General features: G+C 47.1%; 57 protein-coding genes and 4 pseudogenes (1 of these 61 cut by a window edge). 42 read left to right on the top strand and 19 right to left on the bottom strand.

The genetic code is table 11. From position 1 onward, the window contains the following. Positions 1-116 precede the first annotated feature (116 nt). Positions 117-932: a lipid-binding SYLF domain-containing protein gene (locus QZ176_RS05825; RefSeq protein WP_295151890.1), complete on the bottom strand. Its 816-nt coding sequence runs from the start codon at positions 930-932 to the stop codon at positions 117-119. Between the two features lie 108 nt (positions 933-1,040). Here QZ176_RS05825 and QZ176_RS05830 point away from each other — a divergent pair, with 108 nt between their 5' ends. From QZ176_RS05830 to QZ176_RS05845, 4 genes are all read left to right on the top strand, one after another. Further along, the gene (locus QZ176_RS05830) at positions 1,041-1,853 is read left to right on the top strand and encodes a M23 family metallopeptidase (protein WP_295151892.1); all 813 of its coding nucleotides are present in this window, start codon (positions 1,041-1,043) and stop codon (positions 1,851-1,853) included. A 25-nt stretch (positions 1,854-1,878) separates the two neighbouring features. Continuing rightward, on the top strand, positions 1,879-3,786 hold the full coding sequence (locus QZ176_RS05835) for a hypothetical protein (RefSeq protein ID WP_295151894.1): 1,908 nt from the start codon (positions 1,879-1,881) through the stop codon (positions 3,784-3,786). A 143-nt stretch (positions 3,787-3,929) separates the two neighbouring features. After that, positions 3,930-4,493, top strand: coding sequence for a methylated-DNA--[protein]-cysteine S-methyltransferase (locus QZ176_RS05840; protein WP_295151896.1), 564 nt, complete (start codon positions 3,930-3,932; stop codon positions 4,491-4,493). Between the two features lie 645 nt (positions 4,494-5,138). Then, positions 5,139-5,315, top strand: a complete 177-nt coding sequence (locus QZ176_RS05845; protein ID WP_295151898.1) for a hypothetical protein — start codon at positions 5,139-5,141, stop codon at positions 5,313-5,315. A gap of 249 nt (positions 5,316-5,564) precedes the next feature. On the opposite strand, the gene dapE is transcribed toward QZ176_RS05845, so the two are convergent. The 6 genes from dapE to mobB form a co-directional block, all read right to left on the bottom strand. Further along, a complete protein-coding gene (gene dapE / locus QZ176_RS05850) occupies positions 5,565-6,743 on the bottom strand; it encodes a succinyl-diaminopimelate desuccinylase (protein WP_295151900.1) in 1,179 nt (392 codons plus the stop codon). 15 nt (positions 6,744-6,758) lie between these two features. Then, entirely contained in the window at positions 6,759-7,355 is a 597-nt protein-coding gene (locus tag QZ176_RS05855; RefSeq protein ID WP_295151902.1) for a LysE family transporter, read from the bottom strand. Between the two features lie 547 nt (positions 7,356-7,902). Then, positions 7,903-8,061 carry a hypothetical protein gene (locus QZ176_RS05860; protein ID WP_295151904.1) on the bottom strand — a complete coding sequence of 53 codons (159 nt, stop codon included), beginning with the start codon at positions 8,059-8,061 and terminating at the stop codon, positions 7,903-7,905. A gap of 495 nt (positions 8,062-8,556) precedes the next feature. After that, positions 8,557-8,766 (bottom strand): hypothetical protein, encoded by a 210-nt coding sequence (locus QZ176_RS05865; protein ID WP_295151906.1) that lies wholly within the window; start codon positions 8,764-8,766, stop codon positions 8,557-8,559. Beyond that, positions 8,766-9,614, bottom strand: a complete 849-nt coding sequence (locus QZ176_RS05870; protein WP_295151908.1) for a class 1 fructose-bisphosphatase — start codon at positions 9,612-9,614, stop codon at positions 8,766-8,768. Before QZ176_RS05870 ends, QZ176_RS05865 begins: the two co-directional genes overlap by 1 nt. A 9-nt stretch (positions 9,615-9,623) precedes the next feature. Beyond that, positions 9,624-10,112 carry a molybdopterin-guanine dinucleotide biosynthesis protein B gene (gene mobB, locus QZ176_RS05875; protein WP_295151910.1) on the bottom strand — a complete coding sequence of 163 codons (489 nt, stop codon included), beginning with the start codon at positions 10,110-10,112 and terminating at the stop codon, positions 9,624-9,626. A gap of 100 nt (positions 10,113-10,212) precedes the next feature. On the opposite strand from mobB, the gene QZ176_RS05880 reads away from it, so the two are divergent. After that, complete coding sequence (locus tag QZ176_RS05880; protein ID WP_295151911.1) at positions 10,213-10,734, top strand: hypothetical protein; 522 nt, start codon at positions 10,213-10,215, stop codon at positions 10,732-10,734. A 10-nt stretch (positions 10,735-10,744) separates the two neighbouring features. Next, complete coding sequence (locus QZ176_RS05885) at positions 10,745-11,701, top strand: hypothetical protein (protein ID WP_295151913.1); 957 nt, start codon at positions 10,745-10,747, stop codon at positions 11,699-11,701. Between the two features lie 276 nt (positions 11,702-11,977). Here QZ176_RS05885 and QZ176_RS05890 read toward each other — a convergent pair whose 3' ends face one another. Next, positions 11,978-12,790, bottom strand: coding sequence for a hypothetical protein (locus QZ176_RS05890; protein WP_295151915.1), 813 nt, complete (start codon positions 12,788-12,790; stop codon positions 11,978-11,980). A gap of 362 nt (positions 12,791-13,152) precedes the next feature. Then, positions 13,153-13,620, bottom strand: a complete 468-nt coding sequence (locus QZ176_RS05895) for a hypothetical protein (RefSeq protein WP_295151917.1) — start codon at positions 13,618-13,620, stop codon at positions 13,153-13,155. Between the two features lie 3 nt (positions 13,621-13,623). On the opposite strand from QZ176_RS05895, the gene QZ176_RS05900 reads away from it, so the two are divergent. Next, positions 13,624-13,815 carry a hypothetical protein gene (locus QZ176_RS05900; RefSeq protein WP_295151919.1) on the top strand — a complete coding sequence of 64 codons (192 nt, stop codon included), beginning with the start codon at positions 13,624-13,626 and terminating at the stop codon, positions 13,813-13,815. 34 nt (positions 13,816-13,849) lie between these two features. Here QZ176_RS05900 and QZ176_RS05905 read toward each other — a convergent pair whose 3' ends face one another. The 4 genes from QZ176_RS05905 to gltX are packed head-to-tail and all read right to left on the bottom strand — an operon-like array spanning position 13,850 to position 17,586. Next, complete coding sequence (locus QZ176_RS05905; RefSeq protein WP_295151921.1) at positions 13,850-14,308, bottom strand: hypothetical protein; 459 nt, start codon at positions 14,306-14,308, stop codon at positions 13,850-13,852. Positions 14,309-14,325: 17 nt separating this feature from the next. Beyond that, positions 14,326-15,990, bottom strand: a complete 1,665-nt coding sequence (locus tag QZ176_RS05910; RefSeq protein WP_295151923.1) for a lytic transglycosylase domain-containing protein — start codon at positions 15,988-15,990, stop codon at positions 14,326-14,328. Next, positions 15,987-16,283 (bottom strand): YggT family protein, encoded by a 297-nt coding sequence (locus QZ176_RS05915; protein ID WP_295151925.1) that lies wholly within the window; start codon positions 16,281-16,283, stop codon positions 15,987-15,989. The genes QZ176_RS05910 and QZ176_RS05915 overlap by 4 nt, the downstream gene beginning before the upstream one ends. After that, the gene (gene gltX, locus QZ176_RS05920; RefSeq protein ID WP_295151927.1) at positions 16,270-17,586 is read right to left on the bottom strand and encodes a glutamate--tRNA ligase; all 1,317 of its coding nucleotides are present in this window, start codon (positions 17,584-17,586) and stop codon (positions 16,270-16,272) included. The genes QZ176_RS05915 and gltX overlap by 14 nt, the downstream gene beginning before the upstream one ends. Before the next feature lie 114 nt (positions 17,587-17,700). Between gltX and mscL the strand changes: the two genes are divergently transcribed. The 10 genes and pseudogenes from mscL (at position 17,701) to QZ176_RS05965 (ending at position 26,458) form a co-directional block, all read left to right on the top strand. Then, a complete protein-coding gene (gene mscL, locus QZ176_RS05925; RefSeq protein WP_295151929.1) occupies positions 17,701-18,102 on the top strand; it encodes a large-conductance mechanosensitive channel protein MscL in 402 nt (133 codons plus the stop codon). Between the two features lie 9 nt (positions 18,103-18,111). Then, entirely contained in the window at positions 18,112-18,750 is a 639-nt protein-coding gene (locus QZ176_RS05930) for a Crp/Fnr family transcriptional regulator (protein ID WP_295151931.1), read from the top strand. 3 nt (positions 18,751-18,753) lie between these two features. After that, positions 18,754-19,881, top strand: coding sequence for a metallophosphoesterase (locus tag QZ176_RS05935; RefSeq protein WP_295151933.1), 1,128 nt, complete (start codon positions 18,754-18,756; stop codon positions 19,879-19,881). Continuing rightward, positions 19,882-20,883 carry an archaetidylserine decarboxylase gene (gene asd / locus QZ176_RS05940; RefSeq protein WP_295151935.1) on the top strand — a complete coding sequence of 334 codons (1,002 nt, stop codon included), beginning with the start codon at positions 19,882-19,884 and terminating at the stop codon, positions 20,881-20,883. A gap of 94 nt (positions 20,884-20,977) precedes the next feature. Then, the gene (locus QZ176_RS05945; protein ID WP_295151937.1) at positions 20,978-21,463 is read left to right on the top strand and encodes a prepilin-type N-terminal cleavage/methylation domain-containing protein; all 486 of its coding nucleotides are present in this window, start codon (positions 20,978-20,980) and stop codon (positions 21,461-21,463) included. Positions 21,464-21,467: 4 nt separating this feature from the next. Then, positions 21,468-21,719 (top strand): annotated as a pseudogene (locus QZ176_RS10430) (primosomal protein N'); the annotation flags it as partial. A 657-nt stretch (positions 21,720-22,376) separates the two neighbouring features. Further along, positions 22,377-23,705 (top strand): annotated as a pseudogene (gene priA / locus QZ176_RS10435) (primosomal protein N'); the annotation flags it as partial. Between the two features lie 624 nt (positions 23,706-24,329). Further along, positions 24,330-24,665, top strand: coding sequence for a hypothetical protein (locus QZ176_RS05955; protein WP_295151940.1), 336 nt, complete (start codon positions 24,330-24,332; stop codon positions 24,663-24,665). A gap of 177 nt (positions 24,666-24,842) precedes the next feature. Further along, entirely contained in the window at positions 24,843-25,643 is an 801-nt protein-coding gene (locus QZ176_RS05960) for a hypothetical protein (RefSeq protein ID WP_295151942.1), read from the top strand. Between the two features lie 8 nt (positions 25,644-25,651). Continuing rightward, the gene (locus QZ176_RS05965) at positions 25,652-26,458 is read left to right on the top strand and encodes a hypothetical protein (RefSeq protein WP_295151945.1); all 807 of its coding nucleotides are present in this window, start codon (positions 25,652-25,654) and stop codon (positions 26,456-26,458) included. Positions 26,459-26,829: 371 nt separating this feature from the next. Here the strand turns inward: QZ176_RS05965 and ybeY are convergent, their stop codons facing one another. Next, a complete protein-coding gene (ybeY, locus tag QZ176_RS05970) occupies positions 26,830-27,459 on the bottom strand; it encodes an rRNA maturation RNase YbeY (protein WP_295151947.1) in 630 nt (209 codons plus the stop codon). Between the two features lie 54 nt (positions 27,460-27,513). Here ybeY and QZ176_RS05975 point away from each other — a divergent pair. The 5 genes and pseudogenes from QZ176_RS05975 to QZ176_RS05995 form a co-directional block, all read left to right on the top strand. After that, positions 27,514-27,762 (top strand): annotated as a pseudogene (locus tag QZ176_RS05975) (7-cyano-7-deazaguanine synthase); the annotation flags it as partial. Positions 27,763-28,263: 501 nt separating this feature from the next. Next, positions 28,264-28,668: pseudogene (locus QZ176_RS05980) on the top strand (7-cyano-7-deazaguanine synthase); the annotation flags it as partial. 332 nt (positions 28,669-29,000) lie between these two features. Further along, positions 29,001-29,483, top strand: coding sequence for a hypothetical protein (locus QZ176_RS05985; protein ID WP_295151949.1), 483 nt, complete (start codon positions 29,001-29,003; stop codon positions 29,481-29,483). 13 nt (positions 29,484-29,496) lie between these two features. Continuing rightward, the gene (locus QZ176_RS05990; RefSeq protein ID WP_295151951.1) at positions 29,497-29,703 is read left to right on the top strand and encodes a hypothetical protein; all 207 of its coding nucleotides are present in this window, start codon (positions 29,497-29,499) and stop codon (positions 29,701-29,703) included. A 16-nt stretch (positions 29,704-29,719) separates the two neighbouring features. Further along, positions 29,720-30,202, top strand: a complete 483-nt coding sequence (locus tag QZ176_RS05995; protein ID WP_295151953.1) for a hypothetical protein — start codon at positions 29,720-29,722, stop codon at positions 30,200-30,202. A gap of 272 nt (positions 30,203-30,474) precedes the next feature. On the opposite strand, the gene tsaD is transcribed toward QZ176_RS05995, so the two are convergent. The 3 genes from tsaD to QZ176_RS06010 form a co-directional block, all read right to left on the bottom strand. Continuing rightward, positions 30,475-31,482, bottom strand: a complete 1,008-nt coding sequence (gene tsaD, locus QZ176_RS06000; RefSeq protein ID WP_295151955.1) for a tRNA (adenosine(37)-N6)-threonylcarbamoyltransferase complex transferase subunit TsaD — start codon at positions 31,480-31,482, stop codon at positions 30,475-30,477. A 357-nt stretch (positions 31,483-31,839) separates the two neighbouring features. Beyond that, positions 31,840-33,234: a cell envelope integrity protein CreD gene (gene creD / locus QZ176_RS06005; RefSeq protein ID WP_295151957.1), complete on the bottom strand. Its 1,395-nt coding sequence runs from the start codon at positions 33,232-33,234 to the stop codon at positions 31,840-31,842. 360 nt (positions 33,235-33,594) lie between these two features. Further along, positions 33,595-35,664, bottom strand: a complete 2,070-nt coding sequence (locus QZ176_RS06010) for a TonB-dependent receptor (RefSeq protein WP_295151959.1) — start codon at positions 35,662-35,664, stop codon at positions 33,595-33,597. Between the two features lie 286 nt (positions 35,665-35,950). Here QZ176_RS06010 and exbB point away from each other — a divergent pair, with 286 nt between their 5' ends. From exbB to QZ176_RS06105, 19 genes are all read left to right on the top strand, one after another. Next, positions 35,951-36,370: a TonB-system energizer ExbB gene (gene exbB / locus QZ176_RS06015; protein ID WP_177389024.1), complete on the top strand. Its 420-nt coding sequence runs from the start codon at positions 35,951-35,953 to the stop codon at positions 36,368-36,370. Further along, positions 36,371-36,754 carry a TonB system transport protein ExbD gene (exbD, locus tag QZ176_RS06020; protein ID WP_295151962.1) on the top strand — a complete coding sequence of 128 codons (384 nt, stop codon included), beginning with the start codon at positions 36,371-36,373 and terminating at the stop codon, positions 36,752-36,754. Continuing rightward, the gene (locus QZ176_RS06025) at positions 36,751-37,605 is read left to right on the top strand and encodes an energy transducer TonB (RefSeq protein WP_295151964.1); all 855 of its coding nucleotides are present in this window, start codon (positions 36,751-36,753) and stop codon (positions 37,603-37,605) included. The genes exbD and QZ176_RS06025 overlap by 4 nt, the downstream gene beginning before the upstream one ends. 339 nt (positions 37,606-37,944) lie before the next feature. Then, positions 37,945-38,892 carry an NAD(P)-binding domain-containing protein gene (locus QZ176_RS06030; RefSeq protein WP_295151966.1) on the top strand — a complete coding sequence of 316 codons (948 nt, stop codon included), beginning with the start codon at positions 37,945-37,947 and terminating at the stop codon, positions 38,890-38,892. After that, on the top strand, positions 38,889-40,094 hold the full coding sequence (locus QZ176_RS06035) for a methyltransferase (protein ID WP_295151968.1): 1,206 nt from the start codon (positions 38,889-38,891) through the stop codon (positions 40,092-40,094). The genes QZ176_RS06030 and QZ176_RS06035 overlap by 4 nt, the downstream gene beginning before the upstream one ends. Further along, positions 40,087-40,458 (top strand): YkgJ family cysteine cluster protein, encoded by a 372-nt coding sequence (locus QZ176_RS06040; RefSeq protein ID WP_295151970.1) that lies wholly within the window; start codon positions 40,087-40,089, stop codon positions 40,456-40,458. Before QZ176_RS06035 ends, QZ176_RS06040 begins: the two co-directional genes overlap by 8 nt. Further along, entirely contained in the window at positions 40,425-42,269 is a 1,845-nt protein-coding gene (locus QZ176_RS06045) for a hypothetical protein (RefSeq protein WP_295151972.1), read from the top strand. Before QZ176_RS06040 ends, QZ176_RS06045 begins: the two co-directional genes overlap by 34 nt. Before the next feature lie 2 nt (positions 42,270-42,271). Further along, positions 42,272-43,072 (top strand): indole-3-glycerol phosphate synthase TrpC, encoded by an 801-nt coding sequence (trpC, locus tag QZ176_RS06050; protein WP_295151974.1) that lies wholly within the window; start codon positions 42,272-42,274, stop codon positions 43,070-43,072. Between the two features lie 980 nt (positions 43,073-44,052). Next, entirely contained in the window at positions 44,053-44,550 is a 498-nt protein-coding gene (locus QZ176_RS06055) for an HIT domain-containing protein (RefSeq protein ID WP_295151976.1), read from the top strand. Further along, positions 44,550-45,548 carry a bifunctional 3,4-dihydroxy-2-butanone 4-phosphate synthase/GTP cyclohydrolase II gene (locus tag QZ176_RS06060; RefSeq protein ID WP_295151978.1) on the top strand — a complete coding sequence of 333 codons (999 nt, stop codon included), beginning with the start codon at positions 44,550-44,552 and terminating at the stop codon, positions 45,546-45,548. The genes QZ176_RS06055 and QZ176_RS06060 overlap by 1 nt, the downstream gene beginning before the upstream one ends. Further along, entirely contained in the window at positions 45,545-46,702 is a 1,158-nt protein-coding gene (locus tag QZ176_RS06065) for a DNA polymerase IV (RefSeq protein ID WP_295151980.1), read from the top strand. Before QZ176_RS06060 ends, QZ176_RS06065 begins: the two co-directional genes overlap by 4 nt. A gap of 19 nt (positions 46,703-46,721) precedes the next feature. Then, positions 46,722-47,261, top strand: a complete 540-nt coding sequence (locus tag QZ176_RS06070; RefSeq protein WP_295151983.1) for a hypothetical protein — start codon at positions 46,722-46,724, stop codon at positions 47,259-47,261. 651 nt (positions 47,262-47,912) lie between these two features. Next, positions 47,913-48,731, top strand: a complete 819-nt coding sequence (lgt, locus tag QZ176_RS06075) for a prolipoprotein diacylglyceryl transferase (RefSeq protein ID WP_295151985.1) — start codon at positions 47,913-47,915, stop codon at positions 48,729-48,731. Positions 48,732-48,825: 94 nt separating this feature from the next. Beyond that, complete coding sequence (locus QZ176_RS06080; RefSeq protein WP_295151987.1) at positions 48,826-49,509, top strand: fumarate reductase cytochrome b subunit; 684 nt, start codon at positions 48,826-48,828, stop codon at positions 49,507-49,509. A 10-nt stretch (positions 49,510-49,519) separates the two neighbouring features. Next, positions 49,520-51,538 (top strand): fumarate reductase flavoprotein subunit, encoded by a 2,019-nt coding sequence (locus QZ176_RS06085; RefSeq protein ID WP_295151988.1) that lies wholly within the window; start codon positions 49,520-49,522, stop codon positions 51,536-51,538. Then, entirely contained in the window at positions 51,531-52,268 is a 738-nt protein-coding gene (locus tag QZ176_RS06090; protein ID WP_295151990.1) for a fumarate reductase iron-sulfur subunit, read from the top strand. The genes QZ176_RS06085 and QZ176_RS06090 overlap by 8 nt, the downstream gene beginning before the upstream one ends. Before the next feature lie 176 nt (positions 52,269-52,444). Continuing rightward, a complete protein-coding gene (locus tag QZ176_RS06095; protein WP_295151992.1) occupies positions 52,445-53,311 on the top strand; it encodes a hypothetical protein in 867 nt (288 codons plus the stop codon). A 176-nt stretch (positions 53,312-53,487) separates the two neighbouring features. Continuing rightward, a complete protein-coding gene (locus tag QZ176_RS06100; protein WP_295151994.1) occupies positions 53,488-53,742 on the top strand; it encodes a hypothetical protein in 255 nt (84 codons plus the stop codon). Between the two features lie 374 nt (positions 53,743-54,116). Continuing rightward, positions 54,117-55,556: an ankyrin repeat domain-containing protein gene (locus QZ176_RS06105; RefSeq protein ID WP_295151996.1), complete on the top strand. Its 1,440-nt coding sequence runs from the start codon at positions 54,117-54,119 to the stop codon at positions 55,554-55,556. A 269-nt stretch (positions 55,557-55,825) separates the two neighbouring features. On the opposite strand, the gene QZ176_RS06110 is transcribed toward QZ176_RS06105, so the two are convergent. Both QZ176_RS06110 and rarD read right to left on the bottom strand, forming a co-directional pair. Further along, positions 55,826-56,236 carry a hypothetical protein gene (locus tag QZ176_RS06110; protein WP_295151998.1) on the bottom strand — a complete coding sequence of 137 codons (411 nt, stop codon included), beginning with the start codon at positions 56,234-56,236 and terminating at the stop codon, positions 55,826-55,828. Further along, positions 56,229-57,101 carry an EamA family transporter RarD gene (gene rarD, locus QZ176_RS06115; RefSeq protein ID WP_295152000.1) on the bottom strand — a complete coding sequence of 291 codons (873 nt, stop codon included), beginning with the start codon at positions 57,099-57,101 and terminating at the stop codon, positions 56,229-56,231. Before rarD ends, QZ176_RS06110 begins: the two co-directional genes overlap by 8 nt. 104 nt (positions 57,102-57,205) lie before the next feature. Here rarD and QZ176_RS06120 point away from each other — a divergent pair, with 104 nt between their 5' ends. Beyond that, positions 57,206-57,553: the start of a class II 3-deoxy-7-phosphoheptulonate synthase gene (locus QZ176_RS06120; protein WP_295152002.1), read on the top strand. It continues 996 nt past the right edge of the window; 348 of the gene's 1,344 nt are visible here — the first part of the coding sequence; its start codon is at positions 57,206-57,208; the stop codon falls past the right edge of the window.

Here is a 57,553-nt window from a genome sequence, read left to right on the forward strand (position 1 = left end):
TAATAAATCTTTTTAAAAATAACCTATGCGCTTCGATTTCACATCTAGGCGCTCTAGCATAAACTCAACGCAAAGCTAAAACAAGAAGCCCCATAGGCGGGGCTTGGCTCGATAATTTATTTTGCTTTTTTAGCCTTTTTGCTTCGCGTAGCCTTAGCATGAGTTCTAGGAGAGCGGTTTGAGATGATCGGCTTACCATCAGGGTATTTTTTCTGCACGTGATTTACAGGTATCGCCGCACTGCCGCTAGCGCCGTATTTCTCGCCGTTTGTAAAATACTTCCTCATCACTTCTTTCCATCTTTTTGCGTATTTATTCGCGCGTGGAGAGTCATTTAAGATGTCCTCGTAGTCGTAAATTCTCTCGTAGAAGTCGTTAGTTAGTTGATCGTCGATAGTGATTCTGCCGTTGTCGATCGATACGCCTAGGTAGACGCCTGTTTGCTCGCCCGGGCTTACCATCCATGCAGAAATATCAGGTAGATCGGTTGCGCGACCGGTTCTTCTGCCTACGCCACCTGCTGCAGCACCTACATTGATCTCAAGGGTGTCTGTGCCGGTAAAAATGTCTTGATATGACTTTGTAGTGTGGAATATCATAACAATGTCGCTCGTCTCGTAGCCTGCTTGTAAGCCTACGCCGTAGCCTTTATATTTGATAAAAATCGGCGAACTCCACTCGCCGTTCTCGCCTTTGACGCTAAAAATTCCATCGCCGTATTGTAGCGATGCGCCCGCAGCTAAACGTTTTACGTCGGTTAGGATTGCGACGGCTTTGGCGCTGGTTAGATAGCGCTCATCGGTGCCGAAGTTATTAGCCGCTACGAAAGATCTAACGACGTTAGTCGCCGCTATAACCTCTTGATTTGCCACGACGTCCGCGTGCAAAAGACCGCAAAGTGCAACAGATGCTAGAAGCAAAAACTTTTTCATCATTTAATCCTTTTAAAATTGAATTTTCGTTATTATAACAGCAATTTCATTTGTTTTAGCTAATTTTTAACAAAAAATTGATGAAAAATAACGAATTTTGGAAAATTTATGAAATTTCTAGCTATTTTTGCACTTTTGGCGATCAAAATTTTCGCTTTAGACATAGTAAACGGTGATGTTGTTATCTTAAAATTAGATAAAAGCACAACCGAGTTGAGCTTTGGCTCAAAGCAAATTCCTCTCATCGAGGCACCAAATTCTAGAGATAAAATCGCCGTTCTGGTGGCAAACTACCGCGCTAAGGGGGATTTCGTGCTGCGGATAGTAGATCAAAGCGGCAGCCACGAGCAGATCGTCGCTTTGAAAAAGGGCGAGTACAAAAAAGAGGCTCTAAGTGTCGCTCCAGGCAAGGTTAAACCACCCAAAGAAGCCGCCGCGCGCATCAAAAAAGAGCTCGACGAAGCCAACGCGATCTATGCGATCACCACGCCGCGCTATCTTTTTTCCACGCCGTTTGAGCTGCCTTTAAACTCCAAAATAACTTCTGCATTCGGCAATGCTCGCACCTTCAACGGCGAGCTTAAAAGCTACCACAGCGGCACCGATTATCGCGCCGCAGTAGGCACTGCGGTGCGCGCCGCCAATGACGGCGTCGTAGTCATCGCCAAAGACCGCTACTACGCGGGCGGCTCGGTCGTGATTGATCACGGCGGCAGCATCTATTCGCAGTACTATCATCTAAGCGAGATCAAAGTGGCGCTTGGCGATCACGTTCACAAAGGCGATGAAATCGCGCTTTCGGGCGAGAGCGGTAGAGTTAGCGGCCCACATCTGCACTTCGGCATCGCGATCAACGGCGTGAGCGTCAATCCGCTAAGCTTCGTCGCTAAATTTAATGAAGTGGTTTTTGGCGAGCGCTAAAATGCCCTACAATCCGAAGGAGTTGATGAAAAAAATTCTCGCAGGTAGCGATTTTAAGCTAAAAGGCTCGGTCAAAGGCCGCGTGCGCGTCGCGAGTAGGGACGGAGCGATCGTAAATTTTACCGCCGCAGACTTCGGCGTGCAGAGCCTAAACGACAAAATTTCGCTCAGTGGCGAGCAGTTTGAGCGCTTTAGAGCTAGAATTTTTGGGATTTTAAACTCCGGCGGACGCGAGCTTGCAGGTAGGCTCACGCTCCCTTCTACGCCCAAAAAGAAAGCCCGCGCAGATCGTCTCCGCGCAGCGGATGGTTATGGTTATGCGGAGTTTGACGGCGCCTGCGATTTTGGTAGCTTTTGCGAAGGAGATTCGGGCGCAGTTTCGCCCGAGGCTGGCGGCAGCTTGGCAAAGACTTCGTATGCCACAAATGCGAGGCGCGGCGAGCGAGATTTTTCTGCGCGCAGCGCTCAGAGTGTGCGAGATTTTGCTTCACGAGCAGAATTTCAAGATGTTTTGCAAGCAGAATTTTATGGTGTGGCTCAGGCGGAATTTTGCGCAGATACCGCGTGGGATACGACGCGCGAGAATTTAATTTCGCAAAATGACACTGCGCAGGATGATATGAGCGTGGGGCTCGCCGCTAGTTTCGAAGAGAGCGCAAATGCGAGGAGTGAAAAATTTATGCTGCAAAGCTCTGCGCCTGCGAATTCTGCCAAAGAGCAAAGCTTCATTCCTACATCGCGAAATTTTGCTTCCACGCAAAGCTCTGCGCTCGTGAAAGATTCCGCATTTGAGGCGCAAAATTCTAATTTTATGGCGCAAATGGAGAATTTTGCAGCTGAAAATTCGTTTGTAGCAGAGCAGGGCACGGACTTACGAAGTAAAAATTCTACGGCGCAAAGCTCTGCATCAAAAAATTCCACTTTCGCAAATTCTGCGCTTGATATAAAGTGCGCAAATGATTGCAAGTCTCAAGGCTCCGAGTTTGCCAAGAAGCAAAGCGCTAATTTCGCTAGCCGCCGTGCTGCAAATTTTGTCTCAGAAAATACCTCGGAATTCGCGCCTCAAGATGAGAATTTAGTCGGTGAGAATTCCACGTTTTCGGCAAAAGGGCAAAATTACGCGCCCGAAAATTCCGCCGGGCAAAATTTAGCACAGAAAATCTCTGCACAAGAGTGGCAGCCTTTAAATTTGCCGCCGCAAGCAGGAAATGAATTTGCGCCCGAATTTGAGCGATCAGCGCAGCCCGCGTTAACGGGTGAGAATTCTACGGTTGCTTCTTCTATGGCGGAGGGGGCGCTTGGTGATGAGCCCGCGTCTGCTGCTTTTGGGAGCGAATTAACTTTTGCGGCTAAGCCCGTAAATTTCTATGGTAAGCCTGCGCGCAAAGCGCCTACGAAAGAGCGCGCGAGCCTTCGAGAGCGTCCGCAGGCTCTGCCTATTACAAGCGCTTCGCGTCCTATCTCGCTACCGCAAGCGCCTAGAGCTAGGCTCATCGAGCTTGAGCCGCGCTTCATAGGCATCGCGCACAGGATTAAAATTTCGTTTTTGAAAAAGAGCGCGAGCGAGCCTGGTGAAGGGGTTTTGGCGCGCGTTCGTATTCCACTTTTGATGGAGAATTTCGGTCTTAATGATATTTTGTCGTCCACGGCGAGCTACCAAATGGCGAAAAAAATGGTGCGCACGATCGCCGATCTTTACATCGCCAAGGACCTACGCGGCGTACACATAGGCATGCCGGTGCGCCTTGAAATGGGCTTTAAAAGCGGCATCTCCGACGTCAGCAACCACGCCTTTATCTTTAAGCTCGTCGAGGACAGCCTCGTTAAAAACGGCGTCATCGACGATGATAACGCAGATATCGTGCGCGAGATCAAGCTCTTTAAGCAGGACATTTTCGATGGGGTTTTAGTAAACCTCGTGCGGTTTGAGTAGAGGCTTTGGGGCGCCTTGCGTGTAAATTTTAAAAAATTCGCGTTACCGCATTAAATTTCGCCGTTTTCGAGCTTTAACTCGCACCGCAACAAGCGCTTTTTAAAATTTTTTGATCAAACCAGTAAAAATTTGAAAGGATTGAGATGCAAAAAGCCTTTTTTAATTCGCCCATTGGAATGCTTGAAATTTGTGATGACGAGATCGGGATCTGCAGCATCGACTGGGTCAAAAGCTCTGCCTGCAGCCCCATTGATGAGATCTTTAAAAAACACGACGCAGGGCTTAAATTCGGCTTTGTGCGTGCAGCGGATGATAAAGGACGCGATTTAAAGCTTAGTGATTTAAGAAAGAATTTGGCTCTTTGCACCGACGAGCTTAGCGCCTATTTTAGAGGCGAGCTTGAAAGCTTTAGCGTTAAACTGAGCCAAAATGGCACGCAGTTTCAAAAGTCCGTGTGGAGCGCGCTTTTAGAGATCCCCTACGGCGAGGTTGTAACATACAGCGAGCTAGCCCGGGCTATCGGCAGACCGCGCGCAAGTCGCGCAGTAGGCGGCGCAAATGGCAAAAACAAAATCCCCATCATCGTGCCGTGCCACCGCGTCGTAGCTGCGGGCGGGCTCGGCGGATACAGCGGTGCGGGCGGCGTAGCAACCAAAGCGTGGCTGCTAAACTTTGAAAGAGAAAGCCTAGCCAAATTGGGCAAGTGAAATTTCGTTAAATCCAGCCTTGCCGTTCAGGCGCTGATTTTAAAATTTTACCGCGCGACGCTGCGAAATTTCATAAAGCGATTTTGTAAATTTCTAGTTTTTACAGCAATTGAAATATTTAAAATTTAGCAAGGAGCCTGCTAAGCCGGCTTAAAGCCCTAATCTGGAATTTATCGCGCCGCAGATGCTTGCTATGAGTGGTTGAAATTTTTCACGGCGGTAAAATTTAGCCTCACGAAATTCTGCGCTGAAATCCTTGCGGCGATAAATTTCATCCTACACGCATTTGGCGCGGTAGCGTGCGAGGCGGTAAAATTTTGCCGCTACTTTCGTGCAAATACGGCGAGGATAGCAAATTTTGAGGCGGAATTTTGAATAGGTTAAAAATTCTGCGTCGCCACGCTGCAAGGGTAAAATCCAACGTCGCCGTATCAAAGCAAAGTAAAATTCTTAAATCGCGCTTGTCAGGCAGGGTTAAAATCCGCGCAGAAGCGGTAAGCGGGGCAGAATTTATCTCAGCGGCAACGTGACTAAGTAAAATTCTATAAACCCACGAAGCGGGCGGTATCCCAGCAGAAACGGCATTGTCTTAGCCAAGCTCTTGCGTAAGCGGCGGGCACGCCAAAGATAAAATTTTTCACGGATATGACAAAGTACAACAGTATGCCGCTAGAGTCACCTGACGAAGATGAAATTCTACGCAAAGAGAGCGAGATGAATTTTGCGCAAAGACCGCGCTATTTGCTGAAATTCGCGCAAAAGCAGTATTCTTTTAAAAAATTCCTAGTAGCGGTAGCGTTCGTCGGCGAAGCTCGCCTTTGAGGTGGTGGCGTTTTGCTAAGGCTTCTTGCGAAATCGACGTTGCATAGCAAAGTAATTGTAAAAGCGACGAGCGTGCTGTAGATAAAATTCTTAGCAAAAGCGGCGTAGCAGGGCAAAATTTCTACGCAATACGCGAGGCAAAGATAAAATTTGCCAAGTAACTACGAGTAAAATCCCCATAAAATTCGGCGAAGCTTGGTAGAACGAAGAATTTTTATCAAATCTACGCAGCTTTGCCAAATTCCTAAATTAGCCAAAATTTTCTATCAGATCGCTAAAAATTTTAGCTAAATTTTCGACGTCGCTAATCTCTACTCGTTCGTTGATCTGATGGATCGTGTCGTTTCGCACGCCAAACTCCGCCGTCTCCACGCCAAACTCCGCGAAGTATCTCGCATCGCTCGTGCCGCCTGCAGTGTTTAGCTCGGCTGCTGCGCCGCAGATCTTCTGCACGCTAGCGCTTAGTTTTTGCACGATTTTGGAGTTTCGCTGAGTTAAAAAAGGCTTTGAGGAGCTTTTTAACGCAAGGTGTAGCGACGCGCCTGCTCGTAGCTGCGCGGTGCAGCTCATTTCTAGCTTGCCGCAGGATTCGCTTTCGTTGCATAGCGCATCTTTTGCATCCAGCTCAAATAATCTCAGTACGTAGTTTCGCACATCTTCTAGTCCCAGCCCTACGCCGCCGCGGACGTTGAACATCACGCGTACGTCCTTGGGTGTTACGTTTACGACCTGTGAGCCACCGCGAATGTCGGTGATGACTATCTTGGCTGGAGCGAAATCATCGCTACCCGCGTCCAGATCATGCCCCGCTAGACTTGCAAGCGCCGGCGCTAAAATGTGGACAGGATTGATGCATTTATCAGGGTAGGCTGCGTGCCCGCCGATGCCAGTGAGTGTGAGGACGCCGTTAATTGAGCCGCGGCGACCGATCTTTATCGTGTCGCCGAAGCGCACTTCGCATGTAGGCTCCGCAACGACTGCGAAGTCGGGTAGGGCACCTTGCTCGCGCAATTTAGAGAGCATTTCGCGCGTGCCGTAGATGCCGTCGCCCTCCTCATCGCTGGTTAGCAGCAGGCTTAGCGTGCCCTTAAAATCGCGTGCCGCCGCTAGCGCGCAGATTGCCGCTGCGATGCCACTTTTCATATCCTGCGCGCCGCGCCCGTATAAAAAGCTATCCGCTTCTACCGGCTTAAACGGATCGCTCGCCCAGCCCTCGCCCGGCGGCACGACGTCGATGTGCCCGGCAAAGCATAGGTGCGGACCAAGCCCTAAGCGCTTGGTAAAAATCGCGTTAGTTACGCCGTTTAGCTCGAATCTATCCTCGCTAAAGTCCGCCAGCAGCATCGAGACATAGTTAAAAGCCCCGTCGTCGCTAGGCGTGAGCGAGCGGAATTTGATGAGCTCTTTTAGAATTTCAATCGGTTTCATAAGCCATCCTTTGGTTTAAATTTTAACAAAAATTATAGCGTATAAAAGCTTTAGTGCGAAAAATACCAAAATAAACGCCGAGATATATGCAAATGCCCGCACTACTATGTTTGGAAGCTTGCTACGGGCTAGATATATCGCAAGCGGAAAAAGCGTGATCCAAGCTAAGATTCCGCTTACAAGCCCCGCAAGGGCAAGCGCAAAATCTGCTCGCGCGGTGCCGGCAGAGACGCTGAGCCAAAACATAATGACGTATGGATTTAGTAAATTTATCAAAAAGCCTTTGCCGTAAAGCGCCGCGCCCGAGCAAGCCTCGACGCTTGCAGGCTGCACCGAGCGAGTCGCGCCATGCCAGATCGCGTACGCCGTGTAGAGTAAAAAACATGCGCCAAATACTGATATGCAGGCAAAAACGATCGGGATTTTGGCTAGCTGCGATATGCCAAACGCCGATAGCGCCAGATAGAGCATATCCGCGCTCATGGCACCGAGGCCCAAGCACAGCGCCTTGGTGTAGCTTCGCAGCGCGTAGGACATCATCAGCACGTTTACCGGCCCGATCGGCACGCTAACGCCCAGCCCCATCAAAACCCCTTGTACGAACGGTTGCATCCCTCTGCTTGTACTCCCCAAACTGCTCTAAAATTTCGGCACGCGGCGCTGCGAAAAAACCTATGGACGCGGCTTTGCGAATAGATCGATGACGCACAGCTTCGCGAATGGATCAATCCTAAAATTCCGCGCGCCCGTCGATTGGTTTTAAATTTTACGTGATCGCTGCCGTAATGTGCTCTGGCTCTAAAATTTTAATGCAAGCGTCGTAGTGCGCTCGGCTCTGAAATTTTTAACGCGAGCGGTCGCATGCGCCTCGGCTTTTAAATTTTAACGAGCGTTTCACATACACGCTCAGTCGCAAAATTTCAATACGAGCATTATGTGCTTGAAATTTATACGAGCATTCGTGCGGCGGACCCGCTCACTAGACTTCAAATTTAGCTTTTAAATTTTAACGTACGGATCGCGGTTTAAATTTGCGTTTTAAATTTACGGCTCGAATTTTGCGAGGTAAAATTTGCCGTTTCGCCTGCGTCGCTAAGTTTTCGAGTTAAATTCCGCAAGTCGAAATTTAAATTTCATCGCTGGTAGCAGAGCCGTCACTCTAGTCGTGAGCTAAATTTAACAAGGCAAAATTTAGATCGGCGGTAAACGGCGGCTCGCGCAAGTCAGTAAGTTTTAGTCGCGTAAATTTTAAGATCGCGGCGATAAAATTTAACCCGTCGAAATTTTGCTTTACGAAATTTCGCATATTTGCGCTCATAAACAGCTCATGATCGCAGATAAAATTTTGCTTTGCGAAATTCGCGCCTTAAAATTTTATCCGTAAATTTTAAAAATCCGACCGCGGAGGCCGAGATCAACGTTTGTCCGCTTCAATTAGCCGCGTGCCGAATTAACCGTATGTGCGTTTGAAATTTAGCCGCACGCCTGCAATTTAGCTACGCCCTCATTTTAAATTTTATCGGCCGCCGCAAAACCTGGCCCGCAAAACAGATGCGCCGCAGAGTAGACCCGACCGCAACACTAAATCGCGCCGTAAATTTTATCGTTTCGCAGTGGGACAAATTCCGTGCTGCAAAGTAAGAACCTGCGTGCCGCCGGATCAAATTCGCATCGCATAGCAAATTCCGAGCGAATTCCGCGCCGCAGCTTGGTTTGCAGAAATCTTGCGCGCAAAGCTCGCTTTGCAAAACCCCGTGATGCGAGAGCTTTAAGCAGTCTGCTTTGCAAAATTTCGCGATCGCAATAGCCAAATTTAAAACGAAAAATCCCCCGTCGCGCCGTGCGACATGCTCTCATAAACCGCTTTGACGTATTTGTCGCGTACCGCGCAATCTAGCAGCTTCTCGCACTCCAGGCAGCTGGTGAGATTGTGCTCTGCCTGGCACGCTTGCAGCGCGGCTAAGCTTTTATCTAAAATTTCGTCATAAACGTCGCGCGGCGCGCTGCTCTCGGTATCAGCCATCAGTTTTTCTCGCCGTAAATTTCATGCATCTTCGCGATCTCATACTTCGAGCCGAAAAAGCAAGGGCTGCTTTGGTGGATTTTCTCGATTTTAAGCTGTAAAAGCGAGCCGTTCGCGCCGTCGCTGGTGGCGCCTCCTGCGCGCTCGAAGATGAACGCAAACGGCAGAACCTCGAAGGTTACGCGAAGCTTGCCGTGCGGATGATCGCTAGTAGCGGGGTAGCTGAAAAGTCCGCCGCCTTTTAATAAAATTTGATGCAGATCACTTACCATCGCGCCGCTGTATCGCAGGCGGTAGCCCTCATCAAACAGCGTGCGCACGAGCTTTCGGTGCGGTTCGCTCCAGCCCTTTTGCGTCGCGCCCGTGGCGTTTAGCTTGCCTTTTTCGTTCAGTCGCAGATCTTTTACGAAGCTAAATTTACCCTCGCGATTTAGGCGGTAGAGCTTCGGTGCATCCTCGCAAACGACCATCTCAAGGCGCGGCCCGTAGATGCAATAGATCGCCGCTTTTAAGTTTGCGGGCGAAATTTCATCCTCGTAGATGCCGAAAATCGAGCCCACGGCAAAATTTACGTCCACCAAGCTCGAGCCGTCGAGCGGATCGTAGGCGATGATTAGGCGCGCGTCCTTTCGAAGCTCTAGCGCCTCCTCTTTCTCCTCGCTGATTAGTGCACGCACGAGCGGATTTTTGCGAAATTCTGCCTCGATTATGGCGTCGCTTTTTACGTCGAGTTTGAGCTGTGTATCGCCCGTACTGTTGTGATGATCGGTGTAGCCGAAGTCCGCGTATTTCAGCTCCTCGGCGATTTGTAGCGCGATATTTTGGATTGATTTTATGATCTCTTGCATTTTATTCCTTTACATTTTTTTGGCGTTTTTTAAGATCCATTCGCTAATGCCCGCAGCGTCGTTGATGTCGAAATTTACCAGGCAAAACTTATCCATCTGCTCGCCGCTTAAATTTGAAGCGATCGCGTCCGAAAATGGCAGATACGCCGGATCGATCTTGTCTCGAAACAGGCTTATGCGCGGCAGCGGCAGCGTCTTTAGCCCCTCTACGAGCAAGATATCAAACTCGCCTAGCATCCGCACGACCTCGTCAATTTGCATACAGCGCTGCGAAAAATAGCTCGTTCGCGTCGGGCTCATCACGACGGTTTCGGCGCCGAGCTCGCTAAATTTGGCGCTGTCCTTGCCCTCTACGTCAAAGCGCGCTTTATCGCCAGGATCGTGCTTTACGATCGCGATCCGCAGCCCGCTAGCGATAAAAATTTTAGCGATCTTGCAAATTAGCGTCGTTTTGCCGCTGTTGGAAGGGCCTGAAAATGCGATAACAAGTCTTTTCATTTTTAAAATCCGGCTTTTTAGGATGAGCAGATTGTAGCGAATTTAGCCTTTTAAAAAGCAAAATTCGTTAAAATGCACCTAAAATTTCAAAGGAAAATCGATGAAGAAATTTGATTTTAGCGGCGCGCTAAACGGCCTGCTAAAGGGCGCGCTCCTAGCCGCGCTAGCGCTATTTTTAAACTCCTGCTCCGCAAACGATCCCCGTCACGATCCGCTTAAAAACGAGTTTTTGGCCTACACGCAAAAATTTGAATCGGTGCGCGCGGGCGATCGCTATTTGGGGGTGGCGACCTATCTAAATCCCGTCGCGCCCGAGCTTAGAAACGCCGCGGAGGACGAAGTGTTTTTGCTCACCTCCTATCCTAAAGAGATCCAGATCCTCGCGGTGCAGATCAACGGCGCAAACGCAAACGTAGTGCCGCTAAGCGACGGCGATCCGCTTTTGCAAAAGGAGCTTTTTAAGATCGCGTGGGCGAGCCGCTACAAGATCACCGCGCCTAAGAGCGATAAGGACGAGCTGGTGCTTAGCTACCGCACCTCAAATGGTCTGGATGCCACGATGAAATTTCGTAAAATTTCAAAGTCGCTGTATTGGCAGCCGCAGATCGATCTGAAAGATTAAAGGAGAGAGGGTGGGCTACGACATAAGCTATCACGCGATCGGCAAAGATGAAATTTCGCAGTGGTATTTTAAGCCGCTAAAGCTCGCGCAGAAGGGAGATTTTGAGGCTATCGCTAAAATCGCGCGCGAAGCGGGGATGGATGAATTTTATGTAGAAAAATACGCGGATGGCTTCCGCTCGGCGCTGCAGTACGGCACGCAGGGGATTTTTAATAAAACGCACGGATTTCACCTTGCCGTGGCGCAGGGCTATTTTAGAGAGTATTTTTACACGCGCGGCACGGCGTTTAGTTTTTTAGCGGAGCAAAGCTCTAAATTTAAAACCTATATAAGCGATTGGCGCGAGGTTTTGCCGGCGGAATTTCTAGCGGAATTTAGCGGCGAAATTCACAACGAGATCGTCGAAAACTATTGCTGCGGCGCGTATCTTGGCGCCGATAACGTGCAGAAACTGCTGCGCGATTATGAGGCGGGCGGCGAAATCAAATCTGCCGTAGATGAGTTTTATGCGCAGAATTTGCCCGTGTTTTTAAAGGCGCTAAATTTGGCGCGCGAGCTTGAAGTGGGACTACTTGAGGCTACCGAGGTGGTTGAGCCCAATCCGATTGATCTTAATAGGTCCGAGTCGTTTTCAAATCTTTTTAATTGCGATACTCAGGGCGCGCTGATATACGCGGAAATCGCCGCGCAGCAGATCGGCGAGGCGATAGAGCGAGATAAGGCAGGCGGAGGCGGTACGACGGGCGGAGAGAATTCTGCCTTGCGCGGCGTCGATGTAACGGGCGGCGGCAGTGTGATGGAAGCGGATGGCGGCGCAATGAAGGTAAGCAGTGGGAATTCCGTCCCGTACAGCGGCGATACGATAGAAGGCGGCAGCGAAAATTCCGCCGCAGAAGATCATGAAGACGCAGCCTCCGCAGGCGGCGAAAAGTCGCTTTTCGGCAAGATCAAAGGGCTTTTTAAATAGCAATTTGATCGCTAAATTTTATTCCGCAGAAGCTCGCGCGGAGTTAAGGTCGTAAAATTAAATCATCTTGCGCTCGCGAGCTCTGCGCTGCGCGGTTAAATTTAGCTAAAACGGCGCAGTCGGCAAGCGCAAATTTAAAATTTGAAACTTGCCGAAATTTTAAAACGGTGGCTTGCATATCCGAAGTTACGAAATTTTAAAGCATCGCAAATAGGTCGCAAAAGAGGCTAAATTTAAACCCGTCGCGGCCTTTGCGGCGGATAAGCTGTAGATAGTTTATCTGTTTAAATTTTTGATCTTTTGTTGATCCAGCGGCAGTATTGATCGAATTTTTATTATGACCGTATCGTCTTTATGGGCGTCTCCGCCTATTAAAACGCCTCCGTCATCCGTGCTTACGGCGCTTTTGAGCCAAAAGTCTTGCAGTTTCGCTTTGTTTTCGCTCAATATATTGCCGTCCAAATCGAGCTCTAAAAATATCGTCTGATCCTCCGAGGCGTCGTTTGCGCCGATCAAAAGTAGTCCGTCTTTGTAGTTTGCTAATTTATAGGTTGCGTTTAACGTGTCGGACAGATCGCAGACGCCGCGATCTCTTCCGCAAATTTGCTTTCTCCAAATTTCATTGCCTAAGGCGTCAAATTTTGCGATATTTGCGCCGAATTTTGCCAGTAGAAATATCGATCCGTCCTTTGCTTTTAGCAGCTGCGCTTTCTGATCGATTACAAGCTCGTCCGAGGCGCCGCCATCCTTCGTGCGGGCGAAATTTACGCTCTTATGCCAAAGCTCGTCGCCCTTAGCGTTAAATTTTAAAAATCCGTCTTTTTCGATGATGAGCAGGATCTCACTTTCGGATATTTTGGCTATCCTTGCCATGGTGCCGTCAAACGGCCTTTTGCTCTTTGCGATATTTAGCTTTTTCTTCCATAGCAGTTTTTCTCTCTCGTAAAAGCGCAGATCGTCGTTTTCATCTATCGCGGCAAATTTATCGCCGAAGCTCGCTACTTCTTTAAATTTAAGCGGAAATTTGTAGATTATCTTTTTCGTTTTGGCATCTAAAATTTGATTATCCAAAAGCGCGTATGAATCCATCGCCGCTACCGGCATATTGGCTGCGGATACCACATTTAATTTTTTGCGCCAAAGTTCCGCTCCCTGCTCGCTTAACGCAACTAGCGAGACTCGGTATTCGTCGTTTGCGCTTGCAAGGAGTAGATATCCTTGCGGAGATTTTATTATGTTATCGACGGTTCGAAAGCCGTTTTTAGCGTAAGGAAGATCCCAGATCGCGCCTTTTTCTTCAAAGCCTTTTTAGGCTAAAATTTCATTTTGCATCTGCACAGATTGAGCGGATCTCTCGGCGGAGTTTAACGAGGCGAGATCAAGCCCGCTTATGAACGCTCCGTTTCTCGTAAAATAGGAAAAAAATAGATATTCGCCGCGAGATTCGACGCTTACGCCTTTAAGCTCTGCGGAAAGAGATATCTTTTTATCAGAGCGGGGTCGAGTTTGTTGCTAAAATCGATCAGATCCACGCTTGGAAATTCCCCTTTTTCGGATATTTTTTTGCCTAAGTAAGCTAAATTTAGATCCTCTATGACTTTAAAATTATTTAAATGCGCGCCGCTGTAATACGCGCTTGATTGGGCCGTGTTATTTTCGCCTAAATCATACAGCCCAAATTCGCTCCAATTTGATGAAAATACTCGCTTGCCGTCTTTGGATAGCGCCATTTTATCGATTTCTAAATACGGATGAGCGATATAGCGGATCTGCTTTAAGATATTAGAGCTTTGCGCGGCATTTGCGCGGTATTTATCCATATCCGATATGTCTAAAATATAAAACCCCGTCCAGCTTGCCAGCAAAAGCTCATTCTCAGAGAGTAGTTTCAGATCGCCGAGTTCCTTTATTTCGGACAACCTATGCGGCGCGCAAGCGTAATCGTATTCCCGCTTAGTGACTTTGGAAGGGGCGATAAAATAAGCAAACTGCGTAAATTTATCATCTTTTACGTCATAGGCGGTAAGGGTGCTGAAAAAATCCTTCGCAAAGAGGGTGCGTCCGTCGCTGGAAAGCTCTATTTTATTTACAAATCGCGCTTCAAGCCGAGCTGAAATTTTAATATCCCTTCGGTCGCTAAGATCCAGCTTATAAATTCCGAAATTCGGATCGGCGACGAATAGACTTACTGTCTTTGCTCTGCGTGATATCTATGTAGGCGGGATCAAACTCATGCTGCGGAAAAGGAAATATGCCTGCAAGCCTTAGAGTGCGCGGCTCGGTAACATCGATCAGGACGATGCCGCCCTTGTCGTCGCCCAAGCCGAAGAGCGTATTTTGATCCTCAGAAAGGCGCAGCTCGTAAATTTCAAACGGAAGCTTAAGCGCGTTTTTTGCAAGCTCCCTTTCCTCTAAATTTACCTCTTGCAGCGCGCCGCCCTGTTTTTTAGCGGCGGCAAGATCGCTTTTAAGGATTAAAATTTCATCCTCCTTAAGCGATTTCGCGGTATCTTTGGTAGGCGAAAAATTTTGAGTCGCCGCGCAAATTTCGCAGATAAAAGCCGAAGCGGCTAAAATTTTAACTATAAAATTTCGCTTTGCTTTCATTTCGCCGCCTCGCAAATTTATCTAAAATCGTCGCTTCTGCTCGGTATCAGCAGATCTTGCAGCTCCTGTTGTACTGAGATTTTCGCGCGCGGATCGAGGATTTGCGAGTAGATGATGAAGTTTGCGAGCACCTTTTTACCGTAGTCCCTACTCTCGGCATACGGCACGAGCTCCATGCTAAGCCACGGCTCAAATTTGCCCTTATTAAACATATCGCCGCGCTGAAGCATCTTTTTGACGAGCCCGAGCCCGCCGTTGTAAGCGTATGCGATGAAAACCGGACTATAAATTTTGCGCTCCAACCAGTCGATATGGATGTTGGCGAAGCGGTAAGCGACCTCCGGGCGGAACATATCGTCTTGATCGAAGCCGTCGATTTTGAGTTGCTTTTTGCCGATCTCGTTAGCCAAAAACGGCATAAATTGCATCATCCCAAGCGCATACGACGTAGATACCGATGCGGGTACGAAGCGGCTCTCTTGGCGTGCGAGCGCCAAAATTAGCGCCTTGCGGCGGTTGTCGCCGTCGCCGATATATTCCATAAACGGCGTCGGATAGAAGTTATCCTTGCCGCCGCTTGCTTTATTCATAATGTATGAGTACTCGCCGATGCTTTGCTTAGTATCGAATTTTTTGGCAAATTCCAAAAGCTGCTCGCGCGACATCCGATCAGCGCTATTTTTCGTGCGAACCCAAGCGAAAGGATCGGTGATATCGTAGCCTTCGATGGAATTTTTAGCAGGATTTGGGATGATTATGTTTAAATTCCTATCCCCTAAGACCTCCTTGGCATAAAGCGCATAGAGGCTGTAATAATCGCTGCTAGCAAGCTGACGCAAGACATTTTGATCTCCATTTAGCAGGTAGATCCAAAATTTCGCATTGTGCACGTCGTGAGGTTTCTCAAAGCTCGCAGCCGCGCGGCTAAAAAATGCAAGTGCAGCCCCTTCATCGCCATGCATGACGGCATTTACGCCTAGCATAAACGCTATGTCCTTTTCTACGGCCGACGGATCGACGCCCGTAAGCGAGCGGCGCAAGTGCGGGTATTTGCGGTTGATTAGCGCGTCGTTGAGAACCGCTTTGAAGCCTTTTTGCGAAGCCAGTTCGCTTACGAAGGCTGCGTCGGCGTCGATATCGATCAGAGCGTCCTTGCCCGCGCCTTTTAAGTAGTCGTAATATAAAAAGTAGTTTTGCGCGTTGCGGCTCTGCATAAAATACTCGCTCGGATTTTTGTCGTTAAATCCGCGCAGTAAATTTACGGCGTTTCTACTTGCTGCGTCTTGGTGCTTTTCAAGCTGCGAAGCGAGCGTCTCGCGCACCGACGGGCTTAGCTTGGCGATAAAATTTGGATAGGAGCGCGCCTTTTTGCAGGTTAAATTTGCATCTAAAATATTGGCGGAGGTAACGCCTGCGCAGCGATCCGGACGCTTAGGAGGGCGAATGGCGCCAAAAATTCTATCTAGCTTCTCTTTTAGCTTGCCCTTGTAGCGAAAGATGCTCTGTTTTAAAGCTCTAATCTCCGCTTTGTTGTATTTCGTCTCATCTATTAGGCGATAGATGTAATAGTCCTTGGCTAGGGATTTGGGCTCGTCTTTGATCTGTTCGTAGCTTAAAATTTTACCGCTACTTACGGCGCACAGCAAAGTTAAAATAAGGCAAAATTTACAGATGGCTCTCAAAGAACGCTCCTATTTAGAATATAAATTATCATATTATCAAAAAACATTAAAACAAATAAAATCACTAACGGCGAAAGATCAAAGCCGCCGAAAGTCGTAGGCAGATAGCGACGCACCAACGCAAACGCAGGCTCAGTAAGCGCAGAGATCACGCGGATGATTTTATAAAATTTACCGAACGGATTTGGGCGGATGAAACTTAAAACGCAGGCGACGAAAATGAGCATCATATAAGCTTGAATCACGTAGTGAATACTCACTAAAATGCCGTAAAATACGCTATTTAGTAGCATCGAGTATCTCCTTTAAATCGGCGCGGATCAGCGGATACAGCTCGCTAAGCTCCGGACCGTGAGGCACGCCGGTTAGTAAAAATCTAAGCGGCATAAACAGGCTCTTGCCCTTTAAATTTGTAGCCTGCGAAAGCGCCGCTTTGAAATCATTAAATTCCATTGGAGCGCCGTTTGAGCTTAATAAATTTAAGATCGCCTCTCGCAGCGCCTGCGCCTGCGCCGCCCACTCCTGCGGGATATCTTTCGCGCCGTAGATCGCTGCGATCTTTTCTTTAATCTGCGGGATTAGGCTCGCTTCTTGAGTGTAAAATTTTATCAAAGGCGCAAATTTCGGCTCAAGCTCAAAAAGCTCTGCTAGGCGCTGCTTGCTCGCTCTTTTGATATGCTCGCGGTTTATAAAGGCGAGTTTGTCCTCGTCAAATTTCGCAGGGCTTTTTGAAATTTTGGCGATGTCGAAAAACTCCACCGCCTCATCCATGCTAAAGACCTCGCGCGGCGTTTTGTTGCCCAGTAGGATCAGATAGTTCGCGATCGCTTCGGGCAGGTAGCCGCTTTGAAGCAGCCATTTTACCGAGGAGCTATCCTCGCGCTTGCTCATCTTTTTGCCTTCGGAATTTAATATGATCGGCAGGTGCGCGTATTTGATCTTACCGTCGTAGCCGAGGCTTTGGCGGATCCAGTTTTGCTTCGGGGTGTTTGAGACGTGATCCTCGCCGCGAATTACGAAGCTAACGCCCTGCATCATATCGTCGCAGGCGCAAGCGAAGTTATATGTAGGCGTCTTGTCCGCGCGCATGATGACGAAGCTGTCGATATTCTGCGGCTCAAATGCGATACGACCCTTGATCGCGTCGGTAAATTCCAGCGCGTGATCCGGTTTTTTGAGGCGGATGGTAAAGGGCTTTTCGCAGCCAAGCACCTCCTGCGCGCTTAAATGCTCGCAGTGCCCGTCGTAGCGATACGCCTCGCCCGCGTCTTTGGCGGCTTGTTTTTTCGCTTCAAGCTCCTCCTCGCTGCAAAAACAGCAAAACGCCTTTTGCTCGGAGAGCAGCTTGGCTGCGAACTGCTGATGAAATTTTAAATTTTTGCTTTGATAATACAGACTCTGCCACGAGATGCCGAAGCGCTTTAAAATTTCGATTATCTCTTGATCTTTGCCTTCGATATTGCGCGCAGTGTCGGTATCCTCGATACGCAAAATAAAGCCGCTTTGATCCTGCAGCGAGCAGATGTAGTTGAAAATAGCCGCGCGTAAATTTCCGATATGCATATCGCCGGTGGGCGACGGAGCGAAGCGATACAATTTAAATCCTTTGAGTTTAAATTTAAGCTGGGATTATACTTTCTACTTCCTAATAAAAAGCAAAAACAAAGCAAAAATAAGCTAATATCGGCGCATCTTATTCAAGGAGACAATATGGGTTTCATTCAGGAATTCAAAGAATTCGCGATGAAAGGCAATGTCATCGATATGGCGGTGGGCGTCGTCATCGGCGGGGCTTTCGGTAAGATCGTAACCTCGCTCGTAAGCGACATTATGATGCCGATTTTAGGACTTCTTACGGGGGGGATGAATTTTACCGATCTTAAGATCGTGCTAAAAGAAGCGGTGGGGCAGACTCCGGCCGTTACGATAAACTACGGCTCGTTTATCCAGGTAACGGTCGATTTTATCATCATCGCGTTTTGTATATTCTGCGCGATCAAGGCGATCAATAAGCTTAAAAAGCCTGCTCCTGCGCCGGAACCTGCCGCACCTGCCGAGCCTAGCGAAGAGATTAAACTTCTTAGCGAGATAAGAGACCTGCTTAAAAAATAGGTTACGGCGATGCTTGAGAGAATCCCTTATTTTAAAGCTCTAAGCGCAGCGCAAATCGATCGTTTGGAGCAGATTAGCATCCATAAAAGCTACAAAAAGGGCGAAATTTTATTTTTCGAGGGCGAGCGCTCGCAGTATCTATTGATCCTGCTAAAAGGAATTTTAAAAATCTATAAAACCTCCGCAAAGGGGCGTGAGATCCATATGCGCGAGATCCGCCCCATCTCGCTCGTGGCGGAGATGGTAAATTTCGAAGAGACGAGCTATCCTGCAAGCGGCGTGTTTTCAACAAACGGAGAGGTGCTAAAGATCGATTATGAAAAATTTAAAAACGAGTTTATGAGCGATCCAAAGATTTGCCTGGAGCTTTTAAAATCGATGTCTGAGAAGATCCGAGCGCTAAATGCGGTCTTTGATAATCAAGTCGTGCTTAGCTGCGACGGCAAGATCGCTAAGTTTATCAGCGAGAATTTCGATATTTTTATGAGCACGAAATACACCAGAATAGCCAGAATTCTAAACGTGACTCCCGAGACATTTTCGCGCACCATCACTAAATTTAAAAAGAGCGGCGCGCTAATTTTAGACGATAAGCAAGAAATCACGGGCTTTGATAAAGATAAGCTGGACGAGTATATCCAAGGCTAGAGTTTGAAAAGCGCCTATATTTTCCCGATCGTCGGCACGGTTTTATTCCTGTTTTTTAATCTTTACGTCTACAGATCGATCGGCGCGCGCTTTACGCCATATAAAGGCTTCGCTACGTTTCGCCCCGCCTTGAGCTTGCTTTGCGTAGCTTTGGCGATTTTAGATGCGATATTTTTTGTGGGTTTTGGGCTTAATGGAAGCTTCAAAAACGAGCTGCTTTATAAGGCTTGCGTATTCTGCACTGCGGCGTCCTTTTCGCTCTTTTTTATCTGCCTTGCTTACGATGTGCTAAGCGCCGCTGCGCATGTGGTTAAATTTAGCCAAAACAGGCGAAAATTTTTAAAAACCTTTATAGACGTAACCTTTGTAATAATGGCGTTTAGCTATATTTTTAAGGGGCTTTATAATGCACTAAAAATTCCAAAAATCACCGAGCGCGAAATAAAAATCAAAAACTTAGCTCGCGAGCTAAGCTTCGTCGTCATCTCGGATGTGCATCTGGGCGAGTTTTTGAAAAAGGAATTTTTGCAAGGCGTCGTAGCGCAGATAAACTTGCTAAATTACGACGCGCTGCTGATCGTAGGCGATATGTTTGATCTGCGCTCGGATGAGCTCGGGGATATTTTGCAGCCTCTTGAGGCGATCAAAAAACCTATATTTTTCGTCACGGGCAACCACGAGTATTACCGCGGCGACGCAAGCGGGCTTATCGCGGCGATGCAAAAAGCGGGCGTGCGCGTGCTGCAAAACGAAAGCGTGGAATTTGAAGGGTTAAATTTAATGGGCGTGCACGATCTTAGCGGCTTTCGCTTCGGATACATGCAGCCAGATTTAAGCGCTGCGCTAGCGCAGGCAGACCCCGATAAACCAAAAATTTTACTCGCGCATCAGCCCAAATACGTCGTGGATTTCGTGCGCGACGAGGTCGATCTGTGTATCTGCGGACACACGCACGCGGGGCAAATTTTTCCGTGGACGCTTTTGGTACTGCTTAGCCAGAAGTATCTTTACGGGCTGTATAACGACGGGCTGAAGCAAATTTACGTAAGCAGCGGCGTAGGGTTTTGGGGCCCGCCGATAAGGGTCTTTGCCGATGCGGAGATCGCGCTGCTTAAGCTTAGAAAGGCATAGATGAGAAGTTTTATTTCGAGAATTTTCGGGGTTATCGCCGCGGTGAAATTCCCTAAATTTATACAAAATTTTATCAACCGCAAATATGTGGAATTTTTCAAAATCGATATGAGCGAATTTGATCCGCCGCAAAGCTACGTGAGCCTAAACGCGCTTTTTACTCGCCGCTTGCTGCGTCCGCGCGAGATAGCGGCAGACGAGCGAGCTTTCATAAGCCCCAGTGACGGCGTGATCTTTGAGAGCGGGACCTGCGCCGATATGCGGGCTTTTAGCGTAAAGGGCTGCGAATATAGCCTTAGCGAGCTGCTAGGTCGCACGTTTGCGGCAAGTGAAAGCGGCGGAGCGGATACCCGCGACATTAAAAATTCAGATGACACCGCGGACGCCGCGCAAGCAAAAATCATAAGCGGCGAAAGCAGCGCAATTTATACTGCAAGCGACATGCGAGCTGAAATTTACGGCGATGAAAATAGCGTGAGTCGCAAAACGAGCGCAGAGGACGCCCAAGGCGGCGAAAATACAAGCGGCGTAAATTTAAGCTACGCAAACATCTATCTAAGCCCGCGCGATTATCATCATTATCACGCGCCGTGCGACCTGAGCGTGCTGCAGGCGCTTTATATACCCGCTGATCTCTACAGCGTGGCGAAGAAATTTTTACTTAAAATTCCAAACCTCTACGCTAAAAACGAGCGCGTAATTTTAAAGTGCAAAATGCCTGGCGGCGGGATTTTGTGGATGGTTTTCGTGGGCGCTTTAAACGTCGGCAAGATGAAATTTGATTTCGATACGCGAATACAGACGAATGCATGCGCAAGTAGATCTGAGGCGCTTTACGAATATGAAAATTTAAACTTTAAAAAGGGCGATCATTTGGGAAATTTCGAGCTGGGCTCGACGATCGTGCTCGTAGTGCAAAGCGAGTTTTTAAAATTTGAAATCCCGGCTGATACGTCCGTAAAATTCGGACAAAAAATCGCAGAATTTAATGAAATTTCATAAAATTCTATTTAAAATGCAGGATTTTTTCTTTAACTAAAATTAATTTTATTTAAATTTGGCTATAATCATCTCACTTTAAATCAAAGGATTTAACATGAAAAATTTAAAAGCTTTTACGATGATAGAGCTTGTTTTCGTCATCGTCGTTTTAGGTATTTTGGCGGGCATCGCGGTGCCTAGATTAGCCGCTACGCGCGATGATGCTACGATTGCTAAGATGCGCGGAGACATCGCTGCTATTAGAAGCGGACTTTCGCTAGTTAGAAGCGAGAATATGATGAGGGGCGTGACTACGTGGCCTGCTTTGGAGGGCTCGGACAACGCCACTCTTTTTGATGGCGTTTTGCAGCAACCTATCTACCCTATGAGAAACGGCGGCAGAAACGGCTGGACTTTGGTTAGAAATGGCAACGATAATGCCACATCTACATATACGGCTACCGTAGCAGGCAAAAGTACTAACTTTACTTATTATCCAACAAGAGCTAGTATACCTACTTCCGGTGCAAATAAAGATAGAAATGTAGGCTCATTCGACTGCAATCACGCTGATGATCTTTGTCAATCCTTAGCTCAATAGCTAAATGCTCTATTATGAAGTTGCGGTTTTGGGCGCTAGCCTAAAGCCGCTTACTTATAGTTCAAATTTTAAAATCCCAACTTATCAAATCGTATCCGTTCCCGTAAAATCAAGTGTCAAATCCGCCGTGATCCTGCGCGAGGTTGCAAAACCGACTTTCAAAACCAAGGAAATTTTAGAGATTTCGCAGCTTAAATTTAGCCCGTTTCAGATCGCACTTGCAAATTTTATCGCGTACTACTATGTCTGCGAAAATGGCGTTGCATTTGGGATCTTTGAGCCCGCGAGCGATACGGCGCAGGATTTGCGGAATTCGCAGGAGGATCCTACGACCGAGCGGAATTGCGCTTGCAAGCAAACTTCTACTTGCGAACAAAATTTTATTTCCGAGCAGAATTCCATCACCGCACAAAATTCTGTGCTCGACGATGATTTTAGTGCCACACACAATTTCGCCTCAATCCAAAATTCTGAATTGACGAAAAATTCTACTACCGCAGAAAATTCTGTTACCGTCATAAATTCCGTCATCGCGCCGGATTCCACACAAAAGCAAAATTTGAAGCAAGCGCTAAATTCTATCTCGCAAAATTTGGCGTCAAATTCTACCTCCGCTCAGAATTCTATCCAAGAGAGGGACTTTGTCGATGAGCAAAATTCCGTTTCAATTCAAAATTCTACATTGGCTCAAAATTCCGCTATGACAATAAATTTTGTTGCCGAACCTGATCCTGCACACAAACAAAATTTTGCCATAGCGCAGAATTCGATCCAAGAGTGGGATTTTACCGAGAGAGAGAATTCTGTTTTGATTCAAAATTCTACTTCAGCGCAAAATTTTATCTCAATTCAAAATTCAGACGCCGCGGCACAAAGCCCCGCCCCGCCGTCGCTATCCCTGCTTCAAATATGTAAAATTCCAAACCTCACCCCCGCGCAGGAGCAAGCGCGTAAATTTGCCGAAGCCAATGAGACGTCGCTTATTTTCGGCGATACGGGCAGCGGCAAGAGCGAAATTTATATCGCGCTGATCGCGCAGGCGCTCGCTGCAGGCAAGCAGGCGCTGTTTTTGATGCCAGAAATCTCACTCACACCGCAGATGACGAAGCGGCTACAGAGCTATTTCGGCGGGCGGCTCGGCGTCTGGCACTCCAAAATTTCGCCCAAGAAAAAGCGTGAAATTTTAGCGAAATTTAACGCAGGCGAGATCAGACTCATCGCGGGTGCCCGCTCGGCGCTGTTTTTGCCCTTTAGCGATCTGAGTCTCATCGTCGTGGACGAGGAGCACGACGACAGCTATAAATCGGCCGCCGCGCCGCGTCTAAATGCCCGCGACGCCGCGATTTTCGTCGGCAAAAAGCTTGGCATCCGCGTGGTTTTGGGCTCTGCGACGCCCGCGCTTAGCACCTACGCGAAGCAGCCGCATTTCCGCCTGCGCGGCACCTACTTTAGCAGCGCCAAGCGCTTCATTTTCGACGAGAGCGAGACGGGGCTGAGCCCCAAAATTTTAACCGAGATCGAGCGTAGCCTCAAAGCCGGCAAGCAAGCAGTCGTATTTTTGCCCACGCGCGCGAACTACAAATATATGGTCTGCGAAAACTGTGGGCAGATCGTGCGCTGCCCGTTTTGCGCCGTCGGGATGAGCTACCACGCGGACGCTGCGGCGCTGAAGTGCCATTACTGCGGCTTTAGCACGTTTTACAGGGCGTCTTGCGAAAACTGCGGCAGCGAGGTGATGCAGGCGCGTAAGATCGGCACGGGCGAGCTTGCGGCACAGCTTGCGGCGCATTTCCCGAACGCTCGCATCGCAAAATTTGATCGCGACGAGATCACCACGCAGCGCAAGCTTGAGGCGCTGCTAAATAACTTCAACGCCCATAAAATCGACATTTTGGTAGGCACGCAGATGCTTAGCAAGGGACACGATTACCACGGCGTGGATCTTGCGGTGATAATGGGGATCGACGAGCATCTGAGCTATCCCGATTTTAGGGCGCGTGAAAAGACGCTGGCGCTTGCGATGCAGGTGGCGGGCCGCGCGGGCCGCTCGGGGCAGGGCAGGGTCGTCATACAGACGCGTCAGAGCGGCTTTTTTAGGGATTATATCGAAAACTACGACGATTTTTTGCGCGACGAGGCGGAGTTTCGAGAGGGGCTCTATCCGCCGTATATGCGGCTTTTGCGCGTGCTGATCTCGCATAAAAACGAAAAGGCGGCGGGCGAGATAATGAACGTGGCGCTTGATCTTTTGCGCCGCAAACAGGCGGGAGATAGTGCGTTTATATCGCATGACGGGCTGAACGCGAGGGGAGCAAATTTAAGCGCTTTGAATTTAGAAAATTCTGCGCAGCAGGGCAGTAAGCAGATGTTAAATTCTAAATTTCAAAGCTTGGATTTGCGCGGGAGCAACGCAAATTTAAACCGCCAAAACGCTTCAAATTTGAAAAATAATGTGCAAATTACAGCTCGCGACGGGGATACGGGTAGCGTAAATTTAAAGCCTGAAAGAAACGGCGTCGCACAAAATTTTATAAATTTAGCAGCCGAAAATCTTGCCGAAAATTCCGCGCAGTATTTGAAAGAGAAAGCGAGCGAGAGCTTTGAGATCATCGGCTACGGTAAGGCTGGTATCGCCTATATCGCGTCGAAATTTCGCTTTGAAATTCTGCTGCGCGCTAGCTCGCACGTGCCGCTGATTAATGCCGCGCGCGCGCTTGAGCATCTGCCCGTCGAGATCGATATGGACCCCGTAAACTTCGGCTAAGCGCGATTTATAAAATTTTATCCGCATAAATTTTGTCCGTAGAATTTTACGCGATACTCAGATGAATTGAGGTAAGAAAGTAGATTTTGGCGGCGGTAGACCTTGCTACCTTGTATAATCAAATGCAGCGATACCATAATAAACGGCGAAAATGGCCATTGCAAAGTTTATTACAACCTCGATTTCGACTATATTCATTTTTACGACGGGCGAAATCAAGATATCGCGCTGGGCTACGACTTTGATAACGAAAGCATCGAGTTTTATAAAAAGCTATCAGATTACTATGATTACAAAGGCAAAAAATGCAGATCGCGCAGAGTATACAGCGAGTACCATGCGACATTTGCGATTGACAATTTTGAGCACGCGACGTTTTGGTTGGGAGATCATGGCGAATTTACCCTAAAAGATCCATACATTCATGAATGTGAATAAAAATGATTATGCTTTAAACGTTGAAAACTCGCTGTATATATCGGAGTATATAAATTCATATATATGGATATGATAACATATTTTATATCAGATTAAGTAATTATGTTATATAAGCTTATATAACCGATAATAAAAAACGCTTTTAGGATTCCAAAATCCCATTTTAAGGAGCAAGGGATGCAAATTCGTGCTTTTATTTTAGCGATCTTGTTTGCCGTATCGTTCGCAAAAGCGGACGATATAAAGCATCCATCGATGCCATGGCAACTGGAACCTATTTTATGGAAAATTCAAGATAAAAAAGTTGTAAGAAAAGCCCTCCACGAACCTATGATTCGGGGTGCAACTACGTTTAACAGCAAGAGTTTTTATTTTTTTACGATAGAAGATAATGCAACGCTCAAAAAAGAATATGAAGAGCATTTATCAAAAGAAAGAGACTTCTGCAACGACTTTTACAATGATCTGTTTGAATGGAAAAATATAAATATAATCAAACCTCTGGTTTTTGATACGACGGATTACAATAACCCCATTTTAAAGAAAAATATGGGCGATTGTTGGTATATGGATATGAATAAAACGATTAAAGACGGCTTTAGCGGGCGCGGATTTACATTGTATAAATTTGATAATAAGCTTTTGTATATTATGATTTATAAAACCACTCCTTATATATATCAGACGGATGATTTCGCAAATCTTGCTTACATTTTAGATCCCAAAGAGTGTAGTAAAATCACAAAAGATCCTCGTAGCAGGGTAAATTTGGAGATTCCAGGCAATATCATATATAAACCACGTCTGTTTTATGCCGAACCGATACGTTATAAAGATATAGACTATCTACTTTTCATAGATTTCGACAATACGCACAGCGGTCAATTACTAAACGTCGCAATCAGGAAATTTAAAGACGGTATTTTACAAATGCCTGTTTGTAGCAATTCATACTTAAACACGAAGCTTTATCGATAGGGGCGGTTATGTGGGTTCATATTTTCATCTTAATGATCGCATTCGTACTATTTGCGAATGCAAACGATGTAAGCGATACGGAAATTCCTTTTGATTTAAAAATAACTTTATGGAAAGCTAATGATAGGAAAGTAGTAAGAAGCAATCCTTCCGGTATGGTAGAAGGAGAAACCACTTTCAACGGAAAAACCGTTAGCTTTTGGCAAATAGATAGAAATGCAACGCTCAAAAAAGAGTATGAAGAGCATTTATCAAAAGAAAGAGACTTCTGCAACGACTTTTACGATGATCTATTCGAATGGAAAAATATAAGCGTAATCAAGCCTCTGGTTTTTGATACGACGGATTACAATAACCCCGTTTTAAAGAAAAATATGGGCGATTGCTGGTATATGGATATGAATACAACGATTAGAGACGGCTTTACGGGGAGAGGATTTACGTTATATAAATTTGATAATAAGCTTTTGTATATTATGACGTATAGAGATTTTCGGCAATACGAGATGTCTTTTGCAAATTTTATGTATATTCTAGATCCGCAAGAGTGCAGTAAAATTATAAAAGACCCCTCATACGATTCATATTATAGCAGGGCAGATTTTGAGGATTATCAAAATAAAATTGAAAGAAACACCCTGATTTATTTTGGACCGATAAAATATAAGGATAAAGACTATCTGCTTTTTATCGATTCCGTAAATTTAATAAACGGTCTTAAAGCGGTTTCTATTAAAATTAGTAAATTTAAAGACAAAGTTTCGCAAACATCCGTTTGTAGAAATTTGTATTTAAATACGAAAATTTACCATTAAGTAGTTAATCATACAAATACATTCAGTTGCGATTGATAATTTCGAGCATGCGAAATTTTGGTTAGGAAATCATGGCGAATTTACCTTAAAAGATCCATATATTCATGAATGTGAATAAAATTTAAAAAGGATCAATTTGAGCGCCAATGAGCCGACGACGGAAGCTATAAATTTATAAAACAACTCTAAATTTTTAAGGAGTTGCACTATATCGCCGAGTTTTGGTTTGCTTAATTTTGCTACTTGCGCGTTATGTTTTATCGCTGCGGTTTTGGGCTTGCAGTTTTTGCTCCCCAATCTGCGTTTTTAAAATTTGATTAGAATTTTCGCCGCCGCACATACCTTGCTCGCCCTTTTTTGATATACAGCGCCTACTCCTCGCTTCCTTCCGTTCGCACGATCAGGCTTTTTGGAAGGCGGAATTTCTCGATGATCTCGCACTCTTTGGCGCGCATCTGTCCGTCGTCGCTCTCGTGGTCGTAACCTAGCACGTGCAGCAGACCGTGCGTAAAAAGCAGCGCCGTCTCGTCATCCCTGCCGTGCCCCAGTTCCGCCGCCTTAAGCTCTACGAGGTCTAAATTTATCACGACCGAGCCGAGCAGTGCGGGGGCGAAATTTCCGCTGCCAAAATTCTCATTCTTTAAATTTTCGTCGTTAGAACTTTCACCCTCGGAATTTTCGAAATTTATAGTATTAGAATTTTCCCTCGCAGAATTCGCAGCGCTTGTATTTTCACTAGCGGAATTCGCAGCGTATGGATTTTTATCGCCGCTGTTTTCATGCGCGGAGCTCTCTTCGCTAAAATCCTCGCCGAAGCCCGCAAACGCCGCAGGATCGAGCGGGAAGCTCAGCACGTCGGTCGTCTTATCGATGCCGCGCGTTTTGGCATTTAGCTGCCGCATCTCCTCGCCGCGCACGAAAATTAGCTCGACGCTCCCGCCGCCCAGCTCCGCCGTGATAGCGTCCAAAATTTCGGGATAGGGCTGCTCGCAAAGTATCATTTTTACCCCTCTTTTATAAAATTTTCGTATAATTTTAGCAAAAAAAGGACGAAAATGAGAGCTTTATGCGTGATCAGCGGCGGCATGGACAGTGCGACCTGCGCCTATATCGCGAGGCGCGAAGGTTACGAGATCGTAGCGCTGCACTTTGACTACGATCAGCGCACGATGGGCAAGGAGCGCGAGTGCTTCGGTAAAATTTGCGACGATTTGGGGGTCGCAAAAAGGCTGATTTTAGACGCTCGCTTCATCGCGCAAATTGGCGGCAGCGCCCTTACGGACGGTACCTTGCCGATAAGAAAGGGCGCTGCGGAGCTTGGCGCCGCGGTAAATTCCGCTAGCGCCGAGTTTGACAGCGCGGCAAATTCCAAGAGTGCCGAGCTCGGAGAGCTAAATTTTATCGAGACAAATTCCGCCGCCGAACTAGAAGGGCAAAATTCTATTGCGGCGAATTTTACTAATGCCGAGATTGGCGGGCAAAATTTTACTGCGTTAAATTTCTTGACGAGCCCCGCGGACGCTTCGCTCGCCGTAGATTCGGCGCGGAGCGGTTGCGCGCAGAGCGGTGAAATTTTAACGCAAGACGCTGAAATTTTACTAGAGGGCGATGAGCCTTCGCCGCATGGCAGTAAAATTTTAGCCCGCGACGATGAAATTTCACCGCAAGACGGTGAAATTTCATCTCGAAACCTGCCCCAGCCGCAGCAGGGCGATAAAATTTCATCGAAGCACGCAGGGGGTGAAATTTCATCGCAAAACCAAAGCGATAAAATTTCACCGCAAGGCGGTGAGAGCGTGTTTTCGGATTTGCCTAGCACCTACGTGCCGTTTCGCAACGGCGTGTTTTTGAGCATCGCCGCCGCGCTTGCCGAGAAAGAGCGCTGCGATGCGATTTTCATCGGCGTGGTGCAGGAGGACAGCAGCGGCTACCCCGACTGCGGCGCGGAGTTCATCGGCGCGTTCGAGCGAGCGCTTGAGCTGGGTACGAGCCGCGACTTTCATCCGCGCATCAAAACCCCGCTCGTGCACCTTAGCAAGGCGCAGATCGTCTCGCTAGCGCTTGGGATCGGCGTGCCGCTAGAGCTTACGTGGAGCTGCTACGAGCGCGAGGATGCTGCGTGCGGGCTTTGCGACAGCTGCCTGCTGCGGCTTAAAGGCTTTGCGGGCGCCGGCGTGAAAGATAAAATCCCTTACGTGATAGAAGCTTAGGCACGCCGCGGCGAAATTTACCGAGCCCGCGCGACTCGGCGCGTCATCAGCGCCTGATATGCGCGGATTTTGAATACGTAGTGCCGCATAGTTTATAGCGGGATTTTAAACATACGGCGGCGGCTTGCACTTTGGCGTACGCCGAGCTGCGGCTATAAATTTAAACCGCGCTTTGAAATTTTAAAAAATTTAACGAGAGCGTAGCGCACGGTTCAAGGCAAAAATCAATTATAAATTTAACTCCTATGCTTATATTTATTAGTGCATTAGCGCATAGGTAGGTATAAATATATCGTAGTATAATCCGAGAATTAAATTTTGAGGAGGAGAGAATGGCGTTTGTTGCGGAATATATTTCTAAAGAGGATATTAAGAAATATGATATTATAAATCGTGTAGATCAGTGCTTGGCAAAATATCATTATGATCCACAGGGGCCTAATGAAATAAAGTGGTTAGACTGGGTCATCGACAGGCAAAGAGATATTTGGCTTATCTTTGTTTGTAGCCCGCATCTGCCTGATCCAAGAGACGGATATACCGGAGAGATGATTTGGCTGCTTTATTATAAAGGTAAAGAAATCGAGCTTGACATTAGACGGGTCTATGACGAAACCACAAGTAAAATGCTAGTCGATAATCCGTTTTTTATCAAATATAAGCTGGAAAATATAAATTCTAGTATTGACGGAATTTCGTTAGATGAGCTCTATAAGGTGCTTAATGAGGCTTTAAAAGAATATGGCAATCGCGGTATTGACGGTAGAGAAAATTTACCAAAAGAGCATGAAGTCGTAACTTTTTTACACGATTAAGAAAGGATAAAAAATGACGAGTAAACAAGCCGATCAAATTTTAGCAGATATTGCAAACGGCAAGGATGTGCGCACCAGTAGCGGCGCTAAGGTAACCGCTGAAAATTTTGAGAAATTTTTTCTAAACGATATGGTTAGAAAGCTAGGCACTAAAAGCGAAGGCGATATCTACGAGCATATAAGCGAATATAAATATGTCGTAGATATAATTAAATATTAAATTTAAGGAGTAGAAAATGGCATTTGTAGCAGAATATATTTCTAAAGAGGATATTAAGAAATATGGCGTTATTGACATAGTAAATAGCTCCAGAGCAAATTTTGGTGAACTTCCATTGGGCGATCAACGTATAGAGCAGCTTGATTGGGTCATCGATAGGCAGAGGGATATTTGGTTTATCTTTGTGTGTGATCCGCACTTACCAGATCCGCGAGATGGATTTATGGGTGAGGAGATTTATATTTTATGTTATAAAGGCAATGTTATTGAGCTTGATATAAGGCGAATTTATGACGAAACCACAAGTAAAATGCTCGCAGATAATCCGTTTTTTATCAAATATAAGCTGGAAAATATAAATTCTAGTCTTGACGGAATTTCGTTAGATGAGCTCTATAAGGTGCTTAATGAAGCTTTGATAGAATATGGAGAAAGTGGTATACACGGTAGAAAGTTCTTGCCAAAAGATCATGAAGTCGTAACTTTTCTGCACGATTAAGAAAGTGCAAAAAATGACAAGCCAACAAAACCCATAAAATTTTAGCAGATATTGCAAACGGCGAGGGCGTGCAAGAGTAGCGGCACCGATGGTGGTGCGAGTACGAAAGAAATTTGGCAAAACGTGGCGCGAGCCCGAAACGCTATGTGTAAATTCAAAGCGAATTTTATCCAAAAACCTAACCGTGAGCGAGCGCGAGATAAAATTTTACTCAAACGCCCAATGCGCGAGAATTCGCTAGCGGGCGCAGACTATTTGTAAATTTTAAAATTTTACTCAAACGCCGAGCGTAGATTTAGATGCGGAATGATTTGTAGCTCTGCGGGTGCGACGAAATCCTTTTTACGCAGCTTTTCTATCGCCGCGCGCGCGATCATAGCGGCATTGTCGGAGCAAAATTTCATCGGCGCGAAAAGTATCTCGCAGCCCGCCCGCTCGCACAGATCTGTTAGAAGTCCGCGCAGATGCAGGTTCGCGCTCGCTCCGCCTACGACGCCGAAGCGCGCAAAGCGGCGCAGCTCAAAGATCCGCTGCAATTTATCCAGTATGTGCGCGCACGCCGCGTCCTCAAAGCAGCGCGCCAGATCGCGCATCGCCCGCTCATCCAGCTCGCCCGCCTCTTTTAGCTTCTCTATCTGCACGCGTACGGCGTTTTTAAGCCCCGAAAAGCTATACTCCAGCCGCCTGTCGCCCTTTAACGGCACGGGCAGCTCAAACCGCGGCTCGCCACCTTTTGCGAGCTCCTCGATGAGCGCGCCGCCCGGATAGCCAAGACCTAGCATCTTTGCAACCTTATCGAAGCTCTCGCCGAAGCTGTCGTCGCCGGTGGTCGCTAAAATTTCGATACCTCCCGCCGCGCCGATATCCAAAACCATCGTATGCCCGCCGCTAACGAGCAAAACGCCCATCGGAAATCGTGCCTCGCTGCCTAAAAACAGCGAGTAAACGTGACCTACGAGATGATTTACGCCGATGAGCGGCAGATTTAGCGCGAGCGCGAGCGCTTTTGCCATATTCACGCCGCCTATTAGGCTCACGCTGAGCCCCGGGGTGTTGGTCGCTGCGACGGCGCTAAGCTCGCTAAAATAGGGCTTTGCGCGCTGTAAAATCCGCGGCAGCGCCTCAGTATGCAGCCTCGCGGCAAGCTCGGGCACGACGCCGCCGTATCTGGCGTGATCGGCCTCCTGGCTTATTTTTTCGTAAAATTTCAGCTCGAAACTGCGCTCATCCATCACCGCGACCGAGCTGTCGTCGCAGCTGCTCTCAATAGCAAGTATCACACAAAATCCTTAAAATTTTTCGCTCATTATACTCAAAAATCGGCGCTATAGAATAGATGAAATTTTAAAATTTAAAGCGGCGTGCCCTAAATTTTGTCTTTATCGCGACATACTCGCGCTCGCGGTGCTAAATTTTAAAATGCGCCGTTCGGCTCGGTGCACTAACGGAATTAAATTTAAAATGCGCCGCCACCGCACCATGTTTGCCACTACGATGCGCGCCGTATCTGCCGCGGCGGGTAAAATTTTAAATAGATAAAATTTTGGCAGTTGAAATTTAGCGAGCAAATTTAAAAAGGCCTTTGGATTTAAAGCTCCAAAGGCCGTTGCGATTAAATTTAGCGGTAAATTTAAAGGCTAAATTTCGGGCTCTTGCTCCTGTTTTTTCTCGCCGCTTGGGATCGCGGTGTCGTACCAATCGAGCTTGCGCGTAAAATACATCACCAAAGAGATCACCGCGAATATCATCAGACTTCCCATTAGTAGGGCGTAGTCTTCGGAATTTAAGATGACATAGAGGATCGCGTAAGAAACGAGCTGAACGCAAGTGATGAAAACGCCCCAGCGCGCGCCTTTGAAAATCGCGCTCGCGTAGAAAAACACTATCACGCTTACCGCGATCGCCGAGATCGCGTAGCTGATCGCAAAGCCGATGTGTTCGGAGAGCGAAAGCACCAGCAGGTAGAAAACGACATCCTCAAGCCCTATTAATAGGTATTGGATCGGATGGATGCGCTCGTGAGTGTAAACCTCGCACAAAAAGATCGCTAAAAACGGCACCGCTAAGAATAACAGCGCGTAATCCGTGCAGCGCTTAATCAGCGAGTAGTTATTCACGGGCTCGATGAAGCCGATGCTTACAGCATCATTTCTATCGTCGTAGCTGCGCCGGCTCGTCATCGCAATCTGCGTGTCTTGATCTGCGAGCCACGCAGGAGCAATGCCCGCGGCTAAGCCCGTAACTTCCCACGAAGCTTTAAAGCCGCTAGCGCTTACTTCGCGCGATTTAGCGATAAAGCCGCCGCCAAAGCTAGGCGATGCCCAAGTAGAGCTAATTTCAAAACGGCTATTTTGTGCGATCGGAGCTAGATGAAGCGCCTCGCCGCCTTGGATTTTAAGCGTGCCGCTGATGCTAAAATCAGACGACAGCGCGGAAGCGGGGAGCTTGTAGATTAAACTCCGATCGAAAATTTTAGCCTCAGTGTTGCCGTGATATTGCTTAAGCTCCTTGCCGTTTAGGCTTAAAGCAGGGGAGGCGGTGAAGGATTTTTGATTGCCTACGCCGAGCACTAGCACGGCTTCGTCGAAATTTAGCCGCGCAGGATCGACGCCGAGCTCGGTATAGTTTATCGCCTCAAAGTCCGCCTTAAGCGCAAAATCGCCGTTATAGATCGGAACGCGAAAAATCCCGCGCTTTAAATAGGTGGGGTTGATCTCCGCCGCGAGAGAGTAGTTTTTAGGCACGATGATGAAATTTTTCTCTACGCGCCTTTTTACGAGCTCGTTGTTGCTTTTGTCTATCGCTTCGATTATCTCTGCGTAGGGCACTACGATCGCAAGGCCCTGGATTTGCAGCTCACCACCTACCGGCGTGAGGATCGAATCCTGCGCGAGCTGCTTGGTTTCGGAGCGCGAGTAGGTGAGGTTATCGATAAAGCTTAGCGGAATTAGCAGCAGCAAAAGCAGCACTAAAACGATGAACGGTTTCGTCCAAAACGCGCCGCGAATGGCGTTTTTAGTAGAATTTAACAAAGGCTCTCCTTTTAAGTAAAATTTAAAACGGAATTTTAACGACGAAGAGTAAACGGACGGCGCTTTAAGCGGGAGGAATTTTATAAATTCTAAACGAGCTTCGGATGTGAAGCGCTGCGGATATCGCCTTGAATTTTTGGAATTCCGCTGCACGCTAGAATTTCATTGCGAATGAGAATTTTGCTATTCGCAAAAATTTTACGAGAAAATTTCTGTTAGTAGAATTTAAAAGCTTGAAATTCTAAGTCTAAGAATTTCAAATTTCCAAAGCCCTAGGAATTTTGAAATTCCAAGGGCTTTGAATTTTTAAAATTTCGCCGCTTTAGCGTGCAAAATTTCGTACGGTCTCTCGCGTAAGCTTTAAAATTTATACGCCACGCTTAGCTTGAAATTTCGTCCCGGCTCCCAGTCGATAATGTTTGAATCTCCGGTGAAATCGGCACTGCGCTGCGAGTGCGATGCGTAGGCTTTATCAAAGAGATTGTAAACACCCGCGTTGATCTCAAGCCCTTTAAATCGTCCGCTATCCGGAGCATAGGTGACGTATAGATCGTGAACTGCGTAGCTAGGCACTTTTGTTTTTTCGTCGCTATTTGCGGCAACTACGTTTTTGGAGTCGAAAAAGAGCAAGTTATAGCCCAGCAGTAGATCCGCTGCAGAGATTGCATACTCGGCATTGAAGGTGTATTTATCTCCGTAGTCGCGGTAGCCGATAATGTTTGAGCTTAGATAGCCCGAGCCGCTGCGCACGCGGTCTTTATATTCTACGTGCTGGTGGGTGTAACCCGCAGCAAGGCTCAAATCATCTAATATTAATCTTGCGAAAAGCTCGACGCCGTCAATATCCGCACTGCCTGCATTAGCCCTGCATAAGGTGCCCTGCGCGCCTCCCGGGCAGCCGACGATTCCGCCCGCCGCATTGTTATCTACGATTAAATTTTTATATTCCGTTCTGAAATACTTCGCAGTTAGGCTTACTGAGGAGTTCTCCCCCAGATCGCTTTTGTAGCGACCGCCTATTTCGTAGGCATTACCCGTGGTGGCTTTTAAATTTTCGTTAGCCATCCAGCTTAGCGGTCTGCCACGGCTTGTACCTGCAGCCATCATGCTCTCCATTACGTCAGGTCCTCTAAATACTCGCGCATAGCTGGCAAACGCTCCGAATCCCGCGCCGATCTCGTAATCAAGCGCCAAGGCGGGGCTCACTTCGTTGAATTTATATTTGTAGCTAGAGATATTAGCGCCTCTGCCGTTGTAAGTCTTTAGCTCGTGCCTTTCGTAGCGCACGCCTGGAGTTACCGTAAGCCCGCCGTAGCGCATAGCATCCTCGATATAAAAGCTATAATTATCAACCTTCTCGGGGCGTAGATTGCCGGGCTTGACGTAGTTTTCCGAGCGGTAGTAATCAAAGCCGTAACGCAACGTATCAGCCAAATCGCCCGTTTCAAATTTACTCTTAGCGCCGATTTTGCCGCCCTTAGTCTCGACGCCCCATTTTACGTTCGTCGAAGTCGATCCGATGCGTTGATGCTTCGTGTAGTATCCCGTGATGTCGAGTTCTAGCAAGTCGCTTGGATTATATGTGTATTTGATCGTATGTGTATCGCGCTCGTATTTGCGGTTATCCAGCTGTCCGTTCAGCCAGGAGCCGAATTCCGGTCGCAGCGGATAAAGACCTTTATATTGCATATGCTCGGTAGACAGCGAAATTTTATGAAAATCCAAAAAGCTATAGCCCGCCTTGAATAGATAATTTATGTCGTTGCCATCGCCGCCCGTAGGTTTGCCATTGCCAGATTTGCCGAAGCCGTATCCGTAGTGCTTGAATGCGGCAAGCATATCTAGGCTATCAAATGCTCTGCCGTAGAGCATCGCGCTTTGCGAGTAACCCTCGTTATTGCTCGTATAGCCCACTTTGAGCTTCGCGCCGATATTTTGACCGTCCTCAAGCAGATCAGAAGCATCCACCGTCTTAAAAGCTACCGAGCCGCCCAAGGCGCCTGAGCCATTTACGACTGAGCGCGCGCCGACATCGACCTCTACGGCCTTGATAAGATCCGGATCGATTAGTAAATCGGCGTTGTGATGAAAGGTATTGCCGTTTTGCTTCGCGCCGTCAATCGTGATATTTAGACCGCGATCGCTTACGCCGCGCATATAAATTTTTTGATTCATGCCGTTGGTGCCGCCCACATACACGCCCGGAATATCGCGAAATACGTCTTTTACGAGCGTGGCGTTACGGGTGTTGATTTTGACATCATCCACGGTGCTAGGCGTGCTAGAATCGCTAGTAACTTCGATTACGCCTAAGCTTTGCGTATTTGAATCCTTGCTTTTGGATGCGTCTGTAGCGCTTGATTTCTCGTCTGCTTGTGCGCTTAAGCAAAGAACCGCGCACAAAGACAAAGCCAGATGAAATTTTTTCATACGAAACTCCTAAATGATAATGAGATTAAAAAAATGGCAAATAATATAAAATTAATCCTTTATTTTATATTAATTATCAAGACGTTTTAAAATCATTAGAATTTTATCTTCGAATGCTTTATTATCATTAAATAAAGCTAAATGATAAAATATAATTTAAATATCGATCATCAAAATTTTAGTAAAAATTAAATCTATCTTTGATAAAATCACTCATTTTTTTGGCAAGGCGATTTGCTGAATTTATAAAAATTTTTAAAATTTTTAAGGAGAGCTTATGGGCATTATGGAATTTTTGGCGCATTACGTGGATTACATTATCTTTGCGATCCTCGGATTTATGAGCTTTTTAGTCGTGTGGTTCAGTATCGAAAGGCTGCTTTTTTATTCGAAGGTTAAGGCGAGCGATTACAAAAGCAAGGCGCTATATGAAGAGGCTCTGACAAAAAATTTAACGACGCTTTATATTGTTTATTCAAATGCCCCGTACATCGGTCTTTTAGGTACTGTCATCGGCATTATGATCACATTTTTTGATATGAGTACTGCAAGCGGTATCGATACCAAGGCTATCATGCAAGGTCTATCGCTTGCCCTTAAAGCTACCGCTACCGGTCTAGTCGTCGCCGTGCCTACTCTCATCATCTACAACGGTTTCGTCCGCAAAGTTGATGTTTTACTCAATCGCTACGATGAGGTTAAATAAATGAGCATTCCTAGACGAGACGGGCTAAATATCGTCCCGTTCATTGACATTATGCTGGTGCTGCTAGCGATCGTGCTTAGTGTCTCGACTTTCATTGCGCAGGGTCATATCAAGGTAAATCTTCCATCTTCTTCAAGCTCGCAAAATCCGCAAGAGGATAAAAAAGTTACCATCAAAGTGGATAGCGAATCTAAAATTTATCTAGACGATGTCGCAATAAGCGAGGATGAGCTTGAGGAAAAAATTGCCGCGCTCGATAAAAACGATCTTGTCGTGTTGAAAAATGATAAAGACTCGAAATTTTCCTCTTTTATTTCGATCATGGATGTCCTAAAAAAGGCGGGTCATGAAAAATTTGCGATCGTGACCGAAAAAGAGCAATGAATAAAGATAGCGCAGTAGGTTTTATCGTATCTTTGGTGCTACATTGCATCATCGCTGTGGGTGTTTTTGCTCTTTTATCGTCGGCACCGAAGCCGCCTAGCATGCCCGATATGATAGCTTTTTCCATCGATAGTATAATGGATGATGCCAAGCAGGGCGATATCTCCGATGAGCCCAATATCCCGCCTCCTTCCGATCAGTCCGAACCGGATCCTGAGCCAGAGCCCACTCCGCCGGAGCCCGAACCCGAACCGGAACCGGAACCAACTCCGCCTGAGCCGGAGCCAATACCGGAGCCCGAGCCGATTCCTGAACCGGAGCCTATACCAGAGCCTGTAGTCGAAAAACCAAAACCAGTCGAAAAGCCTAAGCCAAAGTCGGTAGAAAAACCAAAACCGATCGAAAAACCTAAGCCTAAAAAAGAGCATAAAGTTCAAAGCAGCGATAGGAATTTAACGGCGAAGTTTGATCCGACAAAGCCTATTTCGCTAGGTAGCGGCGGGGGCGGCGGCTCCAGTAGCGCAGGCGGCGGTAGCGACGCTATAACAAGCCGCGGCGATCCTAGCAATAGCGATGTCGGCAAGAAAATTTTCGCCATCATTTCTCGCTACGCGCAGTCGCACTACCCTAAAAATGCCCAACGTATGCGAAAAACAGGCACCGTAGGCTTGCACTTTACCTATACGGCAAGCGGTGAGGTCAAGGGCCTTCGCGTTACGTCTTCCTCGAATGTCGATTCGCTCGATGAGGGGGCGCTTCAAGCGGTCGAGCGCACCAAGGATAGTTTTCCAAAAGTTTCTAAAGATGAGGATTATAACTTTAGCATAAAGTATACGCTAAATTTTAACTAGCCTTAAAGATTCTACTAAAACTTCTGCTGGAGCGGTAAAATTTTAAAATTTCACCGCTCTTGCCGCTTTATCTTAGCTCGCAAAATTCCATCTCGGCGAAGTAAAATTTTAAATTCGCCGCTTCTGCAGCTTCTGCCGCGCTAGTTTTTACAAACGGATTGGCGCCGTGAAATTTAAAATTTAAACGAAGAAAATTTTATCTTTTTAAATTTAGCCAAGCAAGCATCTTAAAGCGTTAAAATTTTAAATTAAAGCCGCGAAATTGCTAGGAAATTCCACTGATTTTAATGGAATTTTTACTATAATTTTATATGAAATTTAAAAGATTAAAGGAAATTTATGATAGACGTTTACGACTTGGCGGTGATCGGCGGCGGTCCTTGCGGCATAGCTTCCGTAGTAGAAGCCAAAAGAAATGGGCTCGCGCATGTGCTTCTGCTTGAAAAAGGCGACAACCACTCTCAAACAATTAGGCAGTTTTACAAAGATAAAAAGCGCGTAGATAAAGAATATAAGGGCTTTGACAGCGAGACGCGCGGATCTATTTCGTTTGAAACCGGCACAAAAGAGAGCGTGCTAAATTATTTTGACGAGCTCTTAGATAGCGACGAAATCGATACGAATTTCAAAAGTGAGGTCGAAAAGATCGAAAAGCACGCAGATGAGTTTTATATCACGACTAGCTCGGCTGGATACCGCGCGCGCAACGTCATCGTCGCAATTGGCAGGATGGGCAAGCCCAATAAGCCCGCCTATAAAATTCCGCCTTCGATCACGCAACGCGTAAATTTCAATCTAGATAAATGCACGATTAATGAAAAAATTTTAGTCGTCGGAGGTGGTAACTCAGCTGCGGAATACGCTATAGCGCTGTGTAAAACCAATGTCGTGACGCTTTGCTATCGCAAGCCTAAATTTACCCGCCTAAACGAGACGAACGAAAGCGACGTAATGCGCGAGACCAAATACGGCAGCATCATCTTGCGCTTAGGCATCGATATAGAGGCTCTAGAGAATGAAAACGGCAAGGTGCTGGTGAAATTTGATGATGGCACCGAGCTCGTATTTGACCGCGTGATATACGCGATCGGCGGCACGAGCCCGATCGATTTTCTTAAGAAATGCGGCATCGCTTACGATGAAAACGGCGTGCCGATCGTGGATGAAAATCTCCAGACTGCTACTAGCGGGCTTTACGTCGGCGGAGATCTTATCAGCAGAAGCGGCGGATCGATCGTAGTGGCGATAAATCACGCCCATACCATCATCAAAAACATCCGCAGATGAGGCTTTATCAGCCGAAAAAGGGCTATCGTTACACGAGCGATACGATTTTTTTGTGGAATTTTATAAGAAGCTCAGGCGTGCGTAAAGCTGATGCTGCGTCACAAAATGACTCTTGGGCGCTGGGCTGTGACGCGGAATTTAAAGACGCGACAGATGGAGGCTTTAATGCGCAGTTTTGCGCCGCGGATTACGCAGGCGACGAGGTGGAATTTTGCGCCGAGGATTGTGCTTTTAGCAAAGAAGAGTTGTATGCCGCTAGCCATAGCGTGGGGGGTGATCGCGATTTTGGAGATAAGGGCTGCGCCGAATTCCAGGCGAAATTTCAAAGCGAGCACTGCAAAAATTCCGATTTTCAAAACGACGAAGCCTGGCATACTTTAAAGCCTGATATCGCAAGCGGTGAAAATTTTAAAATTTGTGACGAGCAAATCGCGCAGCCTTTAGAATCTAAAAAGACGCACGATAAAGATTTCGCGAGCAAATTTGAAGACGCCAAAGCGCGCGAGGATTTTGCTGCGGAGTGCTTGTTTGACGGCGGGTTTGCCGCCTGCAATGAGCGTAGCCCCAAAGGCGCGCTAAATCCGCGAGCGATATACGGCGACGTGCTGGATGTGGGCGCAGGATGTGGAATTTTAGGGCTTTTGCTAAAACGCGATTTTAAGAGCATTAATCTAAGCTTGCTAGAAATTCAAGAGCGAAATTTAGAAATCTTAAGGCTAAATTCTTTGCAAAACGATCTACCTGCCGAGATTTTGCACGCGGATTTTGCGGAGTTTAAAAGCGAAAAACGCTTCGACTTTATCGTCTCAAATCCGCCTTTTTATCGAGAGCGCATTTCGCTTAGCAAAGAGCCTCATATGGCGCTTAGTAAGAGCGCAGCAAGCCTTAGCCTACCGGATTTCGTGCGATCTGCGAATGCTCATCTCAAGCCTGGTGGCACACTTATTTTTTGCTACGAGGCGGGCAAGCTAGCTAAAATTTGCGAGCTTTTAGGCGAGTTTAGGCTAAATTTGACGAGGCTTGGTTTTGTCTATCCCGACATTTCAAAGCCCGCTAAGCTCGCGCTTTTGCAGGCTCGTAAGAATTCGCGCTCGCCCTGTGAGATCACCCTTCCGATCTACGCTAGCGCGCACGGAAGGCGTACCGAGCAAGCCCAAGCGATCTATAAAAGCGCAGATTTAACGAGCGTGGATTATGAGTGAGTTTGGCTTTAGCTTCGATGCGAGCGCGTGCGAGCGCTGCGGCGGCAAGTGCTGCACCGGAGAGAGCGGCTATATCTGGATAGACGAGAGCGAGATTGCAGCTGTAGCGGTAAAATTTAAAATTTCGCCCGCAAGGCTTAAAGAAATTTATTTACAAAAAATAGGCGCTAAATTTAGCGTAAAAGAAAAGCCCTTTGAAGGCGGCTTAGCGTGCGTGTTTTTTGACGAAGCGCGGCGCAACTGTGGGATTTACGAGCTGCGTCCGAAGCAGTGCCGTAGCTTTCCGTTTTGGGAATATTTTAAAACGCATACTAAAGAATTGGAGGAAGAATGTATCGGGGTAAGGTTTTTGGCGGAATTTTAATTGCGGCGATGATTTTAGCGCCGCAGTATCTAAGTGCGGAGAGTGGGACGAATGCTGCAGTAGCGAAGCAGTCCGTTACGGATAAAAAGGCGTCTGATCGGAATTCCAGCATTGGCACAAAAAACGGTGCAAAAGATGCAATTAAAAAGAGCTTGATAAATCGTGGCGTAAGCGCCAAAAGTATAACCAAAGAAAAGCTAAATCACGCGATGCGAGCGCAAGAGGACGCCGAGCTAAATTTCGATTTGCTTACGGCTTTGGAGCTACTGCATAAAGATCCCGTCGCATCGATGTTTTTATACGAAAAGGCATACAATAAAACAGGCTCGTCCGTTTATCTGCTAGAAGCGCTAAAGACCGCTTTTGCGATCAAAGATCGTAAAAATACGGCGCGCTATTTAAAGCTCGGCGAAAAGAGCCTAAGCTCAGACTCCGAGTATCTGCGAGTAAAAATCGGCTACTACTTAGGCATTAAAGATAATCTAAACGCCAATACCGCTGCTCTTAAGCTAGTCACCGTAGATCCCGTTTCGCGTAGTTACGCGATCTTAGCGGCGACATATTATGCGATGGAGAATTTTACTTTAGCCAAAACCTACTTTGAAAAAGCCTATGAGCTAGACAAAACTGACGAAAATCTCATCAGATTATGCGACGTGCTGCTAAATAAACTCGATGATTCGGACGGAGCGATCCGCATTATCGAGACGCATAGGCGCATCTACGGCTGCGCCCAGGGTATGGCGTGCGAGCTGCTAGCTGATGTGTATCGCGCGAATAAACGCTATTTGGATGTCGCTAAGATCGATGAAGCGCTGTATGAAGCCAAAGGGGATAATAAATTCTTAGACGATATGATAGCGATTTATTACTACTCAAACGACTTTGATAAAATAATCGAGCTTTTGAAAAAATACGACTACAAGCGCGAGCTTCTAATCGACGCCTACGCGCATAAAAAAGACTATAAAACCGCGATTAAAATGGCGCGCGATGAGTTTATGAAAACCAAAAATTACGACTTTTTGGCGATCGAGGCGATTTACGAATATGAAAGCGCGGGCAAAAACGTGGATGCCAAGACCCTATCTAGCGTAGTGGCAAAATTTGAAAATATCGCGCCGCAGCTTAAAGACCCCGTGCACCTAAACTACTACGGCTACATCCTAATAGATCACGATTTGGACGTTCGCAAGGGCATCGAGCTCGTCCGCCGCGCCCTACAAAAAGACCCCGACTCGCCGTATTATCTGGACTCGCTTGCTTGGGGATACTACAAGCTTGGCGAGTGCGACAAGGCTAAAAATGAAATGGCTAAGATCAAAGACGCAGAATTTTTTAATTCCCCCGAAGGCAAAGAGCATTTGGAGGCGATCGATGCGTGCGCCGCTGGCACAGGCGTAGCGCCGCAGAATTCTATATCGCAAAACCCCACTACGATAAAAGGCTCCGCGCCGAAAGATCAGGCGCCGCAAAGTCCGGCAATAAAAACTCCTGCGCCTGATTCCATAAAATCTACGGCGCCCGAAAGCTCTGTGTTAGATTCCGCACGTCCGAGCTCCGCTGCAACGCGTGATTTAACGCCAAAAGACTCCGCTTCGCAAAATTCTGCTGGGTCTGCAAATTCCGCGGTTCAAAACCAGACACCAAATTCTGCGGCGTCTGAAAATTTTGCGACGCCCATAAATTCCGCCGCGCAGATTTCTGTCTCGTCAAGACAAAATTCCGTATCGAGGCGGGATTTTATGCCAGAGCAAAATTCTACGTCGAAAGAGTCTACTGGTTCTAAAATCCAGACGCCAAGGCATTAGAGATGATTTTAGACGAAATTTTAAAGCGCACTCGCGAGGATCTCGCGCTTCGTAAAGAAAGATTGCCCGAGGATCTGCTCGGTCGCTCGCTAAGCGCCAATCCCTACGAGCCGCGTGACGTCATAAGCGCGCTTAGAAGCGACGAGAAAGACCCGCTTCGCATCATCGCCGAGATCAAAAAGGCAAGCCCGAGCAAGGGGATCATCCGCGAGGATTTTGAGCCGCTAAGCCTTGCCGTGGAGTATGAAAATGCAGGTGCGAGCGCCTTTTCGGTGCTTACCGAGCCGCATTATTTCAGAGGCGATTTGGAGTTCATCCCGCAGATCCGCCGCTACACTCGTACGCCCATTTTGCGCAAGGATTTCATCGTCGATCGTTATCAGATCCTCGAAGCGCTGGTTTACGGCGCGGATTTTATCCTGCTGATCGCCAAAGCTCTGGAAGGCAAGGAGCTGAGAGAACTGCTCGAATTTGCCCGCAGACTGGGGCTTCGGGCGCTGTGCGAGATTCACGATAAGGACGATCTTAAAAAGGCGATCTTCGCAGGTGCCGATATTATCGGCATCAACCATCGAAATTTAGAGACTTTCGAGGTCGATACGAGCCTGAGCGAGCGGCTGATCCCGCTAATTCCAAACGGCAAGATCATCGTAGCCGAAAGCGGCCTGCACTCGCACGAGCAGCTTAAAAGCTTGCACGAGGCGGGCGTAGATGCGTTTTTGATCGGCGAGCATTTTATGCGCCAAAATGACGTCGGCGCGGCACTGCGCGAGATAAAGCTCGGCGCAAGCGACAAAATTTAAATTTAGCTCGTTTGATCGCGCGAGAATGGATCGGAACGAGAAGTTAAATTTAGCGAAGGGAGTGAAATTTTAAGGCGGTAAATTTTAAAATTCGTAGAATTCGGCGGACTTTAAAATTTAGAAGCTCTTTAAATTTAGGGGTTGCGACACGATCTAATATCGCACGCCGCGTAAGCATTCGCGCTGCGCTTTGGCGTCGTGAGTTCATTATCGTGTGCGCTGCACGAGCGGCTGCGGAGTGAGGTTTAAATTTACGCCTTTCGTTTGTATAGCTTTCCGTCGCATCACGAGCCGGTGCAAAAAGCGTGGGTTTAAATTTAGCTTTACGTTTGCGAAGCTTCGCGCGCGCGCGGCGGTTGCGCTTGTAGCATTGAGCGCCGAGAATTGCGCGTCTATCGTAATGCCTTGTATGTCTAGCGCGCGCTCTCAAGCTCAGTATTGGCGATTGTACGGCGCCGTAAATTTAATCACAGCTCGCGACCTAAGCCGCTCAGAGGAGCTGCACGTACGATAACTGCGCAAAGCGAGCTACCACAAAAGCGGACGGTGTAGGGGCTTAGTAGGGCTGTGATACCCTGCAATACGGCGCGATTAAGCCGCAGCTGCAATACAGCTGCGCCGTGACCGCGCCGCGTTAAATTTTACCGCGTGTCGCGATGGTGATTGCGGCGCAGGTTTGGCATCGCGTACCGTGCCTGCGAGTGCGTCAAAGTTTTGTTATAATGCGCACGCAAACTGCTGCGGATTTAATATCGCCCGCCGTGCGCTTTGATTTGTAAAGCGTATGTCGCACCGAAGCGCCTTGCGTAGCACGAGATTCGTAAAGAGCGCGCATAGCTTTGTGCCGTTTGAGCAAGCGCAAGTCGCGTAAATAAAATTCTATGAAATTTAGAAGTTTTAAATTCCAAATTTCATAGAATTTTGCGAAACGCAAATTTTAAAATTCCATAGAATTTTGAAATTTCGGAAAGGAAAAAGAGATGGATTATCTTTGCGCCCCTTGGCGAAGCGAGTATTTTACCGAAAAAAGAAGCGGCTGTCCCTTCTGCGACGCGGCAGCGGATGCGGCGTTCGACGATCGCAACGGCGTGCTTTTTCGCGCGCAGCACTGCTTCGGGGTGATGAACCTCTACCCCTACAGCCCGGGCGCGTTTATGGTGATACCCTACGAGCATGTCGATAATATCGAGTGCCTTAGCGACGATGCGTGGGCGGAGATGAGCCGCTACGTACGCGCCGGAGTGGGGATTTTGAAGCGTACGCTGGGCGCAAACGGCGTAAATATCGGCATGAACCTCGGCGCTACCGCGGGTGCGGGTATTGCCGAGCACGTGCACTATCATCTCGTGCCGCGGTGGCAGCGCGATACGAATTTCATCACGACGATCGCAAACGTCCGCGTAAACGGAGTTTCGTTCGCCCCGCTTTTTGAGAAGCTAAAAGCGGCATTTGTAGAATTAAATTTAAAGGAGCGATAATGATCAGCGTAGAGCAGGCGATCGAGGATCTGAAAAACGGCAAAATGCTCGTTATGGTCGATGACGTCGATCGCGAGAACGAAGGCGATTTAGTGTTTGCGAGCACATTTAGCAGCGCGGAGAAAGTAAATTTTGCTATCACGCACGCTCGCGGAGTGCTGTGCGTGGCGCTTAGTCCGCAGATTGCGGAGCAGCTTGATCTAAATTTGATGGTCGATAAAAACACCTCCAGCCACGAGACCGCCTTCACCGTCACGATCGACGCGAAGGACGCCAAGACGGGCGTAAGCGCGTATGAGCGCAATATGACGATCGAGCTGATGTCGCGCGTGGGCGCTCGTGCGGATGATTTCGTCCGCCCCGGGCATATCTTCCCGCTTATCGCCAAAAGCGGCGGCGTGCTCGCTCGCACGGGGCACACCGAGGGTTCAACGGATCTATGCCGTTTGGCGGGGCTTTCGCAAAGCGCCGTGATTTGCGAGATCATCAAAGACGACGGCGATATGGCGCGCAGGGACGATCTGGAAAAATTCTGCGCACAGCACGGCATCAATATGATCTCGGTCGCACAGATCGTGCAGTACCGCCTAAAGCACGAAACTCTCGTTAAATTTAGCGAGCCCAAAAGCGCTATGCTGTGCGGCGAGGCGGCGAAATTTTACGACGTGAGCGATCACGAGGGCAACGAGCACCGCGCATATATTTTCGGCGAGCCGGGAAAGAGCGCGCAGACGAACGTGAAATTTCATAAAATTTCAAGCGATCTGGAATTTTTAAGCGATGCGAAATTTAACGATTTCATGCGTGATCTGGACATTTTGCGCAAAGAGGGCGGCGTGCTTTTGATGCTAACCGCGCAAAATCGCGCCGATTTTAAGAGCTTCGGCATCGGAGCGCAAATTTTAGCGTATCTGGGCGTGAAAAAAATCAAAATTTTAAGCAAGAGCGAGCCGAAAGACTACGCGGGGCTTAGCGGTTTTGGGATTGACATAGTTTGATAGCCCACATCGATTTGGACAGCTTCTTCGTCTCTGTAGCGAGACTTGCCGATCCCGCGCTTGCGGGCAAAAAGATCGCAGTCGTCGGAGGCGGCGACGAGGAGATTTTCGGCGGCAAGAGCGAGCTTGGCAGCGTGATTTTAAGCGCGAGCTACGAAGCCAGAGCGGACGGCGTGCACTCGGCCCAGCCCGTTAAAATCGCGCTCGGACTCTGCCCGCAGCTGATTTTGGTGCGCGCGCGGCACGGCGAATACCGAAAAATTTCACGCGAAATTTATGAGTTTTTACTAAACTTTACGCCTGAGATCGAAAAATTTAGCATCGACGAGTTTTTTCTAAATTTACGCGGTACGGCATACGACGCGGACGCGCTGAGCTTTGCCGCGTTTTTACAAAGCGAAATTATGCGCCGCTTTAGCCTTCCGTGCAGCATCGGTCTTAGCGAAGCCAAGCTTATCGCAAAGCTCGCCACGAGCCTTGCCAAGCCCTTCGGCGTGCGGCAAATTTTAAAATCGCAAATCGCGCGCGAGCTATCCGCCGTGCCTGTGGCAAAATTCCCGGGCATCGGCAAGGCGGCGCAAAAAACGCTCGGCAAATACGGCATCGTAAGCTTCGGCGACGCGCTAGGGCACAGAGAAATTTTTGAAAAGATGGGCGCAAACGGCAGGAAAATTTTCGCAGCCCTTAGTGGCGAGGACGAGGGCGAGGTCGTCTCAAAGCGCGAGCGCAAGAGTATCGGCTTTGGGCGCAGCTTCGCGCCGTGCGCCGATCGGGACGAACTACGGCGTAAAATTTTAATTTTGGCGCGCCATTTGGCGGGCGAAGTGCTCGCCAGAGGCCTAAAGCCCGCGACGTATGATCTAAAGATCCGCTACAAATCGCGCGAGGAGTTTTCGCACCAGATCAGCCAGGATAGGGCGTTTAGTCTAAGCTTGCTGAGTGAGACCGCGCTTGAGCTGTTTAGGCTCTGCGACGTGAAAAAAGGCGCGCAGATAATCCACGTAGCGCTAAATCTTTCAAATTTTAGCGGCAAATCGGGCAGCTCGCTGCTCTTTGGCGAGATCGATAAAAAGCAGCAGAGCTTAGATCGATCTTTAAGCAGGATTTGGGAAAAATTCGGCATCGAAAAGCTAAAAAAAGCGAGCGAAATTTGATTAAATTTAAAGGAAAAAGATGAAACTAGGCGAGCTATACTCGGTGATCTGCATAATCTTTGCGACGAATTTTAAAGGCGTGATAGATGAGCAGAAGTTGCGCGGCTTGGGCAAAAACTGGATCATCGTAAATAAAAATATCGAGAACAAAAACGGCCATGAGCTTTGGCAAAAGGTGCAGAGCGAGGACTACGCGGCGCTAGGGCGCGATTTTGAGGCGCTAAAAGAGGCGTTTGAGATGGACTTTTTCAAGCTCATAAGCGAAAGCGAAGTGGAGCTGTTTTATGAAAAATGCCGCTTCAAAAAGCCTTTCGCGGAGCTTAAAAGCGCTCACGCGGCCAATATGCTAGCGCTGCTTGCCATGATATTTAAGCAAAACACGGACGCGAAATCGCATAAAATTTTGACGCTATATCTGGCGCAATTTATCATTCCTAGCTTTTCCGCGCTTGCTACGCACGTGCAGATAAACGCCAAAAGTAGCTACTACAAGGCGCTTGGATGGTTTTTGGCGGATTTTTGTCGCGTGGTGAAAGAGACGCCGGGGCTTGGAATTTAAAATTTAGAACGCGCGCTCAGTGTTTTTGCGCGTTTGGCACAGAAAAGTGCTATGTAGAGATTAGGTTTGGGGCTTGCTTTCGGAAATTCCTTGCGCTGTAGCCGATACAGCTCCTGCGGGCGCGACAAGCTAAGCGAGGCGGGCAAATTTTATCTGCGCGGATGCAAAGTATCTGCCTTGCTGTTTTGTGCGTCGGCGTTTGTCGTATCGCGCGTCGTTTTAATTTTGCGTGGCATTCGGTATTTTGCGCATGTGCCGTTCGATGTTTGTTTTGCGCGTACTGCGAGTTTTGCTCGGCGTCCGGTGCTCTCGTTTTGCGCCGCCTGCATTAGAGTATTGCGTGCTTTGTCTGCGTCGCGCCACTTTGCGCGTCACTTCGTATGTCGTCTGGCATAGTCATTTGGAATTTTACGTGAGGCGCCTTACGCCCCATCTGGCGCCGTCGTGCGAAATTTCATGCGAGGTGGTCTGCGCATCGTTTGACGCTATCGCTAAGCATCCGCGCATTACGTGTTTCGCGCGTGTGATCGAGCGTTCGAAAACTGAGGTTTAGTGCCTGCGTATGCGCTGCTTTGCGTCTTTTACCGAGCGTGTATCACGCAGCGTCCGATGCGTGCCGTTAAATTTTAAAATTTAAAACAAAGGAAAAATTTGAATTACTGGAACGAAATTTACGCCCACTTTGATCCCGTGGCATTCAGCGCGTTTGGCATAAATGTGCACTGGTACGGCATTATGTATGTTTTGGCGCTGCTTACGGCGCTATTTATCGCCAAGTATTTCGTGCGCAAAGACGGTCTTGGCTTTAGCGATAAGATGCTTGATCGCTACTTTATCTGGGTCGAAGTGGGCGTCATTTTGGGCGCGCGGCTTGGATACATCGCGATCTATTCGGGCGAGGCGGCGTGGTATTTCAGCCATCCGTGGCAAATTTTCAACCCCTTTCATAACGGCGAATTCGTGGGCATTCGCGGTATGAGTTATCACGGCGCGGTCGTCGGATTCGTGATCGCGACGGTTTGGTTTTGCAAAAAATTTAAAACCGATATGTGGGCGCTGCTCGATCTCGTGGCACTTAGCGTGCCGCTTGGGTATTTTTTCGGACGCGTGGGAAATTTTTTAAATCAGGAGCTTTTCGGACGCGAGACGAGCGAGCCGTGGGGGATTTTGGTAGGCGGCACGTTGCGTCACCCAAGCCAGCTTTACGAAGCGGTTTTGGAAGGACTGGTAATTTTCGTGATTTTATTTTTCTACCGTAAATTTAAGAAATTTAACGGCGAGCTGATATGTTTGTACGCGATGCTATATACGGCGTTTAGATTTTTCGTGGAATTTTTTAGAGAGCCGGATGATGGGCTTGGGTTTATATTTTTAAATTTATCGATGGGGCAAATTTTATCTTTGGTGATGTTTTTGATAGCAGTTTTCTTAAAGCAGTCTTTGAAGAAAAAACTAATTTGCAGAAATTAAATTAATCTAAAGTTAAAAAGTAATATAATCTCTTTACAAAAATGTAAATTTTCGTTTAGCGGGGATTTATAATCATCTTTTTTAAGGAGAACCTATGCTAGGTCGCATTGAAGGCTTTACGGGCAGATCCATAGACGGCAAAAAAAGCCGCATTATGGCTTTGCAAGACGTGGCGCAAAGCATCAGCGGGCTGATTTTGGCCTGTTTTATGCTGTGTCATATGATATTTACCGGCACAATTTTGATCGGTAAGGGCGCGTTTGAGGGCGTCGTACATTTCGCCGAACCGGGCGGAATTTATTTCGTTACAAACATTGTTGCTTTTGTAATTTTCGTGATTTTCGTAGTTCACGCATTTTTGGCGATGAGAAAATTTCCGGCTAACTACGCCGCTTATAGGGCGTTTAAAGCGCACAAAATGCGAATGAAGCATTGCGATACGACGCTTTGGTGGTTTCAGTTTTGGACTGGGTTTTTACTATTTTTCTTTGCGGCGGCTCATATTTTAATGATCGTATTCGGTCCGAAAATTACTGCAGATCTTGCTATTGCTAGATTCGGACAGCTTCATCTATTTTATTTTGTTTTATTAATTTTCGTAGTAACTCACGCTAGTATTGGAATTTATAGACTTTATATGAAATGGATCAGCATAGACGGCACGAAGGCTGAAATTCAAAGAAAAAGAGCCTTCATTAAAAAGGCGGTTTTTATCGTTTGGGGCGCATTTTTCCTGCTTTCGATAATCGCCGATTTCAAATGGTTAAGTTTAGAATAGGGAGCTTAGGATGAATGTAATATATTGCGATTCTTTAGTTATTGGCGGCGGTTTAGCGGGCTTAAGAGCTGCGATCGCTACCGGTGAGAAAGGGCTTAGCACCATCGTTTTGAGTCTGATCCCAGTTAAGCGCTCGCACTCTGCGGCGGCTCAAGGCGGCATGCAGGCGTCTCTAGGAAATTCCAAGATGAGCGAGGGCGACAACGAGGACGTGCACTTTGCCGATACCGTAAAAGGAAGCGACTGGGGCTGCGATCAAGATGTCGCTAGGATGTTTGCACAAACGGCGCCTAAGGCGATCCGCGAGCTTGCGGGCTGGGGCGTTCCTTGGACCAGGATTACTAGAGGCGAGCGAAGCGCTATTATCAATGCTCAAAAAACCACGATCACCGAAAAAGATGAGGTTCACGGACTTATCCACAGCCGCGACTTCGGCGGCACAAAAAAATGGCGAACCTGCTATACCGCCGATGCTACGGGACATACGATGCTTTTTGCCGTTGCGAACGAAGCGCTAAAGCATAACGTCGATATTCATGATAGAAAAGAAGCGATCGCGCTAATTCACGCAAACAACCGCTGCTACGGCGCAATCGTGCGTGATTTGGTTACCGGCGAGCTGATCGCATACGTCTCAAAAGGCACGCTAATCGCTACCGGCGGCTACGGCAGAGTTTATAAACACACCACAAACGCCGTCGTTTGCGAGGGCATAGGTGCTGCTATCGCGCTTGAGACCGGCGTCGCGCAGCTTGGAAATATGGAAGCGGTGCAGTTTCACCCGACCCCTATCGTTCCGAGCGGAATTCTGCTTACCGAGGGTTGCCGCGGCGACGGCGGAATTTTACGCGACGTGGACGGCTACCGCTTTATGCCGGATTATGAGCCTGAGAAAAAGGAACTTGCTAGCCGCGACGTCGTAAGCCGCCGCATAATGGAGCACATCCGCGCAGGCAAGGGGGTAAAGAGCCCTTACGGTGAGCACGTTTGGCTCGACATATCGATCCTTGGACGCGAGCATATCGAGAAAAATTTACGCGACGTGCAAGAAATTTGCGAAATTTTCAACGGCATCGATCCTGCCGATACCGAGGTAATAACCGACGAGCAGGGCAGGAAGCGCGGCAAGGGCTGGGCTCCGATCCTTCCTATGCAGCACTACTCGATGGGTGGTATCAAAACAAAAGCTACGGGCGAGAGTCCGACTTTAGCGGGACTATTCAGCGCCGGCGAGGCTGCGTGCTGGGATATGCACGGCTTTAACCGCTTGGGCGGAAATTCCGTCGCCGAAACCGTCGTCGCAGGAATGATCGTGGGCGAGTATTTTGCGGAGTATTGCCAAGGGCACGATGTCGATATCAATACGCACGATATCGAAAAATTCGTAGATAAAGAGAAAAATTACATTAAGAGCCTGCTTGAAAAAGAGGGTAAATTTAACGTATTCGAGATTAAAAACAAGATGAAAGACGTTATGTGGGAGCACTGCGCGATCTTCCGCACCGGCGAGGGATTAGCCAAAGCCGTAAAAGAGCTTGAGGAGCTTTACAAGCAGTCCTTAGATGTCAAAGTAAGCAATAAAGAGCTTTTCGGAAATCCGGAGCTTGAGGAGGCTTATCGCGTACCAAAGATGCTAAAGCTTGCGCTTTGTATCGCCAAGGGTGCGCTTGATCGCACAGAAAGCCGCGGCGCGCACTTCCGTGAGGATTATCCGAAACGCGACGATCTAAACTGGCTAAAACGAACGCTTGCGAGCTGGAAGGAGGGCGATACTATGCCTACTCTAAGCTACGAGCCGCTTGATATTATGAAGATGGAGATGCCGCCTGCATTCCGCGGATACGGCGCCAAAGGCAATATCATCGAGCATCCGGACAGCGCCGTGCGCCAAAAAGAGGTCGATGAAATTCGCGAGAAAATGCAAGCCGAGGGCAAAGGCAGATATGAAATTCAAGAAGCATTGATGCATTATGAATTGCAGCCAAAATATAAAGCACCTAACGAAAGAGCAGGTATAGGATATGAGTAGAAAAATAACAATAAAGGCATTTAAGTATAATCCGTTAAGCAAAATTTCAAAGCCGCACTTCGCTACTTATGAGCTTGAAGAGACCGACGGAATGACGCTATTTATCGCGCTTAACGTGATTCGTGAGAAATTTGATCCCGAGCTAAGCTTCGACTTCGTTTGCCGCGCGGGTATCTGCGGTAGCTGCGGTATGCTCGTAAACGGCAAGCCGAGCCTTGCGTGCCGCACGCTTACTAAGGACTATTCGGACGGCGTGATCGAGCTTATGCCGCTTCCGGTTTTCAAGCTGTTAAAAGACCTCAGCGTCGATACCGGCAACTGGATGAACGCGATGAGCAAACGCGTAGAGAGCTGGATCCACACCGATCACGAGACCGATATCTCAAAGCTTGAGGAGAAGGTCGAACCTGAGGTCGCACAGGAGGTTTTCGAGCTGGATCGCTGCATCGAGTGCGGCATCTGCGTGGCAAGCTGCGGCACCGCGATAATGCGAAAGGATTTCATCGGCGCCGTCGGTATCAACCGTATAGCGCGTTTTCAGATCGATGCGCTGGATAAACGCAGCGACGAGGATTTTTACGAGCTAATCGGCGATGATGACGGAGTATTCGGCTGTATGACGCTGCTAGGCTGCGAAGACAACTGCCCTAAGCACCTTCCGCTTCAAAGCAAAATCGCCTATATCCGCCGCAAGCTTGCCGCTCAGGGCAAATGCGGCTGCGGCAAATAAAATTTAAGCGGGACTTTCCCGCTTAAATTTATCTTCTAATTTTATAAATTTTACCTCGATAGACAAATTCCAAAATGCTTGAGTCAGACAAGCGAAGTAGCTTTAAATTTAATACTATCCCAAGCGATAAAGAAGTAAAATACGAAATCGCTTAAGATCGATAGCGAGGGATAAGGATGAACGAAGCAAGGCTCGAAGAGCTAAAGAAAATTCTAAACGAACGACATCAAAATTTAGAGCAAGGCTCGCAGGAAGATTTTAGTGCTCAAAATTCTGATGCCTTAAATTTTGATACTTCAGAATCCGATAACTCAAATTTAAACGTAGAAGGAAATCTAAAATTTCAAAATTCAGATTCCGATGATGCCACTCCTAATAAAAATTCTAAAACCGAGGCTAGGGATTACGATAAAGAGCCTATAGTTATAAAAAATTACAGCATTATGCACTTGCTGTTTTATATCATAATAGCAATCATTATTCCGTCTATTTTCATAAAAATTTTGTATAACAAAGGTTTGATAGATTTATATTATGGCGGTAGAACATATTTGCTATATAATCAAAATTCAACTTTTATTTTAAGTGTTTTATTTTTGTGCCTATTCGCCCTGTATTGCTATTTTGCAAAAGAAAAAGACATTATTATCAACAATTTGCACATAACATATTTTGGAAATATATCAAGCGGATTGGAAATTTTTAAAATAAACAATGATAGTTTTATCAAGGAAAACTATAAATTGAGAATAAATGTTTTATGTTTTATTTTGTGTTTGATTTCCCTATTGTCGGGTTTCGTCTATCAAAAAATTATTTTTATCATTTCTATACTTGTTGTTAGATTTTTGCCAATATTCCTCTTTTCGATACTTCAAAATAAAAAATTTGAATTTTATAATCCGGGATATTTATGCATTAAAACAAGAACCGGAAAACAGATAATTCCTTTGGTTTCAAAAAAAGATACAAAAGAGGTAAGAGAATATTTTTTAAATAAGCTTAATATCGATATTATAGATAAAGTAAATTATTTTATGTAATCAAATTTTAATAAAGGATATGTAGATGAGTAGAGTAAGTATTGATAAAATGTGTACCTATTACAGGTAGCCTTAAATCGTTACAAGAATATTTTTCTGATTTGCCGAAAATGTCAGAATTTTTTTATCGTATTAACTCGTTGGGTTTTTTCTTTGTATTTTTGCTTTGCATGTATGTGGCGAATATATTTATAAAATTCGTCGTATATTGTTGCATAAATAAAGGCATAAAGGGATTTAAAATTTTTCCATTTATAAAAGTCGATGAGCCGTGGCATGGCGGATATTTATATTATTCCGTTGTGGTATCGGCACACTACTATTTGATTTATTTGTATAGCAGTGAAATTTACGACGAAGTTAGAGAGTATTTTTTGCAGAAAAATATAAATATAGACTATATTAAAAAGGACTATACGGTTTTTATTTAGGAGGATATGCGAAGGGGCGGTAAATTTAAAACTAAAATTTCAATATTTTATGGTAGCCGCCACTAAATTTCGTAGCGATACCGAGTGCAAATACAGCGTAAATTTAGCGCTAAATTTTATGCGTAGAAGCGCTTGTTGAAATTCTAACCGCCTGTCGCTGGAATAAAATTTCGTCGGTAGAATTTCGCCTCTGCGATATTTCTACGCGGAATTCTATCGGTAAAATTTCGAAGGCAAAAATTTTGCGCCTAAACCCTCTTAAACCTCGCTCTGCGAATTCCGCCCGAGCAAAATTGCCTTGTGAAATTCTGCCCGTTTATATTCGGCTAAGCTCACACTCGGTAGTATTTGTCATTTTATTTGCGGAGGTTGCTTTGAAAGAGATAAAATCCAAGCTCATCATAGCGTGCTTGGTTGTTACGGCAGGCCTATTTTTCTTGATCGCAGGCGGTGCACTTATGGATAGATCCGAAACTCAGCCCGCGCAAAATTCCACGGTGAGTCGCGCCACAACCTCCGGCAACTCCTCCAATCCGCCGCTAACGGACGAGGATCGCACCGCAATAGCGAGGTACCGGTACGAAAGGCTGGGCGCCGAGTTAGATTTGGACGAATGCGTAGTGCATGGCGATGAGCGAATGGAGTATTTCTGCAAGCTTTTGCGCTCCAAGGACACTGCGCGTATTTTAACATTTATGCGAGAGCAGCGCATCACTGCGGGCGATCCGCTGCATTTTGGCATAACGGCGATAATGTATTCCAGTTTTTACAACGATGCAAACACCACCGAAGAGCTGATCTATCACGGAGCGGATATCAACCGCACGGACGATTTTTCTCATTCGGCGCTGAGCTATGCTATCGAAAATAACTCTACCGCCGCCGCGGAAGTTCTACTTAAGCATGGAGCTAGCTTTTCTAGCGTTAAATATGTTCGTCCGTGGCTTGCGACTCCGGGATGCTGCGATGCCTATTTGGTCGCCGATACTAGCGATGCACAGGTAAGGACATATTACGGAACACCTAAAAGCGAGGGTACTAGCGCGGTATCTGATCCGCTCTATTACGCCGTAGCAGGCGGATTTTTGCAGATGACGGAGCTTATGCTTAGCAGCGGCGTAAGACCTGAGATTACCGCTTGGACGGACGATCATTGTATTGCTTTTACGCTCAAACACCGCAAAGATGAGCGGCAGCCGAACTGCTCCATCTATCAGATGCTGCCGCAACGACATGACGCAAGTATGCTAAATTTGCTGCTTAAATACGATTTGGCAGGACTTCCGGACGATGAGCGTATTCAAAAAAAATACGATGACTGCCGTAAGGATTTGGATACGTTGAGGAAGTATAAGAAAATATACCTAGAGCATATGGATGATTATTGTTACGATGAGATTATTTTGGTTTGGAGCTGGTTGGATAGCTTTAATTATGATATAGTTAGGTATATTATGAGGGGGCGCTTGAAGGATTGGGAAAAGGGTGCAATCGGGTTTAACAGAGGTTCGCTGCCCGATCTTAATAGATGCGGCTCAGTAACGCCCAATACGGCGCTACTCGGTATCTACGATACGCTTATAAAGCGCTATTCCGCGCTCTGCGGCGATGAGCTTAATGGCGCGAGTGGCTTTGATCTGGATAAATTTTTTAGATATTCGCACTTAAAAGGCTTGGAATTTGATCTTAAAATAGAGTATGAGGGCAAGGTGATAAGAGTGGAGGAGTATGATAAAATTTTAAGGCGCGATGCTTCTAAGCAGCTAGAACAAGCGGGATCCAAGACTGCAGATACCGCGTCTGCTCATGAGTAAATTCTATAAAATTTACAGACGCGATTATCGGCTTCGCGGTTGCTGTGTATCTTGCAAAATTATATAAATTACGCCGATTTAAAATTTGCGTCGTTTTGCTTTGTAAAACGCATGGAATTTTGTCGCTATGACGCAAGCGGTTTGCAAAATTCCAGCACGTATGTAAATTTTAAAAATTCCGAGAGTTGCAGCGCATTAAATCATATAAATTTAGGCGCCAAAACTCGCCTGATATGGACCCGCGAAATTTTGCCGCTTAAAATTTCGCGCTACAAATTCTTAAATTCCATCTCCAGCTGCTTGCGCCAGTCTTGTAGCGAGCGCTCTGCGTCCGCGGCGTATTTTTCGATCAGAGCGTCCGTTTTATTTAGAAACTCAAATAGCTTGCCCTCCCACACGGCGGGGTTTAGGTTGCTTTGATGCATCGTTTTGATATAGACTAACTCCTTGCTAAGAGCCTCAAGCTCGTCTAGATAACTCTCACGAGCCCCTTCATCGCGCAGCTCTAGCCGCTTTAGAGCTCGCAGTTTGCCCTCTAAAATATCGCAAAATTTCATATACCTTTGCGAGCTAAGCTCGGGGTCTGCGGCGTCTGCGCGCGCGGAAGCCTTTTGGACCTGAAAATACACGAGCGCGCCCACTGCAAGGGCAACTGCGAACATCAAAGCGAAATTAGCCATTTTTTTTCCTTAAGCCATCTAGGCCCACGACCGCGAGCCCGAACCAAATTAGCGAAAAGCTCAAAATTTTATAAGTCTCAAGCTCCTCGCCGTAAATAAACACCGCGATCAGCATACTCATGCTAGGGCTGATGTACTGCATAAAGCCGATCGTAGATAGCGGCAGATACTGCGTGCTTACGGCGAAGGTAAGCAGCGGCAAAATCGTAATCAGTCCGCTTGCAAACAGTAGCGCGCCGCTTGTGCTAAAGCCGAAGGCGCCGCTTCCTTTCAGCGCGCAGTAGATCAGAAATGCAAGCGCGGGCAGCAGCATCAGCGCCGTCTCGCAAAACAGCCCCTCGAAGCTAGGCACTTTTACTTTTTTGCGTATGAGGCCGTAAAATGCAAAGCTAAGCGGCAGCACGAGCGAGATTATAGGAAGCCTGCCTAGCGCGTAAATTTGCACGCCGATCGCCGCAAAGGCTAGCAGCAGGGAAAATTTCGCCGCCGCGCTTAGCCGCTCGCGCAGAAACAAAGCGCCCAAAAGCACCGAAAATAGCGGATTTATAAAATATCCGAGGCTGGTGGCTAAAATTTGATCGGAATTTACCGCGTAGATATAAATGCCCCAGTTCGTGCTGATAAGTAGTCCCGTACAAAGCAGCGTAAGGGCGATTCTAGGGGTGCCAAGAAGCCGCGCGACGTTTTTTAAGCGGTGCGTAAAGCAGAGAAAAACGAGCAGCAGCAGGAAGGACCAAACGACGCGATGCGCTAAAATTTGCACCGCGTCCACGTCCTTTATGAGCTTAAAAAATATCGGGAAAACGCCCCACATAAAAAAGGTCGCAAATGCAAGCATTAGTCCTTTAGCGCGGTTTTCTTCCATAAAATTCCTTCCAAATTGCCTAAAGGCGCTATTTTAAGATTTTTTGGGTTAATAAAAGCTTATTTGGGTATAATCGCGAGATTTACGAAATTTAAGGAGGGGCTATGAGCTGGAGTAGGACATCGTGGAAAGATTATAAAATTTTACAGCAGCCGATTTATCAGGATGAAAGTGCGGTGCAGGCCGCTAAAGATCGACTTTACAAGCTGCCGCCGTTAATTTTTGCGGGCGAAGTTCGCAACCTAAAGGCCGAGCTTGCGCGCGCTAGCGAGGGCAAGTCGTTTTTGCTTCAAGGCGGCGATTGCGCTGAGAGCTTTAATGATTTTAGCGCGAATAATATCCGCGATATGTTTAAGGTAATGCTTCAGATGGCGATCATTCTTACCTTCGCGGCGGGCTGTCCCGTCGTTAAGGTGGGCCGTATCGCAGGGCAGTTTGCAAAGCCGCGCAGC

It is taken from the genome of uncultured Campylobacter sp., from assembly GCF_905373215.1.
Classification (GTDB): domain Bacteria; phylum Campylobacterota; class Campylobacteria; order Campylobacterales; family Campylobacteraceae; genus Campylobacter_B.

Bases quoted from the DNA above. Each gene is read 5' to 3' on its own strand.
- ybeY (WP_295151947.1), bottom strand. From the start codon at position 27,459: ATGATACTTTGCGAGCAGCCCTATCCCGAAATTTTGGACGCTATCACG.
- QZ176_RS05960 (WP_295151942.1), top strand. From the start codon at position 24,843: ATGCAAATTCGTGCTTTTATTTTAGCGATCTTGTTTGCCGTATCGTTC.
- QZ176_RS05930 (WP_295151931.1), top strand. From the start codon at position 18,112: ATGCTTGAGAGAATCCCTTATTTTAAAGCTCTAAGCGCAGCGCAAATC.
- QZ176_RS06055 (WP_295151976.1), top strand. From the start codon at position 44,053: ATGGATTATCTTTGCGCCCCTTGGCGAAGCGAGTATTTTACCGAAAAA.
- QZ176_RS06110 (WP_295151998.1), bottom strand. From the start codon at position 56,236: ATGGCTAATTTCGCTTTGATGTTCGCAGTTGCCCTTGCAGTGGGCGCG.
- QZ176_RS05840 (WP_295151896.1), top strand. From the start codon at position 3,930: ATGCAAAAAGCCTTTTTTAATTCGCCCATTGGAATGCTTGAAATTTGT.
- QZ176_RS05965 (WP_295151945.1), top strand. From the start codon at position 25,652: ATGTGGGTTCATATTTTCATCTTAATGATCGCATTCGTACTATTTGCG.
- QZ176_RS05995 (WP_295151953.1), top strand. From the start codon at position 29,720: ATGGCATTTGTAGCAGAATATATTTCTAAAGAGGATATTAAGAAATAT.
- QZ176_RS06040 (WP_295151970.1), top strand. From the start codon at position 40,087: ATGAGTGAGTTTGGCTTTAGCTTCGATGCGAGCGCGTGCGAGCGCTGC.
- QZ176_RS05845 (WP_295151898.1), top strand. From the start codon at position 5,139: ATGACAAAGTACAACAGTATGCCGCTAGAGTCACCTGACGAAGATGAA.
- QZ176_RS05835 (WP_295151894.1), top strand. From the start codon at position 1,879: ATGAAAAAAATTCTCGCAGGTAGCGATTTTAAGCTAAAAGGCTCGGTC.
- mscL (WP_295151929.1), top strand. From the start codon at position 17,701: ATGGGTTTCATTCAGGAATTCAAAGAATTCGCGATGAAAGGCAATGTC.
- trpC (WP_295151974.1), top strand. From the start codon at position 42,272: ATGATTTTAGACGAAATTTTAAAGCGCACTCGCGAGGATCTCGCGCTT.
- QZ176_RS05915 (WP_295151925.1), bottom strand. From the start codon at position 16,283: ATGCTACTAAATAGCGTATTTTACGGCATTTTAGTGAGTATTCACTAC.
- QZ176_RS06085 (WP_295151988.1), top strand. From the start codon at position 49,520: ATGAATGTAATATATTGCGATTCTTTAGTTATTGGCGGCGGTTTAGCG.
- QZ176_RS06070 (WP_295151983.1), top strand. From the start codon at position 46,722: ATGAAACTAGGCGAGCTATACTCGGTGATCTGCATAATCTTTGCGACG.
- QZ176_RS05945 (WP_295151937.1), top strand. From the start codon at position 20,978: ATGAAAAATTTAAAAGCTTTTACGATGATAGAGCTTGTTTTCGTCATC.
- QZ176_RS05880 (WP_295151911.1), top strand. From the start codon at position 10,213: ATGAAGAAATTTGATTTTAGCGGCGCGCTAAACGGCCTGCTAAAGGGC.
- QZ176_RS06035 (WP_295151968.1), top strand. From the start codon at position 38,889: ATGAGGCTTTATCAGCCGAAAAAGGGCTATCGTTACACGAGCGATACG.
- QZ176_RS06010 (WP_295151959.1), bottom strand. From the start codon at position 35,664: ATGAAAAAATTTCATCTGGCTTTGTCTTTGTGCGCGGTTCTTTGCTTA.
- QZ176_RS05905 (WP_295151921.1), bottom strand. From the start codon at position 14,308: ATGAAAGCAAAGCGAAATTTTATAGTTAAAATTTTAGCCGCTTCGGCT.
- QZ176_RS05860 (WP_295151904.1), bottom strand. From the start codon at position 8,061: ATGAGCGCAAATATGCGAAATTTCGTAAAGCAAAATTTCGACGGGTTA.
- dapE (WP_295151900.1), bottom strand. From the start codon at position 6,743: ATGAAACCGATTGAAATTCTAAAAGAGCTCATCAAATTCCGCTCGCTC.
- QZ176_RS05985 (WP_295151949.1), top strand. From the start codon at position 29,001: ATGGCGTTTGTTGCGGAATATATTTCTAAAGAGGATATTAAGAAATAT.
- QZ176_RS06060 (WP_295151978.1), top strand. From the start codon at position 44,550: ATGATCAGCGTAGAGCAGGCGATCGAGGATCTGAAAAACGGCAAAATG.
- QZ176_RS05830 (WP_295151892.1), top strand. From the start codon at position 1,041: ATGAAATTTCTAGCTATTTTTGCACTTTTGGCGATCAAAATTTTCGCT.
- rarD (WP_295152000.1), bottom strand. From the start codon at position 57,101: ATGGAAGAAAACCGCGCTAAAGGACTAATGCTTGCATTTGCGACCTTT.
- mobB (WP_295151910.1), bottom strand. From the start codon at position 10,112: ATGAAAAGACTTGTTATCGCATTTTCAGGCCCTTCCAACAGCGGCAAA.
- QZ176_RS06030 (WP_295151966.1), top strand. From the start codon at position 37,945: ATGATAGACGTTTACGACTTGGCGGTGATCGGCGGCGGTCCTTGCGGC.
- QZ176_RS05855 (WP_295151902.1), bottom strand. From the start codon at position 7,355: ATGCAACCGTTCGTACAAGGGGTTTTGATGGGGCTGGGCGTTAGCGTG.
- QZ176_RS05900 (WP_295151919.1), top strand. From the start codon at position 13,624: ATGCGGCGCGCAAGCGTAATCGTATTCCCGCTTAGTGACTTTGGAAGG.
- asd (WP_295151935.1), top strand. From the start codon at position 19,882: ATGAGAAGTTTTATTTCGAGAATTTTCGGGGTTATCGCCGCGGTGAAA.
- QZ176_RS06025 (WP_295151964.1), top strand. From the start codon at position 36,751: ATGAATAAAGATAGCGCAGTAGGTTTTATCGTATCTTTGGTGCTACAT.
- QZ176_RS05870 (WP_295151908.1), bottom strand. From the start codon at position 9,614: ATGCAAGAGATCATAAAATCAATCCAAAATATCGCGCTACAAATCGCC.
- QZ176_RS06095 (WP_295151992.1), top strand. From the start codon at position 52,445: ATGAACGAAGCAAGGCTCGAAGAGCTAAAGAAAATTCTAAACGAACGA.
- QZ176_RS06090 (WP_295151990.1), top strand. From the start codon at position 51,531: ATGAGTAGAAAAATAACAATAAAGGCATTTAAGTATAATCCGTTAAGC.
- QZ176_RS05825 (WP_295151890.1), bottom strand. From the start codon at position 932: ATGAAAAAGTTTTTGCTTCTAGCATCTGTTGCACTTTGCGGTCTTTTG.
- exbB (WP_177389024.1), top strand. From the start codon at position 35,951: ATGGAATTTTTGGCGCATTACGTGGATTACATTATCTTTGCGATCCTC.
- QZ176_RS05865 (WP_295151906.1), bottom strand. From the start codon at position 8,766: ATGGCTGATACCGAGAGCAGCGCGCCGCGCGACGTTTATGACGAAATT.
- QZ176_RS05990 (WP_295151951.1), top strand. From the start codon at position 29,497: ATGACGAGTAAACAAGCCGATCAAATTTTAGCAGATATTGCAAACGGC.
- QZ176_RS05890 (WP_295151915.1), bottom strand. From the start codon at position 12,790: ATGGATTCATACGCGCTTTTGGATAATCAAATTTTAGATGCCAAAACG.
- QZ176_RS06080 (WP_295151987.1), top strand. From the start codon at position 48,826: ATGCTAGGTCGCATTGAAGGCTTTACGGGCAGATCCATAGACGGCAAA.
- QZ176_RS06045 (WP_295151972.1), top strand. From the start codon at position 40,425: ATGTATCGGGGTAAGGTTTTTGGCGGAATTTTAATTGCGGCGATGATT.
- exbD (WP_295151962.1), top strand. From the start codon at position 36,371: ATGAGCATTCCTAGACGAGACGGGCTAAATATCGTCCCGTTCATTGAC.